Here is a 57,444-nt window from a genome sequence, read left to right as displayed (position 1 = left end):
AGCAAGGGCGCCTTCAAGCCGGTGCTGTGCATGAAGAAGCTGCGCCCCACCCTGACCGAGAAGCTCCGGTCGCTCCCGAGCTGACGCCTCAGTAGCCCTGATACGGCCCCTGCGGCGTCGGGGCACCCGCCGGGCCCATCGGGTAGGGGCCGGGCCGCGGGGGCGCGTTCAGGACGTTCTGGTAGGGCCCCGCGCCGTAGTCGGACGGCGGAAGGAACTGCGGCTGCCCCGGCCCGGGGGTGCTGAACGGCGGCGGGGCCGGCGGGCCCTGCCGCGGCGGCCCCGACGGCGCGGGCCCGGCCATCGCCATCGCGGGCGCCTGCGCGGGAGCGGCACCCCACGCCTGCGGCCCGAACCGGCGCATCCGCCGCGCCCACCGCTCGGCCAGCCGCCGCTCCTCCCGGTGGCGGCGCTCGGCGAGCACGGCCGACAGCAGGATCTCGGGCCGCACCCCCGGCGGCGGAGGCGGGCTCACCACCGCGACGACCTGCGACGCGATCCGCTCCCCCAGCGAGTCGCGGACCTCCGGCAGCAGCTCCCAGAACCGGGACAGGTACTGCCGCGCCGTCATCGCCAGCTCGTCCGACAGCATCGACAGCTCCAGCGTCCGGGCCCACCAGGCGAGCTGCGGCGGCATCACGGCGACCGGCCCGTACAGCATCGACACCGGGACCCGCTCCTGGATGACGATCGTCCCGGCGAACAGGTCGCCGAGCCGCTTGCCGCGCCGGTTGCAGAACGACGTGATCAGCGCCGGCGAGCCGTAGAACATCCAGAACTCGACCACCCCGGCCAGCGCCCGCAGCAGCGCCTGCCGGAACCGGATCGGCCCGCCGTCGTCGGCGACCACGCGGAGGCCGAGGGCCATCTTCCCGAGCGTCCGGCCCCGCGTCAGCGTCTCGAAGAGGCACGGGTACCCGACGAAGACGGCGGCGACGACCAGGATGGTCAGCCCGGCCGTCCACGCGTCGTCCGCGACGAGCGACGTCATCAGCGTGACGTAGAGGAGGACGTTGAGCAGGACCGCCTGGAAAAGCAGGTCGAGCAGGATGGCGCAGCCACGGCTGGCCAGCCGCGCGACGCGCAGGTCGAGCGCTACGGCCTCGCCGGTGACGAGTTCGGCCATGTCCCGTGCCTCCAATGCCGGTGGACGACCCATTTTGCCGGTTCTACGGACCGAGGCGTTAGTCTCCCCGGGGTGGACGTCGACGCCTACGTGGCCGCGCACAACGCCGAATGGCAGCGCCTGGAGTGGCTCATCAACCACAGCCGCAGGCTGAGCGGCGCGGAAGCCGACGAACTGGTCGAGCTCTACCAGCGGACGGCGACGCACCTGTCGGTCGTCCGGTCCAGCTCGCCCGACCCGCAGCTGCTGAGCCGCCTCTCGTCGCTCGTGGCGCGGGGCAGGGCCGCCGTGGCCGGCGCGCAGGCCCCGCTCTGGCGGGACGTCCGCCGCTTCGCGACCGTGTCGTTCCCCGCGACCGCCTACCGGATGCGGTGGTGGTGGCTCGGCAACGCCGTCCTCGGCAACCTGGTCGCGCTGGCCCTGGCCATCTGGGTCGTGCACAGCCCGGAGGTGCAGGCCAGCGTCGGCACCCCGGCCGAGATCCGCGAGCTCGTCGAGCACGACTTCGCGAACTACTACACCGAGCATTCGGCGTCGTCGTTCGCGTTCCAGGTGTGGACCAACAACGCCTGGGTCTCCGCGATCGCGCTGATCTTCGGGATCCTGCTCGGCATCCCCACCGTGTACGTCCTGCTGCTGAACCAGCTCAACCTCGGCCTCATCGGCGGCCTGATGTTCGCCTACGGCAAGGGCGACGTGTTCTTCGGCCTGATCCTCCCGCACGGCCTGCTGGAGCTGACCGCCGTCTACCTCGCCTGCGCCGGCGGCCTCAAACTCGGCTGGACGATCATCGACCCCGGGCCGCGGCGCCGCGGCCAGGCCCTCGCCGAGGAAGGCCGCGCCGCGGTCAGCATCGCCATCGGCCTCGTCGCCGTCCTGCTCGTCTCCGGCCTCATCGAGGGCTTCGTGACCGGCTGGGTGCACACCACCTGGCTGCGCATCACCATCGGCGTCGTCGCCGAGGCCGCCTTCCTCACCTACGTGATCGTCCTCGGCCGCCGCGCCGTCCGCGCCGGCGAGACCGGCGACGCCGACCTCCGCCCCGACCAACAGCCGGTGACGGCATGAGGTGTTGACGCCTACGACGGGCTACAGGCGGCCGGCGGCTTTTAGGGCCAGGTAGGCGTCTGCTAGGGCGGGGGCTATTTCTTCCGGTGGGGCGTCCACCACCTCTACGCCGTGGCCGCGTAGTTCCGCCGTGAGGCGGCGGCGTTCGGCGCGGGCGCGTTCGGCGGCGGCCGCGTCGTAGACGGCGGCCAGGTCGCCGCGGCTCCCGGCCATCTCGCCGACCCGCGGGTCCGACACCGCGGCGATCATGACGAGGTGGCGGGCGGTGAGCTGCGGGAGCAGGGGCAGCAGGCCCTCCTCGATCGCGGCCGTGTTCAGCTCGGTGAGCAGCACGACCAGGCAGCGCTGGCGGACGCGCGCCAGCAGCGTCGACACCATCCCGGCGGCGTCGAATTCGAGGAGCTCCGGCTCCAGCGGCGCGAGGGCGTGGACCAGCGAGGGCAGCAGGTCCGTGCGGGACGCGCCCTCGACGCGGGTGCGGACGCGCCGGTCGTAGGCGAGCAGGTCGACGCGGTCGCCGGCGCGGGACGCGAGGGCGCCGAGCAGCAGCGCGGCGTCCATCGAGCAGTCGAGCCGGGGGATGTCGCCGACGCGGCCCGCGGACGTGCGGCCGGTGTCGAGCACCATGTAGATCCGCCGGTCGCGCTCGGGGCGCCACGTCCGGACCACCACGTCGTGGCGGCGCGCCGTGGCCCGCCAGTCGATGGAGCGGACGTCGTCGCCGTCCACGTACTCGCGCAGGGAGTCGAACTCGGTGCCCTGCCCGCGGATCAGCGCCACGTGCGCGCCGGTCAGCTCGCGCAGCCGGGCGAGCTTGGCCGGGAGGTGGCGGCGGGACGGGAACGCGGGCAGGGCGCGGACCGTCCAGGGCGCCTTGCGGGAGAGCTGCCGGGCGGCCAGCCCGAGCGGCCCGACGGAGCGGACGACGACGGTGACCGCCTTCCGGTCGCCGCGGCGGGTCGGCGTCAAGGTCATCTCGACGCGGCGCCGCTCGCCGGCGGGCACGTTCACCTTGACCGTGCGGGGCGCGGCGCCCGCGCTGGGCGGCCACACGTCCCGCAGGCGGGCCTTGAGGCGCCGCCGCCCGAGGTTCTCCACGATCAGCGACACCGTGGCGGTCTCGCCCAGGCGCACGTTGGTGTCGCCGGCGCGGTGGAACCGCAGGGCCCGCACGTTCCCGGCCATGGTCAGGTCGGCGACGACGCCGAGCAGCAGGACGCCCCACACCGCGAACAGCGTCCACCAGCTCGGCGCGAACAACGGGACGATCGCGCCGAGCAGGGCCAGCAGCCCCAGGCGTCCGGTCAGCGCCATCAGCGCGGGGCGGGGACGTGGGCGAGGATGCCCTCCAGCACGCCGTCGGCCGTCGCGCCCTCCAGCTCCGCCTCGGGACGCAGCTGGACGCGGTGCCGCAGCGTCGGCCTGGCCAGCGCCTTCACATCGTCCGGCGTGACGTAGTCGCGGCCCGACAGCCACGCCCAGGCGCGCGAGGTGGCCAGCAGCGCCGTCGCGCCGCGCGGCGACACGCCGAGCTGGAGCGACGGGGACTGCCGCGTCGCCCTGCACAGGTCGACCACGTAGGCGGCGACCTTGGGATCGAGGTGCACGGACCGCACCGAGGCCCGGCCGGCGGCCAGCTCGTCGGCGCCCGCCACCGCCTTCACCTCCGACAGGTCGCGCGGGTCGAACCCGGCCGCGTGCCGCTGGAGCATGGAGATCTCCTCGTCCCGCGTGGGGACGGGCACGGTCAGCTTGACCAGGAACCGGTCGAGCTGCGCCTCGGGCAGCGGATAGGTGCCCTCGTACTCGATCGGGTTCTGGGTCGCGCAGACGACGAACGGGTCGGGCAGGGGGCGCGCGGAGCCCTCCACGGAGACCTGCCGCTCCTCCATGGCCTCCAGGAGGGACGCCTGGGTCTTCGGCGGCGTCCGGTTGATCTCGTCGGCCAGCAGGAGGTTGGTGAAGACCGGGCCCTCGCGGAACTCGAACTCCACGGTCCGGTTGTCGTAGACCAGCGACCCGGTCACGTCGCCCGGCATCAGGTCGGGGGTGAACTGGACCCGCTTGAAGTCCAGGTCCAGCGCCCGCGACAGCGTCTTGATGAGCAGCGTCTTGGCCGTGCCGGGGACGCCCTCCAGCAGCACGTGGCCGCGGCAGAGCAACGCGATGACCAGGCCGGTCACCACGGAATCCTGGCCGACGACCGTCTTGGCGACCTCTCCGCGCAGCGCGGTCAGCGCCGCGCGGGCCGTCTCGGCCTGCTGCCGGGCCTCCTCGGACGGCACGCCGGGCCCCGTGCCGCCGGCGCCCGGCACGTCGTCCTTCCCGAGCTCTACAGGGTGGTTCAAGACTGGCGTACCTGCCTTTCCAGGTCGTCGAGGACGTCGGTGAGGGCGATCAGCCCGGCGTCGTCCAAGGGTTCAGGACCGTACAGGGCCGCCCCGACGTACGTCTCGTCGTACATCGTGCGGCGGGCGACCGCCGTGACGATCTCCTGCGCGGCCGAAGGGTCCTGCGCGCTGCTGCGGGGGAGCCCGAGCAGGGGGACGAGCCGCTCGCGGGCCCCGGAGCGCAGCGCGTCCGAGGCGCGGTCGCGGGCGCGCCCGGCGCGGTAGAGGCGGGCGCGGCCCTCGACCGTCTCGGCGGACCGGACGACGACGGGCAGCGCCTCCGCCACGACCGGGCCGAGCCTGCGCGCCCGCCACAGGGCCACCAGGACCACCGCGACGAGCAGTTCGAGGATGAGCAGCTTGACGCCGAACGGGAGGAGGTCGCCGATCGACTGCTGCCCGGCGCCCGAGCCCGCCTCCGGCAGGTCCGGCACCAGCCAGACCACGGAGGAGCCGCCACCACTGGCCAGGTTCATGGCCAGCGCCGCGTTGCCCTCCTCGGTGAGGCGCCGGTTGGTCAGCGGCGCCGCGGAGCCGAGGACGGTCACCGTGCTCGCGCCGTTCTGGACCCGGACGAGCCGGGGAGCGCCGTACTCCGTCTGGTAGCAGGACGTGCCGGAGCCCGTGACGTCGTAGGTGTCCGACTGGTGGAAGGCGACCTTCCCCGCGAGCGTCGCCGCGTCCAGGGCGCAGCCCGGCTCGTCGGCCTCCTCGTACGTCGGCCCGTCCCGGCGCACCTGGGGCGCGAGCGCGTCCAGCGCGAACGACGTCGGCCGGACGAGGAGCATGAAGACCGGCGCGGCGCGGAGCCGGCCCAGGTCCTCCTCGGTGAGCCGCTCCGAACGGGTCACGACCATGGCCGAGCCGGGCGTGGCGGCGGCGAGGGCGTCGTCGGTGCTCCTGGCGACCGTCACCTGGGTGCCGTTCTGCCGGAGGATCTCCGCGAGCGCCCGGCTTCCGTCCGGCTTCGGCGACCCGGGGTCGAGCGCGTCCGCCGACGTCGCCGGCCGCAGCGCGGCGAGGACGATCGCGATCACGATCATCGCGAGGACGACCGCGACGACGCCGCGCGCCGACCGCCAGCGCCGCCCGGCGACCTGCCGGGCGGACGGCTCGGCCCCCTCCGCGCGGCCGCTCCGCGGCGGGGACGCCGTCACCATCGCGGGCCCCCTTCGTCGTCGGCCCCGGCGAGCGCGAGGCCGTCCGCCTCCAGCGGTTTCGGCCGCGCCGCCCGCAGCCGCTCGTCCAGCTCCGTCATCCGCGCGTACCCCTCCGGCGTCCCCGGGCGGTCGCCGTACCAGACGTCGTCGAAGATCCGCACGCCGGCGCCCAGGTCCTCGGCGAGGTCGGGGACGGCCTCCCCGGCCTCCGCCGCCAGCTCGTCCGCGGTCCGCCCCGGACGCGCGGCGAGGACCGCGCGCTCCTCCAGGTCGCGGGCGATCGCGCGGAGCCGTTCGCGGATCGCCTCGGCCCACTGCCCGGCCTCGGCGTAGCGCTCCGCCGCGTCCCGGTGGTCGACCGCGCGGGACGGCCCGTCCTCCAGCAGCGGGTCCTTGCGGGAGCGCGGGTTGCGGCGCCCCCGCATCAGCCACACGATCAGCGCGACGGCGATGAGCGCGATCACGACCATGATGGCGATGGAGAGCCAGCCGCCGCCGTCGCCCTGCCCCTGGGGGTCCGGCGCCCGGCTCGTCAGCTCCCGCAGCCACTCGGTGAAGTCGTCCCAGGCGCGCTCCAGCCAGGACGGCTTGTCGCGCTGGTAGACCTGCTTCTCCAGCTCGCGGCGGGCCATCTCGCGGGCCTCGTCGCGGCCGATCGGATCGAGCATCATGAACCGGTCCCCGTCCACGGGCGTGCCTGTACCGGACCGGTCCGCCACAGGCCGGCGAACCCCTCCGGGTCCTCCCCGTCGTCCGCGTGTTCGTTGTCCGCGTGCCCGTCACCGCGTTCGCCGGCGGCGACGGCCGCGGCGGAACGTCCCCGGGTGCGCAGGTCGAGGTCGAAGCCCTCGCGGCGCATCCGGCGGTCCATGTAGACCAGCGCGATCACGCCCGCGTCGAACGGGATCACCACCGACCAGCTCACGATCCGCCCGAGGGTGTCCACCGCGAGCGCGCCCATCGTCGAGCCGCTGCCGGAGGAGTCGCCGAAGAAGACCAGCTGCACGAACAGGAACGGGATCCGGAGCGCGAAGAAGCCCATGAACACGGTGACCAGAGTGGCCAGCAGGAGCGCTCCGAACGTCCGCCACCATCGTCTCTTGGAGAGCGTGACCGCCCGGCGCAGCGCACCGCTCACGGTCTGCCGTTCCAGGACGACCGCCGGCACGGCCTGCACGAACAGAATGTAGAGCCACACCATCAGCCCGAGGCCGATGGGGATGCCGAATATCCCCGCTAGCACCCCGAAGGCAGGGCGAGCCCCTGCGGCGATCAGCAGGATGAACGGCGCGATAGGCAGGACGAGCGCGCCCAGCGAGATGCCGATGACGGCCACCGCGGTGGCGACCAGCCGTCCCAGGCTCGGCCGCGCGTCCCGCCACGCCTGCCGCGGCGCGACCGGCAGGCCCACCAGCTCCCGGCCCAGGATCGGCGCGACCAGCCCCGACAGCAGCAGGATCCCGAACGCCGACAGCACCAGCCCCAGCACCGTCAGCGTGGACTGCGCGCCGATCGACTCCAGCAGCACGTCCGGCGTGACCTCGTCGCGGGCCTCGTCGCCGATGAAGAAGTAGGCGGCGATCGAGCTCGTCACCTGGATCGCCGTGCTGGCGGCCACCGACAGGCCCAGCGTCGTGCGCGGCCGGCGCCGGATCCCGGTGATCGCGCCGTCGAGTATCTCCGAGAGAGACATCGGACGGAACGGGACATTCCGCACCACATCGGTGGCGTCGTCGTCCCAGCTTCCCGTTCCCGGCATCCCGTCTCCCTGCGATTTACGGCGGGGTCTGCGGCGCGTCCGGCCGGGCCCTCTTCCGGCCCCGGCACGTCCGCCGGTCAGGTCATCCTGTCACGGGCGAGCTGTGAACCTTGCGCCGGTTTCGGGAGTCACCTCTACAATTCCGAGCCGCCCGCCCGTTACGGGAGAGCCATGTACGACGCAAACGCGGGTAACCTTGCACGCCAAGGCATATCTCTCCCTGGCGAGGTGGCGCCGGAGCCTCGCGCCCCACTCCACCGAACCCCGACTTTGTGACGATGAGGGCCATGAGAGGACGTGTACTGGTCGTCGACGACGATCTCGCGCTCGCCGAGATGCTCGGCATCGTGCTGAGGGGCGAGGGTTTCGAGCCCTCGTTCGTCCACGACGGCGACAAGGCGCTCGAGGCGTTCCGGGAGACCCGGCCCGACCTCGTGCTGCTCGACCTGATGCTGCCCGGGGCCGACGGCATCGACGTGTGCCGGCAGATCCGCGCCGAGTCCGGCGTGCCGATCGTCATGCTGACGGCCAAGAGCGACACCGTGGACGTCGTCCTCGGCCTGGAGTCCGGCGCCGACGACTACATCGTCAAGCCGTTCAAGCCCAAGGAGCTCGTCGCGCGCGTCCGCGCCCGGCTGCGGCGCACCGACGAGCCCGCGCCCGAGACCCTGCAGATCGGCGACATCACGATCGACGTCGCCGGGCACTCGGTCAAGCGCGGCGACCGGCACATCCCCCTGACCCCGCTGGAGTTCGACCTGCTGGTCGCCCTCGCCCGCAAGCCCCGCCAGGTGTTCACCCGCGAGGTGCTGCTGGAGCAGGTGTGGGGCTACCGGCACGCCGCCGACACCCGGCTGGTGAACGTGCACGTCCAGCGGCTCCGCGCCAAGATCGAGAAGGATCCGGAACGGCCTGAGATCGTGGTCACCGTCCGCGGTGTCGGTTACAAGGCCGGCCCCGCCTGACCGGCACCGGCATGAGGCCCGACATGAGGAGGGCGAAGCGGCTCGCCCGGCGCGGGCTGGGGACGGTGCGGCGCGTGCTGCGCGGAGCCGCGCGGGCCGCCTACCTGCGGTGGCGCCGGTCGATCCAGGTGCGCGTCGTCACGTCCACGCTGTTCATCTCGGCGATCGTGGTGGCCATCCTGGGCGCGTTCCTCATGCAGCAGGTGTCGTCCGCCCTCATGGACGGCAAGGTCAAGGCGGCACGTCTCCAACTGGACGACGGCCTGGCCCAGGTACAGCGCGACCTCGGAAACTCGGCCGGCGACGGCAGCAGGCTGAACTCGACGATCGATCGGCTGAAAGCCCGCAGCGGCCCGTCCGGGCTCTACGAGGTGTACATCCGCGACACCACCGAGCAGTACTTCGACGGGTACACCACCAACGAACTACGCCAGGAGAGCGTCCCCAAACGGCTGCGCGAAGAGCTGAGGAACGCGCCCGCGGGTGCGCGCGCCTACACCTATGGCAAGCTCTCCTACGTCGGAGACAGGCCGAACGAACGCGGCCTCATCGTCGGCGGCAAGACCGGCCAGTTCGAGCTGTACTACCTGTTCCCCCTCACGGAGGAACAGCAGACCCTGACCAACGTCAGCCGCTCTCTGGCCGGAGTGGGCATCGTCCTGGTGCTGCTCCTGGCGGCCATCGCCTCGCTGGTCACGCGGCAGGTCGTCATCCCCGTACGGCTGGCCGCCCAGGGCGCGCAGAGGCTCGCCGCCGGACGTCTCGAAGAGCGCATGAGGGTCCGCGGTGAGGACGATCTGGCGCGCCTCGCCCGCTCCTTCAACGACATGGCCGCGAACCTCCAGGAGAAGATCGGCGAGCTGGAGGACCTGTCGCAGGTGCAGCGCCAGTTCGTCTCGGACGTCTCGCACGAGCTGCGCACGCCCCTGACCACCATCCGCATCGCCGCGGACATGCTCTACGAGAACCGCGACACCTTCGACGACCCGGCCGTCGGGCGCTCCGCGGAGCTGCTGCAGAGCCAGCTGGAGCGGTTCGAGTCGCTCCTGGCCGACCTGCTGGAGATCAGCCGGCACGACGCCGGCGCCGCGACCCTGGACGCCGAGTCCCTCGACATGCGCGACCTCGTCCTGCGGGTCGTCGGCGACATCCAGGGGCTCTCCGAGCGCAAGGGCAGCAAGGTCGTCCTGCAGCTCCCCGGCGAACCGTGCATGGCCGAGGTCGACCGCCGCCGCGTCGAGCGGATCCTGCGCAACCTACTCGTCAACGCCGTCGAGCACGGCGAGGGCGAGGACATCGTCGTCTCCGTCGGCGCCGACCGCGACGCCGTCGCCGTCGCCGTCCGCGACCACGGCGTCGGGCTCAAGCCGGGGGAGGGGCAGATGGTCTTCGACCGCTTCTGGCGCGCCGACCCCGCCCGCGCCCGCACCACCGGCGGCACCGGGCTCGGCCTGTCGATCTCCCGGGAGGACGCGCAGCTGCACGGCGGCTGGCTCCAGGCCTGGGGGGAGCCCGGCGCGGGCTCCCAGTTCCGGCTCTCGCTGCCCCGCGTCGCCGGCGCCGAGCTGCGGGGCTCGCCGCTGCCGCTCGTCCCCCCGGGCGCCGGAGACGCGCGCCCGCTGTTCGCGGAACTGGAGGCCGGCGAATGACCGAGTGCACCGGGGCCCGGCGGGTCACGTGCCTCCTCGTGGTCGCCGTCCTGGCCCTCGGCGGCGCGGGCTGCGCGAACGTGCCGAGCGGCGGCCAGGTGGTCAGCGGCCGGCCCGCCGAGCGCGCCGAGCGCGTCGACGACCCCTACGTCCGGCTCATCCCGGTGAAGCCGCGCCCCGAGTGGGGGCCCGCGCAGATCGTCTCGGGTTTCCTCGCGGCGTCCGCGAGCTTCGACGACGGCCACAAGGTCGCCAAGATGTACCTCGGCGGCCGGACGTCCTGGAACCCGGGCCTGCGGCCGTTCGTGACCGTCCTCGCGAGCCGCATCACCGACCCGCATGTGATCAAGGCGTCCGGCGGGCAGGCGACCGTCCGCGTGACCGGCGAGGAGCTCGGCACCATCACCGCGGACGGCCAGTACACCGCCTCGCCGAAGAACCTCGACGCCACGTTCCAGCTCACCAAGACGCCGCAGGGCGTCTGGCGCATCACCGGCCTCCCCGGCGACGACAAGGCCGGCCTGCTGCTCACCAAGGACGACGTCGAGCGCGCCATGCGCACCGTCAACCTGTACTTCTTCGCGCCCGACCGGCGTACCCTCGTCCCGAACGGCATCTTCCTGCCGGTCGTGAACCGGCAGACCCTGCCGACGCAGCTCGTCCAGGCGCTGCTGACCGGACCGACCTCCTGGCTGACCGGAGCCGTGCAGACCGCGTTCCCCGAGGGCACGCGGCTGCGGCACGGCGTCCGGATCGAGAAGGACGTCGCGACCGTCGACCTCAGCAGGCAGGCCCGCGGCGGCGACATCGACCGGATGTCGGCCCAGCTCGCCTGGACGATGCGGCAGCTCTCGGAGATCAAGTCGCTGCGGCTGCGGATCGACGGCGAGACCGTCGCGCCGGAGGGCATGGACGCCACCCAGGCGGTGAACGGCTGGGAGGGCAACTCGCCCGACGGCGGGGCGCCCCCCGAGAGCGCCCACCAGAACGCCTACGTCGTCGGCCCGTCCGGCTTCCTCGGCACCCTGGAGGGCGACCGCGCCCAGCCCGTCGTGACCGGCCCCGCCGGGAGCCTCTCCCGTCCCGCCGTCGCCCCCGACCACCAGGAGTTCGCCGGGCTGAGCGCGGACGGCGGGCAGGTCCTCGTCGCCGCGCCCGTCACCGGCCAGCCGACGTCCCGCGTCCTGCTGACCGCGCACCGCGGCGCCCGCTTCACGGCCCCGTCCTGGAGCCATGACGGCACGCTGTGGGTCGTGGAGAGCGGCGAGAACGAGTCGTGGCTGTGGGTGCGCCCGCGCGGCGGGCCGCCCGTCCGCGCAGCCCACTGGGGCCTCGGCGGCCGCGAGGTGCTCGCCTTCCGCGTCGCCCGCGACGGCGTCCGCGCCGCGGTGATCGCCCGCGTGGACGGCCGCCCCCAGGTCCAGCTCGGCCGCATCGCCCACGCCCCCGACGGCTCCCTGGACGTGGGCTCGTTCCTGCCGGTGAGCTCCGAGCTCCAGGACGCCGTCGACCTCGCGTGGCGGGACTTCGGCACCCTCGCCGTCCTCGGCCGCGCCAAGCGCGACTCCCAGACCCTCCCGTTCCTGATGCCGATCAGCGGCAGCGCGATCACCTCCCTCGGCGTCGGCTCCCTGGGCGAGCCCCGCACGATCGCCGCCGCCCCGGGCGCCCCGATCCTCATCGGCACCCGCTCGGGCGGCAAGGACCAGATCTGCCGCCAGCGCGCCCCGAGCAACTCCTACAGCCCCTGGATCTGCCCGACCCCGGCCAAGGACCCCACCTACCCCGGCTGACCCTCTGGGGGGCGGCGAGTTATCCACAGTTGAGGGAGCCGGAGACGCCGTCAACGCCGGCGCGGCATCGTCGAGGGCATGAACGTTCTCTCCGACCTGATCGAGTTCCTTCTGCCCGAACGCTGCGCCGGGTGCGGGCTGGCTCCGGCCCTGCTGTGCGACGGGTGCGCCAAGCCCCTGCGGGGGGCGGCACGTCCCGCGAGAACGGCCCCTGCCGGGCTGCCGCCCCCGTGGACCGTGGCGGCCTACGAGGGCCCTCTCAGAACGATCCTGGGCGCCTACAAGGAGCGCGGGCGCACGGCGCTCTCCGTCCCGCTGGGGGAGGCGCTGGCGACCGCCGTCCGCGCCGCCCTCACCCCCGGCCCCGACCCGCCGCTCGTGGTCTGGGTCCCGTCGGGCCGGCGGGCCGTGCGGCGGCGCGGGCACGATCCGCTCCGCGGGGCGGTCGAGGCGGCGGTCCGGCGGCTGCGGGAGAGCGGGGTGCCGGTGACCGCGGTGGACGCGTTACGGCAGCGTGGGAGGGTCGCGGACCAGGTGGGGCTCTCGGTGGCGCAGCGCGCCGCCAACCTCGCCGGGGCCATCGAGGCGCGCGGCTCGCTCGCCGGACGCCCGGTCCTCCTGGTCGACGACGTGGTCACGACGGGCGCGTCCCTCGCCGAGGCCGCGCGGGCGCTACGCGCGGCAGGCGCGGACGTGACGGGAGCGGCGACCATCGCCGCCACTCCACGCCACAGATCCTGGTGACTTTCTTCCCCCGAGCCGTCGGGGATGGCAGTCAGTGACAATGTGTAGTGAGCAGATATCCGCCTTGTCCGTGTTCGCCGTGGGACGTCAGGTAATTCACGTCACATCACGTCATGAGGGAGTAGAGATTTCCCAAACTCACCGCGGCGACAGGACCCCCTGACCTGGCCGGTCACCGGGGCCGCGAGCGCCGGGCGGGCGGGGGCTCACGGCACGTGACGGGCGTCCGCGGGGCACCCGGGCAACCCGCTGCGGCGGTCATCGATGACGGTCAGTGAGTATTTCCTCCGCCCACCCCCCTGACATTCGTGGCGTAAGGGGTTAGCGTTCCTGACATGGCACCCGCCCGGGTCCGTGGTTGCGTCGGATCGCAGTGCCCGTCAGGGGCACGGCAGACGATCCGGCTAGCCGATGCCAGGCGCAGGCGAAACGGCCCACGTAAGGCGACTTCTCGTCGACCGATCACGGTGCGCCTTAGAGGTAAGTCCTGCCCCGTCGAGGGATCCGACATCCCCCGAACCGGGAGAAGGGCAGTAGTGGCGAGAGCGCCGCGAGCCCCTCAGCAGGCGGATGTGGGGACGAAGACCAGGTCGGCCGGGCGGGTGCGACCCACCGTCCTGTGGTGCCCGTCCGGGGCCGGCCAGGGACCCCGGGCAGGGCGAAGACGCAACCGGGAGAAGGGGGGTCCCGCGTGAACATCACCGTGAGGGGCCGGCACACCGAGGTCAACGACAGGTTCCGTCGGCACGTCGACAACAAACTCGCCAAGATCGAGCGGCTCAACCAGAAGGTCATCCGCGTTGATGTGGAGGTGTCCGAGGAACGCAACCCACGGCTGGCCGACCAGCGCGAAAGGGTGGAGCTCACGATCCGCTCCCGCGGCCCGGTGATCCGGGCCGAAGCCGCCGCCGACGACCGCTACGGCGCCCTCGACCTCGCCCTCGACAAGCTGGAGTCGCGCCTGCGCCGCGACTCCGAGCGGCGCAAGGGCCACGGCGGGAAGGGACGCGCCAAGCTCGCGACGATGGAACCGCTCCCCGAACCGCTCCCGCCCGTGCCTCCCGAACCCGTGAAGCGTCCCGTCGAGGACGAGGTCGTGACCGTCTCGCAGGACGAGAACCTCGTCCCGATCCCCATGGACGGCGACGGCCCCCTCGTCGTCCGCGAGAAGTTCCACAAGGCCGAGCCGATGGGCATCGAACAGGCCCTTTTCGAGATGGAGCTCGTCGGCCACGATTTCTTCCTCTACCGCGACAAGGCCACGGGGCACCCCTCGGTCGTATATAGGAGAAGAGGCTGGGACTACGGAGTCATCAGGCTCGTCGAAGAGTGATGCGGCACTCGCCTCACGTCACCGCGCGAACCATGCCATGATCTGAAAAGGCGCATCAGCCGATCCACGGACGCGGCGCGTCCCGGGAACTTCCCGGGACGCGCGGCGGTTGACCGGGGGACACCCTGAATAGTGAAGGGGGGAAGCGGCGTCTCCTCCACGCCGCGACTCTGGTGAGCGAGAATCCCGAGGCTCGCGACGCCGCGGCGGTACCCCGTCAGTCCGGCGCCGGCGCCACCCCCGCCGACCGGGAGGCGGCCGACCCCATCCGCGTGCTCATCGTCGACGACCACGCGCTGTTCCGCAGGGGCCTGGAGATGGTCCTCCAGGGTGAGGACGACATCGAGGTCATCGGCGAGGGCGGCGACGGGCACGAGGCCGTGGAGATGGCCGGCGACCTGCTGCCCGACGTCGTCCTGATGGACATCCGCATGCCGCGCCGCAGTGGCATCGAGGCCTGCACCGCGATCAAGGACGCCGCGCCCAGCGCGAAGATCGTCATGCTGACCATCAGCGACGAGGAGGAGGACCTCTTCGAGGCGATCAAGGCCGGCGCCAGCGGCTACCTGCTCAAGGAGATCTCCATCGACGAGGTCCCGCAGGCCGTCCGCGCCGTGCACGGCGGCCAGTCGCTGATCAGCCCGTCGATGGCGTCCAAGCTCATCACCGAGTTCGCCGCGCTGGCCAAGCGCAGCGAGGAGCGCACGCAGCAGGTCCCCGCCCCTCGCCTCACCGAGCGCGAGATGGAGGTCCTGCGCCTCGTCGCCCGGGGCCTGGGCAACCGCGAGATCGCCCGCGAGCTCTTCATCTCCGAGAACACCGTGAAGAACCACGTCCGCAACATCCTGGAGAAGCTCCAGCTCCACTCGCGCATGGAAGCCGTCGTCTACGCCGTCCGCGAAAAACTCCTAGAGATCACCTGACCCCACCGCAGGCGCGACCGGTAAAGCGGGTTTGTCGGTGTTGTGTCGTAGCATCGCGGGCGTGGTGGAACTCAGTGCGGACGTGGAACTCAGTGCGGACGAGGCGCGGCGGCTTCAGTTGCGGGCCCAGGGGTTTCTGGGGGCGTTCCCGAAGGGGGGCGTGCCGGCGGTGCTGGAGCGGCTCGGGGCCGTGCAGCTCGACACGATCTCGGTCCTGGCACGGTCGCACGAGCTGGTCCCCTACGCGCGGCTGGGGGCGGTGGGACGGGCCAAGGTCGAGGCCGCCTACTGGGGCAACGGGTCGGCCGATCACGAGAGGCGTCGTCCGGAGGCGTTCGAGTACTGGGCTCACGCCGCGTCCATCATCCCGATGGCCGACTGGCCGCTGTTCGCGTTCCGCCGCCGGGCCTACGTGCGGCGGGGGTGGCGCTGGCACAAGGTCCCCGAGGGCGTCTGCGATCAGATCCGGACCCGCCTGAAGGCGGACGGGCCGCTCACCACCAAGGAGCTCGGCGGCGCGAAGGCGAGCGCCGAGTGGTGGGACTGGAGCGACCACAAGATCGGCATCGAGTGGCTGCTCGACATCGGCGAGGTCGTGTGCGTGCAGCGGGCCGGGTGGCGCCGGGTGTACGACCTCGCCGAGCGCGCCGTCCCGCCGGAGCTGCTGGTCGAGGAGCCGGACGACGACGCCTGCCTCACCGCCCTGGTCGCCCGGGCGGGGCGGGCGCTCGGCGTGGCCACGCGCGGCGACCTCGCCGACTACTACCGGATCAAGCAGGACCAGGTCGACGCCGTGATCGAGGCGACCGGGCTCGTCCCGGTCGAGGTCGCCGGATGGTCGCAGCGGGCCTGGGCCGACCCGGGCGCGCTGGACGCGCCGCCCAGGGGCAGGCACGCCACCACGCTGCTGTCGCCGTTCGACTCGCTGGTCTGGGACCGCGCCCGCGCCTCGCGCGTGTTCGGCTTCGACCACCGTCTGGAGGCGTACGTGCCGAAGGGCAAGCGCGTCCACGGCTACTTCGCGATGCCGCTGCTCGCCGGGGGGCGCCTCATCGGACGGGTCGACCCCGCCAGGGAGGGGCGCACGCTCATCGCCCGCCAGGTGACCATGGAGCCGTGGGCGACGCGCACGGCCGCGCGGGCGGAGTCGTCGGTGGCGGCCCTCGCCACGGCCCTCTGGCGCGCCGCCTCGTGGGTCGGGTGCGACGACGTGCGCGTGGAGCGGACCACGCTGGCGGCCCCCCTCGTCGACGCCGCCTTGAGGGCCGCCGCTCCGGCCTGACGCGGTCAGCCGTGGGGGGCCTGCTGGGTGTCGGTGGCGACGGGCGTGTCGATGACCTCGCCGGCATCGCCGCCGCGGCGCTTGTCCGAGCGCGAGCCGAACAGGGAGTAGTCGACGATTTCAGGGATGACGCGGGGGGCGTCCACGACGACGTCCGAGAACAGGTGGACCATCCAGCTGACGATCATGCCGATGACGATGACGCCCACGCCGGCGTAGAAGAGGATCCAGTTCGGGCCGAGGCAGAGCGCGACGCCGCCGACGACGAAGCCCACGAAGATGATGGTGACGGCGATCCACGAGCTCGGCCGCCCGGCGTGCGATCCGTGCGACTCTTCGGACATTGCGCCTCCCCTCCTGAGGTGTCAGTGATCCTGTCCGGGACCCGGAAGGTCAAACGGAACACGCGGTGGATTGCGCTCCAGAGTGACCTAGACCATTCTGGGTCTGGCCTACGATGGGCATCGTACGTGTGGTGTGCGCGCCGCCTGGAGCGGTGAACCACGATCTGCAAGGAGCTTTCGAGAGTGCCGCCAGTCATCGACAAGATCCTTCGTGCGGGCGAGGGAAAAACCCTGCGCAAGCTCAAGAAGCTCGCGGATCAGGTCAACTCGATCGAGGAGGACTTCCTCGAGATGAGCGACGCCGAGTTGCGCGAGCTGACCGACAAGTACCGGGAACGTCTCGCCGACGGCGAGACCCTGGACGACCTGCTGCCCGAGGCGTTCGCGACCGCCCGCGAAGCCGCCAAGCGCGTTCTCGGCCAGCGGCACTACGACGTCCAGGTGATGGGCGGTGCCGCCCTGCATCTCGGCAACATCGCCGAGATGAAGACGGGTGAGGGCAAGACCCTGACCTGCGTGCTCCCGGCCTACCTGAACGCGCTGTCCGGCGACGGCGTGCACGTGGTCACGGTGAACGACTACCTGGCCAAGCGCGACGCCGAGTGGATGGGCCGCATCCACCAGTTCCTCGGCATGGAGGTCGGCGTCATCCTCCCGCAGATGACCCCGGACGAGCGCCGAGCGGCCTACAACTGCGACATCACCTACGGCACGAACAACGAGTTCGGGTTCGACTACCTGCGCGACAACATGGCGTGGAGCCTGGAGGAGTGCGTCCAGCGCGGCCACAACTTCGCCATCGTGGACGAGGTCGACTCGATCCTCATCGACGAGGCCCGGACCCCGCTGATCATCTCGGGTCCGGCCGAGCAGAACTCCAAGTGGTACTCGGAGTTCGCCAAGATCGTCCCGCGGCTGAAGCGCGCCGAGCTGATCAGCACGGCCGGGCAGGTGGACGAGTACGGCCCCGGCGACTACGAGGTGAACGAGAAGAAGCGCACCGTCGGCATCACCGAGTCGGGCGTGGAGAAGGTCGAGGACTGGCTCGGCATCGACAATCTCTACGACTCGGTGAACACGCCGCTGGTGAGCTTCCTCAACAACGCGCTGAAGGCCAAGGAGCTGTACAAGCGCGACAAGGACTACGTCGTCATGAACGGCGAGGTCCTGATCGTCGACGAGTTCACCGGCCGCATCCTGCACGGCCGCCGCTACAACGAGGGCATGCACCAGGCCATCGAGGCCAAAGAGGGCGTGGCGATCAAGGACGAGAACCAGACGCTCGCCACGATCACCCTGCAGAACTACTTCCGCCTCTACGGCAAGCTGTCCGGCATGACCGGCACCGCCGAGACCGAGGCGGCGGAGTTCAACAAGACCTACAAGATCGGCGTGGTGCCGATCCCGACGAACAAGCCGATGATCCGCGACGACGTCGCGGACGTCGTCTACAAGACCGAGCAGGCCAAGTTCGAGGCCGTCGTCGACGACATCGCCGAGCGGCACGAGAAGGGCCAGCCGGTCCTGGTCGGCACGACGTCGGTGGAGAAGTCCGAGAAGCTGAGCAAGATGCTCAAGCGGCGCGGCATCCCGCACCAGGTGCTGAATGCCAAGCACCACGAGCAGGAGTCCGCGATCGTCGCGGAGGCGGGCCGCAAGGGCGGCGTGACCGTCGCGACGAACATGGCGGGCCGCGGCACCGACATCATGCTCGGCGGCAACCCCGACTTCCGCGCCGACCTGGAGCTGCACCAGCGCGGGCTGTCCCCGCTGGAGACGCCCGAGGAGTACGAGTCGGCGTGGCCGGAGGCGCTGGAGAAGGCCCAGGAGGCCGTGGAGGGCGAGCACGAGGAGGTCGTCGAGCTCGGCGGCCTGTACGTCCTCGCGACCGAGCGGCACGAGTCGCGGCGCATCGACAACCAGCTGCGCGGCCGGTCCGGCCGGCAGGGCGACCCGGGCGAGTCCCGGTTCTACCTGTCGCTGGAGGACGACCTGATGCGGCTGTTCAACTCCGCCCGCGTCGAGGCGATCATGACCCGGCTGAACATCCCGGACGACGTGCCGATCGAGTCCAAGATCGTCACTAACGCGATCAAGTCGGCGCAGAGCCAGGTCGAGCAGCAGAACTTCGAGATGCGCAAGAACGTCTTGAAGTACGACGAGGTGCTGAACCGGCAGCGCAAGGTCATCTACGCCGAGCGCCGCAAGGTGCTGGAGGGCGAGGACCTCGGCGAGCAGGTCCGCAACATGATCGACGAGGTGGTCGCGGGCTACGTCGCGGGCGCTACGGCGGAGGGCTTCGCCGAGGACTGGGACCTCGAGAAGCTGTGGCAGGCGTTCGAGAAGCTCTACCCGATCTCCATCACGGTGGACGAGCTGGTCGAGGAGGTCGGCGGCGACATCTCCGGCCTGGACGCCGAGACCCTCGCCGCGAGCATCCGCGAGGACGCGCGGGCGGCCTACGACAAGCGCGAGGAGGAGCTCAGCGCGGACGTCATGCGCCAGCTGGAGCGCCGGGTCGTGCTGAACGTCCTCGACCGCAAGTGGCGCGAGCACCTCTACGAGATGGACTACCTCCAGGAGGGCATCGGCCTGCGGGCCATGGCGCAGCGCGACCCGCTGGTGGAGTACCAGCGCGAGGGCTTCGACATGTTCAACGCGATGCTCGACGGCATCAAGGAGGAGTCGGTCGGCTACCTGTTCAACCTGGAGGTCCAGGTGGACGAGCAGCCGGAGGAGCCCGCCGTCGGCGCCGCGCCCGTCTCGGTCGCCAAGTCGGCCTCCTCGGTCGACCTGGAGAAGGACGCCGAGGAGGACGAGGCCGAGGACGCCGAGGAGGCCAAGGACGCCCCCGCGATCAAGGCGAAGGGCCTCGATGCGCCGAAGCGTCCGAAGAAGCTGGAGTACTCGGCCCCGACCGTCGACGGTGACGGCGGCGTCGAGCACCACAGCGAGGAGGCCGCGGACGAGTACGCGGGCGTGAACCGCAACGACCCGTGCCCGTGCGGCTCGGGCAAGAAGTTCAAGCGCTGCCACGGCGATCCGCGCAACAAGAACAAGTAGGGCGACGCGAACGGCCCCCCGCACCTGCGGGGGGCCGTTTCGCATGTCAGTTCGCATGTCAGTGGGCGGTCGTCTCCAGCGCCGTGCAGCGCCACCGGCCGCGCGTGTGCTCAAGGCGCAGGGCCAGCGCGTGGACGCGCCCGGCCACGACGGCCACGGCGGCCGTCTCCGCCACACCGGGGGACGGCCGCTGCGACCGCGTCGACAGCACCTTCGGCGGGACGATCCGCCTCCCGCGCCCGCCGGTCGGCCCGCGCCGCGCGGCCATCTCCCGGCACACGGCGGGGACGGCCACGAGCGACAGCTGATGCGCGGGACGCGTCCCCGCCAGCACCTCCACGATGAGCCGCACGGCCGCGTCGGCGACGGCCCGGACCTCGGCGTCGACCCCGTCCCCTGGCCGGACGAGCCGCAGCCCCGGCCTGCGCACCGGGTCCGGGGCGGGCCGCAGCGCCAGCGCCCCGCGCGTGGCGGGCACCGCCGGACGGTAGTGGACGAAACGAACCGCCGCGGGATCGACCGGACGTCCCATGCAAGCCTCCTGATCTCGTTTCGAACAGGAGCCCGGAGATCGGCCGGAAATACGTCGTGGCCGCATGAGGCCGTCCGCGGACACGGCGGCGCCGGAGAGCACGAAGGCCGGAGAGCACGAAGGCGGCGGGACGCGGATGCCGCGTCCCGCCGCCCTTCGGTGCGAGTCCCGGGCCGGGTGCGGGGAGCCCGGGACTCGTGGGAGCCGGACCGGTGCGCCGACCGGCCCGAGATGGGGCGCCGCGGCAGGGGGAGGAGGGGTCCGCGGCGCCCCGGGGGATGGTCAGCCCCCGGCCGGTGCGTCCTGCGTTCCGGCCGTGCCCTTCTTCCCGCCGCCCGGCTCGCTGGCCGCGAGTTCCGGGCTGGCGGCCGGGTCGGCGGCCACCGACTCCTCGCCCTCCGGTTCCCGGCCCGGCGTCGCGAAGTTGAACTTCGTGATCAGGAATCTGAAGATGAAGTAGTAGAGGAAGAAGTACAGGACGCCCATGCCGAGGATGAGCAGGAGTCCCTCGGTGTTGTCCTTGCGGGCGTTCAGCAGGAGGTCGATCAGGCCGGCGGAGAAGCCGAACCCGAGCTGGGCGCCGGCGGCCTCCAGGATGGCCATCGAGATGCCCGTGAGGATGACGTGCACCACGTACAGGACGGGCGCGACGAACATGAACGCGAACTCGATCGGCTCGGTGACGCCGGTGATGAACGCGGTGAGCGCGGCGGAGATCATGATGCCGCCGACCGCGGGACGGCGGTGCTTCGGCGCGGAGTGCCAGATCGCGAGCGCCGCGCCGGGCAGGCCGAACATCAGCACGGGGAAGAACCCGGCGAGGAAGCCGCCCGCGTCGGGGTCGCCGGCCAGGTAGCGGTTGATCTCGCCGTGCACGACGCCGTCCGGTCCCTGGTAGTCGCCGAAGACGAACCAGATGAGCGAGTTCGGGATGTGGTGCAGGCCGAACGGGAGCAGCAGCCGGTTGATGACGCCGTAGACGCCCGCGCCCGCCGCGCCGGCGCCGGTGATCCAGTTGCCGAAGTCGGTGAGCCAGCTGCCGAACACCGGCCAGACGAAGCCGATCACGATGCCGAGGGCGAGGCCCGCGACGGCGGTGATGATCGGGACGAACCGGCGCCCGCCGAAGAACGCCAGCCAGGTCGGCAGCTTGATCCGGTAGTACCGCTGGTAGAGCAGCGCCGCGATGACGCCCATGAGGATGCCGCCGAGCACGTCCGTCGGGTTCTTGGCGCCCCAGTCGATGACCTGCGCCTGCGCGCCGTCCGTGACCTTGGTGATCAGGACGTTGCCCTGCAGCTCGTCGGTGTGCGAGAACATGATCTTGGAGACCCGGTCGAAGACCAGGTAGCCGACCACGGCCGCGAGCGCGGTGGAGCCGTCGGACTTCTTGGCGAAGCCGATCGCGACGCCGACCGCGAAGAGCAGCGGGAGGGCGGCGAACAGCGCGTTGCCGGCCTCGCCGACGATCTCGGCGACCCGGTCCCAGCCGAGGCCGTCGGCGCCCAGCATGTCGGCCTGGCCGAAGCGGAGCAGTAGCGCGGCGGCGGGCAGCACGGCGATCGGCAGCATGAGGCTGCGGCCGATCCGCTGCAGCACCGCGAGGGCGCTCGACCCTCGGCGCGGCGCGGAGTCCACTGTTGTCGCAGTCATCGCGAGGTTCCTCCTCAGGGGTTAGGAGTGCGGCGGGGGGTTTCCGAGGGCCGTGTGGATCTGGTAGCGGTCCGCCCTGTAGGTCGACACGCCCAGCTCGGCGCACACGCCTCCGGTGTACGAGCGGCGTTGCAGGAGCAGCACGGCACTGCCCCGGGTGATCTGCAGGTGCCTGGCGTCGGCGGCGTCGGCCAGGCTGGCGTCGATGGTCTGGTCGCCCGCGTCGAAGACGAGCCCGTAGACCGCTTCGAGGACGCCGTACAGGGAGCGGTCGGCGAGCCTGCGGTCGAGCAGGTCGGGGGCGAGGGAGGCCAGGATGTGCGCGCGTTCGAGGGCCATGGGCTCCCCGTCGGCGGTGCGCAGGCGCTCGATGACGTGGATGGCGGTGCCCGGTTCGACGTCGAAGATCCGGGCGAGGCGCGCGTCGGCGGGGACCGTCCGGCGGTCCAGGTCGATCGCGCCGGGCCGCAGCCCGCGGGCCAGCATGTCCTCGGTGAAGGAGACGAGCCGCAGCGGCATCTCGATCTTGGGCCGGGCGACGAACGTGCCCTTGCCGGGGACGCGGTAGAGCCGTCCCTCGGAGACGAGCTGGTCGACGCCCTGCCGGACGGTCATGCGGGACAGCCCGTACCGGCCGCACAGCTCGCGCTCCGAGGGGATCGGGGCGTCGACCGGCAGCTCCGCGCTCTCGATGAGGTCGAGCAGGATGGCGCGGAGCTGGAAGTACTTGGGTACCGGACTGTGCGGGTCGATCATCGTCACGAGGGTCCTCGACGGCCGGAGCCGGATCGATGGGGGTTCGCGGGTGTTCAGCGGTTCGATGGGCTGGTTGTGTGAGTTTGACGGTTTTAGATTCGGTTCGTACTGGTCTAGGCCGGACTAGACCACAGCATCGAAAGGCATGTCAATGCACGAATTCGTAACGACCTGATCACATGCGGACGACGCCATGATCGGGAAAGGTGCAGGTCAGCCCGGTTTTCCGGAAGGAGCGTCCGGTTCCGCCGGGTCGCCGCCCCGGTCCCGCCGGGTGCGGGGGCCGCCGGCCGAGGTCGACCGGTCCCGGGCCCTGAGGAGTTTCGGTCGACATCTTCAGCTCCATCCGATTCGTGGAGTATGGTGCGTACGATACTGGTCTAGTCCGGACTAGACCAGTTGGGAATCCGGAGGAACGACCCCGCGATCATCGCGTCACGGAGAGTGCGCCCCCATGGCATCACTGCTGATCACGGCCCACCGCATGATCATTACCCCCGCGGGCAGTCCTACCCGTGTCGTCTCCCCGGGATACGTCCGCGTCGAGGACGGCGTCATCGCCGAGGCCGGCGAGGGACCCCCGCCCCGCACCCCGGACACCGAGCTGCCCGACGGCCTCCTCGCGCCCGGACTGGTCGACCTCCAGGTGAACGGCTTCTTCGGCCACGACATGGCCGACGCCGACGAGTCCGGCTGGCACACCGTCGTCTCCCGCCTCCCCGAGACCGGCGTGACCGCGTTCCTCCCCACCTTCATCACCGCGCCCGTAGCGAAGCAGGCCGAGTCCCTGCGGCGCGCCCGCGACCTGATCCCCGGTCTGCCCCCTGGGACGCGCGTCCTCGGCGTCCACCTCGAAGGCCCGTTCCTGTCGCAGAAGCGCAAGGGCGCGCACAACGCGGCCCACCTGACCGACCCCGAGCCCGAGGCGATCAAGACCCTGCTGGAGACCGGGCTGGTCAGGCTGGTCACGCTCGCCCCGGAGCGGAACGGCGCGCTCGACGCGATCCGCACCCTGACCGAGGCGGGCGTCCTGGTGAGCGTCGGGCACAGCGACGCCACCGCCGCGCAGGTCTCCGCCGCGGCCGACGCCGGAGCCCGCAAGGTCACCCACATCTTCAACGCGCAGAGCGGCGTCCACCACCGCGACCCGGGCGTCGCCGTGCAGGCGCTCATCGACGACCGGCTCAGCCCCGGCCTCATCCTCGACCTGCACCACGTCTCGGCCCCGGTCGCCGAGCTGGTGTTCCGGGCCGCGGCGGGACGGGTCGTGCTCGTCACCGACGCCGCGGCGGCCGCCGGGATGCCGCCCGGCGCCTACGACCTCGGCGGCGAGCCCATCACCATGCCCGAGCAGGGCCCGCCGCTGCGCGCCGACGGCACCATCGCCGGGTCCGGCCTCCGGCTGGACGAGGCCGTCGGCAACGCGATCGGCCTCGGCCTCGGCGAGGCCGCCGCGGTGGACGCCGCGACCCGGGTCCCGGCCGACCTGATCGGACGTCCCGATCTCGGCCGGATCGCCCCCGGCGCCGCCGCCGACCTGGTCTGGCTGGGCCCCGGCCACCGGGCGCGTACCACATGGGTCAACGGGCAGAACGTCTTCGGAGGGGGATCATGACCAGTCAGATGCGCGCCGAGATCGGCGAGCAGCCGGACGCGCTGCGCCGGACGATCGACGCGCTCCTCCCGCGCACCGCCGACATCGCGGCGCTGGCGCGGGAGACCCGGCAGGTGCTGTTCATCGCGCGCGGCTCCTCCGACAACGCCGCGGTGTACGGGCGCTACCTCGTGGAGGCGCACGCCGGGCGGCTGGCCACGCTCGCCGCGCCGTCCATCGCGACGACCTACCGGCGTCGGCTCGACCTGGACGGCGTGCTGGCCGTGGCGATCAGCCAGTCCGGCAAGACCGAGGAGATCGTCGAGACCCTCGACTGGGCGAAGGACTGCGGCGCCCGGACCGTCGCGGTCACCAACGGCGCCGGGTCCCCGCTCGCCGAGGCCGCCGAGGTCGCGCTGGTCACCAGCGCGGGCGAGGAGATCGCCGTCCCGGCCACCAAGACCTACACCACCCAGCTCGCCGCGCTGTCGGTGCTCGGCCTCGGCCTCGGCGCGGACGTCGCGGTGGACGAGCTGCGCCGCGTCCCCGACGAGGTCGCCCGCATGATCGCGCAGACCGAGGCGTCTCCCGCACTGCCGGAGATCGTCGAGGAGCTGGCGAAGGTCCCGGGCGCGGTGGTGTCCGGCCGCGGCATCGCGTTCGGCACCGCGCTGGAGCTGGCGCTGAAGCTCAAGGAGGCGTGCTACCTGCACGCCATGGGCCTGTCGTACGCCGACCTGCTGCACGGCCCGATCGCCGTCGTGGACGGCCAGACCCCCGCGCTGCTGGTCGCGGCGGACTCCGGCCCGACGCTGCCGGGTACCGTGGCGCTGGCCGCGCGGGTCGAGGGCGCGGGCGCCCGCGCCTTCGGCGTCGGCGGCGGCTCCGAGCTGGCGCGGGTGTGCTCGGCCGCGCTGCCGGGCCCCGGCCTGCCCGAGTGGGTGGCGCCGCTGGGGCTCATCGTCCCCGGGCAGATCATGGTCGAGAACCTGGCCCGCCGGCTCGGCGTCGACCCCGACGTCCCGCGCGGGCTGAACAAGGTCACCCAGACCGACTGAGAGAAGAGAGAAGCCAGCATGGACAAGGCCGAGGCCATCATCGCGGCGCTGGGCGGCGCCGACAACATCGTCGAGATCGAGCCGTGCGCGACCCGGCTGCGCACCGAGGTCTCCGACGCCGGCAAGGTCGACGACGCGGCGCTGAAGAAGGCGGGCGCGTTCGGCGTCATGCGCAGCGGAACCGTCGTCCAGGTCGTCGTCGGCCCGGAGGCGGACACCATCGCCAGCGACATCGAGGACATCCTCGACTGACCCCCGAGGGGACCCCCAATGACCCGAGTACTCTCACCCGTCGCCGGGCGGGTCGTCGGCCTCGCCGGCGTCCCCGACCCGGTGTTCGCCCAGGCCATGGTCGGGCCGGGCACGGCGGTCGACCCCGAGCGCGGGCGCGGCCCCGCCCTCGCCCCGGTCACCGGGAAGATCGTCAAGCTGCACCCGCACGCGTACGTCGTGGTGGACGAGGAGGGCCACGGCGTCCTCGTGCATCTCGGCATCGACACCGTCAAGCTGAAGGGGCAGGGGTTCGAGCTCCTCGCCGCCGAGGGCGACGAGGTCACCGCAGGCCAGCCGGTCGTCGGGTGGGACCCGGCCGTGATCGAGGCGGGCGGGCGCTCGCCGATCTGCGCCGTGGTCGCGCTGGACGCGGGCGCCGACGCCCTGTCGGACGTGGTCGAGTCGGGCGAGGTGACCAAGGGGGACGAGCTGTTCACATGGAGCTGAGCGCATGGCGGTGATCGGCCTCGGCGCGGCCGTGTTCGACCTGGACGGAACCCTGATCGACACCGAGCCGCGCAACCGGGTGATGTGGTCGCGGCTGTTCGAGGCGCACGGCGTCCCGCACGACGAGGCGCTGATCGCCTCGTTCGCGGGGCGCCGCGGGCAGGAGGTCCTGGAGGACCTCGCGCACCTGTTCCCCGGCCGGACGGTCGAGGAGCTGTTCGCGCAGGCGCTGTCCTACGAGTCGGTGCCGGGGATGCCGGCCGCCGCGCCCGTCCCCGGCGCCGTGGACCTCGTCCGGTCCCTGGCGGACGCGGGCGTGCCGCTGGCGGTGGTGACGTCCGGGCAGCGCCCCTACGCCGAGGGGCTGCTCGCCGAGCTGGGCATCCGCGACCTGCTCGACATCGTGGTGACCGCCGGGGACGTCGTCACCGGCAAGCCGCATCCGGAGGGGTACCTGGCCGCCGCGCGCGACCTGGACGTCCCGCCGCAGGAGACGATCGGGTTCGAGGACGCCCCCGCGGGCGTGGCGGCCGTGAAGGCCGCGGGCATGACCTGCGTGGGCGTCATCACCACGCAGCCGGCGGGCGCGCTGGCCGACGCCGACCACGTGGTCGCCGATTTCAAGGAAGTGGACGTCGTGCCGGGCCCCGCGCTGCGGGTGCGCCGGCCCGTCGCCGGGCTATAGCGAGAAGGAGTGTGCGGTGACCGAGCGCAACGTCAAGATCGAGTCCAGGGTGGGGCTGCACGCGCGGCCGGCCGCGCTGTTCGTCCAGACCGCGGCGAAGGCCCCGATGGACGTGACCGTGGCCAAGCGCGGCGGCACCCCGGTGAACGCCAAGAGCATCCTCGCCGTGCTGGGGCTGGACGCGCGGCACGGCGAGGAGATCGTGCTGTCCGCCGAGGGCGAGGGCGCCGAGGAGTTGCTCGACGGGCTGCAGAAGCTGCTGTCCACGCCGGAGCCAGAGGAGGCCTGAGATGGGCGGGGTGATGCAGGGCGCGGGCGTCAGCCCGGGGGTCGGGTCCGGACCGGTACGGAGCATCGCCGGGGCCGTTCCGGAGCCGCCCGCGGGCGCGCGGCACGGCGGCGACGCCGCCGCCGAGACCGACACCGCGCTGGCCGCGCTGGAGGCCGTCGCCGCCGACCTGGAGGAGCGCGGTGAGCGCGCCGCCGCGGCCGGCAACGCCGACGGCCGGGACGTGCTGAACGCGCAGGCGCTGATGGCCCGCGATCCGGGCCTCGCCGACGGCGTCCGCGGCGCGATCGGCGGGGGGACGGCGGCGGCGCGCGCCGTGTTCGACGCGTTCGGCGTCTACCGGGAGATGCTCGCCGGGGCCGGCGAGTACATGGCCGCCCGCGTCACCGACCTCGACGACATCCGCGACCGCGCGATCGCCCGGCTGCTCGGCCTGCCGGTGCCGGGCGTCCCGGAGTCCGACGAGCCGTTCGTGCTCGTCGCGCGGGACCTCGCGCCCGCGGACACGGCGGTCCTCGACCCGGCGCAGGTCGTCGCGTTCGTGACGGAGGAGGGCGGCCCGACCAGCCACACCGCCATCATCGCCCGGACGATGGGGGTGCCCGCGGTCGTCGCGCTGAAGGGCGCGACGACGATCGCCGACGGGACCCGCGTCCTCGTGGACGGCGCCGCCGGGACCGTGCTGCTCGACCCGTCCGGCAGCGAGGTGTCCGCGGCGCGGGCCGCCGCCGACGCCCGCGCGTCGGCCCTGCGGGAGTCGACCGGGCCGGGCGCCACCCGGGACGGGCACGCAGTCCCGCTGCTGGCGAACATCGGCGGTCCGAAGGACGTCGAGGCGGCGCTCGCGAACGGGGCGGAGGGCGTCGGGCTGTACCGGACCGAGTTCCTGTTCCTCGACCGCGCGACGCCGCCGTCCGACGCGGAACAGGAGAAGGCGTACCGCAAGGTGCTGGAGGCGTTCCCGGAGGGCCGCGTGGTCGTCCGGACGCTCGACGCGGGCGCGGACAAGCCGCTGGCGTTCCTGCCCGCGCCCGGCGACGAGCCGAACCCGGCGCTCGGCGAGCGCGGGCTGCGGATGATGCGCCTGCACCCGGACGTGCTGTCAGCGCAGCTGTCCGCCCTCGCCCGCGCCGCGGCCGGGCTGACCGTGAAGCTCCAGGTCATGGCGCCGATGGTGACGGACGCGGCCGAGGCCGCCTTCTTCGCCGCCGCCTGCCGGGAGGCGGGCATCGAGCATCCCGGCGTCATGATCGAGGTGCCCGCCGCCGCGCTGCGCGCCCGCGACCTCGCGCCCGAGGTGGAGTTCTTCAGCATCGGCACCAACGACCTCACCCAGTACGCGTGCGCGGCGGACCGGCAGATCGGCGGCCTCGCGCACCTCCAGGACCCGTGGCAGCCCGCCGTCCTCGACCTGGTCGCCCCCGCGGCCGGCGCGGGCGTGTCGTGCGGGGTGTGCGGGGAGGCGGCCGGCGACCCGGTGCTCGCGTGCGTGCTGGTGGGCCTCGGCGTGACGTCGCTGTCGATGAGCGCCCCGTCCCTCCCGCTGGTGCGCGCCGCGCTCGCCCGGCACACGCTGGACGAGTGCCGCGAGGCCGCCGCCGCGGCGCGGGCCGCCCGCAGCGCCGGGGAGGCCAAGGACGCCGCCCGCGCCCGCCTGCCCGGTCTCGCGGACCTCGGGCTGTGACGGGCCGGATCACGGCGGCGGGTCAGGCGGGTCAGGCGGCGATCCGCCAGTAGGTCCCTGTCTTGCGGAGGGTGAAGCTCGCGGCGAGGAGGCCGCCCTGGCTCGCGGGCTCGCCCTTCCACCGGAGGTCCGCGAACCGGACGGTGCAGCCGCCGTCCGGCGCCGCCTCGCAGACGGGGACGGTGACGCCCCGCAGCGCCGCGATGTCCTGCGGGCGCAATCTCGCACGCGCCTCGGCGAGCCCTGAACGGCACCTGCCCGGCCCGCCGAACACGCGCCGCTCGTAGCTCGCCGTCAGGAACGCGCACGCCTTGACGTTCCCGGCGGCGATCCCGCGCAGGTACCTGTACAGCGCGAGCCGTGCCGCGAGGGTCCGCGACGACGACGCCGTGGTGGGCGTGTCGGCGAGCCGCGAGTCACCGGGTTCGGGCGTGAGCGGCGGCATCGTGACCTCGTCCTTCCCGCCGCACGCCGCCGGCGAGGAGAGCAGCATCAGGGCCAGGAGTAACGGGCGGACGCGCACGGGGACACCTCCTGTGGGCGCGAAGGCGGCCCGATCCTCCCAGCAGACGGGCAGTCGCGTCCATCGGGGGGCCCTACCGGTAGCCGATGCCGAACCCGGCCGGCTTCCCGGCCGCGGGGGCCGGCAGCCTGCCGGTCGGCTTCACCGCGCCGCTCAGCACCCGGGCCAGCGCCTCGACCGACACCCGGCTGGAGGAGTAGGTGGCGAGCGCCGCCTGCGCGGCCCCGGCCGCGTCGAGGTCGTAGGGGCGGCCGAGCGCGGCGACGACCACCGGCTTCGGCCCGAGCGCGCGGATGCGGGCGGCGGTCGCCGCCCCGGCGTTCTCGGTGGTCAGCACGGTGACGTCCGCCGAGCCCGCCGCCGCCGTCGCGACGCCCTGGCGGCGCAGCGCGGCCCGGAGGCGGTCGCCGTCCGGCCCCGACACCGCGACCTTCTTGCCCTTGAGCGGCAGCACGTCGCCCTTGTTGCGGACGAGGGTGACCGCGTGCTCGGCGACCTGCCGGGCGGCGGCCTTGTGCGCGGCCGTGCCGACGGAGGCGGCGGCCTTGGCCGGGTCGACGGCCGTCCCCTGGAACAGGCCGCGGCGCTGCTTGAGTCTGAGGATCCGCGTCACCGACTCGTCCAGCCGCTTGCGCGTGATCTTCCCGGACCGGACGGCCTTCACCACGGCCTTGTAGGCGCGCGGGAGGTCCGGCGGCATCAGCAGCTGGTCGGCGCCCGCGTTGATCGCCCGGACCGGTACGGCCGCGTCGCCGTACTTCTCGCGCACGCCCGCCATCTCCAGCGAGTCGGTCGTGATCACGCCCTGGTAGCCGAGCTTCTCGCGCAGCAGCCCGGTCAGCACGGTCTTCGACAGCGTGGACGGGTCGCCGGACCGGTCGAGCTTCGGCATCACGATGTGCGCGGTCATGATGACGTCCACGCCCGCCTCGATCGCCGCCTTGAACGGGGGCGCGTCCAGCCGCTCCCACGCCGCCGGCGAGTGGCCGATCACCGGCAGGCCGGTGTGGCTGTCGGTGGCGGTGTCGCCGTGCCCGGGGAAGTGCTTGGCGGTGGCGGCGACCCCGGCGGCCTGGTAGCCGCCGATGGCGCCCCGCACCATCGTGGACGCCAGCGCCGGGTCGGCGCCGAACGAGCGCACCCCGATCACCGGGTTGCGCGGGTTCACGTTGACGTCGGCGTCGGGGGCGTAGTCGAGGTTGATGCCGACCGCGCGCAGCTCCGCGCCGGTGACCTGGGCGGCGGCGCGGGCGTCCGCCGGGTTCCGGGTCGCGCCGAGCGCCATGTTGCCGGGGAAGGCGGTGATGAACGGCGTCCGCGAGACGATGCCCTGCTCCTCGTCCACACCGAGGAGCAGCGGGATCTTCGACGCCTTCTGCAGCGCGTTCGACTGCGCCGCCGTCTTCGCCGGGGTGCCGAAGTTGCCCGGGAAGTAGATCAGCCCGCCCACCCGGTACTTCTTGATCTTGGCGAGCGCGTCGGCGCGGCTGGAGAACGTCGGGACGAACAGCTGCCCGACCTTCTCCGCCACGCTCATCTTCGCGACCCGGCCGGGGATCCACGCGTCCGGCGCAGGCGTGCCGCCGCCCGGCGAGCCGGGCGCGGCGGAACGGGCGGACGGCGTCCGCCCGCTCTTGCCGCTCCCACCGCCGCCTCCGCAGCCGGCGACCCCCGTGACCAGCACGGACGCCACCGCCGCGAGCGCGAGTGAACGTGAAGCACGCACCTGACCAGGCCCCCCGACGTGGTCTCGGTAACTCGGTCGCATCGGACGCCGCGACGGTAGCCGTTCCCCGGCCCGCTGTCGACTCGATCTCCCGAGGCTCAGTCCCGGGCGGCCGGCGTCCCGAGGTCCCGGCCGTCCGCGTTCGGCTTGCGCGTCGTCCGCGGCGTGGCGGTGCCCTCCGGCGGCCTGGCGGCCTGCTCCTGCTTCCGCTTCGCCGCCTCCCTCTCGGCGAGACCCGGCCCGGCCGGGCCGGTGCCCTGGTCCGGCGGGCCGGGCTTCCGCTCGTCCGGGTCGGGGTCGGCCCAGTTCGCGGCGACGCCGGAGAACGCGGGCTCGGGGAACGGCAGGACCGGCAGGTCGCGGGCGACCTTGTCCATGAACGCGTGCCAGATGGTGGCGGGCAGGTTCTCGCCGGCGACCGTCCCCCGGAAGCCGGGCAGGTTCCGCAGCGTGCCGGGCTTCGCGTTGCCGACCACCACCGCGGCCGAGACCTGCGGGACGAACCCGACGAACCAGGCGGCGCGGTTGTGCTCGGTCGTGCCGGTCTTGCCCGCCGCCTCACGATCGGACAGGGCCGCGCGCCGGCCCGTCCCGGTCTTGACCGTCTCCCGCAGCGCGAACGTCGCCTGCGCGGCCTGCTCCTGGTTCAGCACGCGGCGGCCCGGCCGGTCCCAGGGCAGCGGCACCCGGCGGCCGCCGGCGTCGACCACCTTGGTCACCAGGTGCGGGACGACCGCCGTGCCGCCGTTCGCGAACGCCGCGTACCCGGCGGCCTGCGTGACCGCCGCGACGTCGGGGATGCCGAGCGCGATCCCCGCCTGCCCCTTGAACGGCGCGAGCGCGGACGCGGGAACGCCGAACAGCCGCGCCGTCTCCGCGACGTTCGCGATCCCCGTCTTCAGCGCCGCCTTCACGTACCCGGTGTTGACCGACAGGGCGGTCGCCTCGACCAGGTCCATCGTGCCGCGCGAGCCGATCTCCTCGTCGTTCTCGACCCTGTAGCCGGGTGCGGTCGCCGGCGTGTTCGCACCGTCCGGCGCGAACTTCTGCGGCGACTTCCCGCTCACCTTCGTCCGGACGCTGAGGCCCTTGCGCAGCGCGGCGGCCAGCACGTACGGCTTGAACGTCGAGCCTGCCTGCGCCACAGGGCCGAACACCGAGTCGACCTGGGTGCGCTCCGGGTCGCCGCCGTAGAACGCCTTGACCGCGCCGCTCTTGGCGTCCACGGCGACCAGACCGCCGCGCACGGTCCGGGGCCACTGCGGCTCGCGCGCCCCGCGCATGGCGTCCTCGGCGTGCCGCATCCACCGCCGGTCCAGCCCCGTGTAGATCTTCAGCCGGCCGTTCACCACGCTGTCGATCGGGATGCCGACGCTCGCCAGCTCCTCCTCGACGCGCTGGCGGACCAGGAGGTCCTGGCCCGACAGGCTGACGCCCGTCCACTCGTCCTGCGTCCGGGGGAAGCGCTGCCGGGCGGCCTCGGCGCGGGTCAGCCTGCCCATCGACACCATCCCGTCGAGGACGTACCGCCAGCGGGCCCGCAGCGCGCGGGCCGGCGCGTCGTGGCCCTGGGTCTTGAAGTACACCGGCCGCTGGATCATCGCGGCGAGCAGGGCGCACTCCGCCACGTCCAGCTGCCAGACGTCCTTGTCGAAGTAGGCGCGGGACGCCGCCTGCACCCCGGACGTCTGCCGGCCGAAGTAGATCGTGTTGAGGTACAGGTCGAGGATCTCGTCCTTGGCGCGGTGCCGGTCCAGCTTCACCGCGATGAAGATCTCCTTGATCTTGCGCCGCACCGTCCGGTCGCGGCTCAGGCCCTTGAAGTAGTTGCGGGCGAGCTGCTGGGTGACGGTCGAGCCGCCCTGGGTGTCGCCGCCCGAGGCGTTGTTCCACATCGCCCGGATCGTCCCGGCGGGGGAGACGCCGTGGCCGTCGTAGAAGCCGCGGTCCTCGGCGGCGAGCACCGCCCAGCGCAGCCGGTCGGGGATCTGGTCGTGCCGGACGCTCTCCCGGTTGGCGCCGAGACGGAACAGCGGCGTCCGGCCGTCGGCGTAGTAGACGGTGGAGCCCTCGTCGGTGACGCCGTCCTGCGGCCGGGTCGGCAGCGGGGTCCGGACGTAGGCGACCACGGTGAGGGCGGCCGCCAGTACGACGGGTGTGATGATCATCACTATGGCCCGGCGCCATCGGCGCGAGCGGGGCAGGACGGCGCGGGACAGGCGGGCTAGGGCCGGCCGGACACGGCGGGGCCTGGGCAGGGAGTGCATGCGACCTCGTTCGACGTGGGAGTACGGAGTCGGCCGTCGTCCGGGCATGCGGGAGCGCGGGCGGGCATGCGGCTGAGGGCATGCGCGTGCTGGGAGGGGCGCTCGGGTCGGGAGCATCCCGCGCGGACGACGCTGCGGAGTAACGCAGTCGATTCGGTACGAGCCACGCCTGTGGCCGGTGGTCCCGCCGGACGCGGCCCTCTCGGGACCGCTCCTGCGGCGCTGTCGCCACCGTGGTCACAGCTTAATCACGATGGACCCCGGGATCGCAAGGAATTGCGGATCTTGTGGGGTCCATCGCGATGAACCTGACGGCCGGGCCGGATCGGGACGGCCGGGCCGGAGCCGGAGGAGTCGTCCGCCGCGGGCGGAGCGGCTCAGCCGGGCAGGGGGTGGCCGAGGCGGCGCAGCGCCATCCCGGCCGCGCCGACGGCTCCGTCGCCGGCGCTGCGCGGCGCCTCGGCGAAGCGGGCGCGCAGGCCGGTGCGGACGGCCTCGGCGACGGGGCCTTCACGCAGCACCGAGCCGTGCATCACGACCGGTGCGCAGGGGTCGGACAAGGCCGGGCGCACCGCGTCGACGTCGCGCAGCAGCCACTGCGCGGCCTCGTCGGTGATGCGCCTGGCCACGGGATCGCCGGCGGCCGCGGCGGCGGCGACCACCGGGCCGAGCCGGCCCAGGGCCGCCGGTGGGCGGCCGTACACCTCCTTGATGATCGCTTGGGCGATGCGCGGGTTGGGCGGGGCGGACTCGGGATGGCCCGGTGGCCCGTGCGGGCCGGTGGGCCCGCCTCCCGGCGCGGGATAGGGGACGGACGGCGGATAGGCGGACTCGGGGACCAGCACGGCGGTGCCCGTGCCCCTGCCCGGGGGAGCCCCTCCGGAGGCGAGCGAGGCGGGTTGCGGCAGCACGGAGGCGCCCGGTGACGGCGAAGGGGCGCCGGCCATGGCCAGCGCCCTCCGGGGGAAGGATCTTCGCCGTTCCGAGTCGATCTCCGCGACCACGGTGGCGCCGAGCAGCGCCCGGGGGACCGAATCGGTGAGCAGCGTCGGGGAGCCGCGGCCGTCGTAGGCGGCGAGTGCCGCCCGCACGGCCTCCTTCCCGAGCCACACCGCCGAACCCTCGTCCCCGACCAGCCAGCCGTAGCCGTCGGCGCGCTGCACGATCGCGCCGTCGTTGATGACCGCCGCGCCGGCGCCCGTGCCGGAGAACACCACGATGCCCTTGGGCTCGCTGGTTCCGGCGGCGAACGCCACCGCGATATCGGTCACAACGGCGGGCGAGCCGCGCAGCCCGACGGCCTGCCAGGCCTGCCGCGCCGCCGCGACGGCGGCGGGCCGGCCGGCCGAGCCGGCGCCGGCGATGCCGAACACGCCGGTGAGGATGTGGGTACGGTCCAGGTCCCCGAGCGCTTCCCGCAGGGCGGTGGTCAGCGCCCCAGCGGTGTCGCCTCCTGAGTTGGGGTTGGCCCCGGGGCCGGTGCCGGAACCGGCCAGGGCACCCCCGAGCGTCAGCACGACGCAGCGGGTCTTCGTGCCACCCGCGTCGATACCGACCACGTAAGGACCGGCCAAATGGGTCAACACATGGCGACCGTAGCCTTTTCTACCGTTGACGTGACATCTCGCGCGTAAGAAAATTTCCTCCATGAGGAAACCCATCGGCCCCGGTCGGGGCCCCGAGCGGGGGATCACGGGGGAGCCCGACGCGTCACGGGACGACGTGCCGGGCCAGACCAAGGACAGGGACGCAACGCCGCTGAGCACGGTGGTGCGCGTCCGATCGCTGCTTCCCTCGCTGCCCCCCGCCGAGCGACGAGTCGCTCAACGCGTCATCGACGACCCCGAAGGGGTCGCCAACTCCACCATCACCGAGCTCGCGCAGACCTGCGGCACGTCCGAGACGACCGTCATCAGGTTCTGCCGCGCGATCGGATTCCATGGTTACCCAGAACTGCGGCTGACCCTCGCCACCGAGGCCGGCCGCGCCCAGAGCGCCGCCGGCGGCCGGGTCATCGGCAGCGACATCAGCCCCGACGACTCGCTGGAGCAGATCGTCGAGAAGGTGACCTTCGCCGACGCCCGCGCCGTCGAGGAGACCGCCGCCCAGCTCGACATCAAGATGCTCGAACAGGTCGTGGACGCCGTCGTCGCCGCGGAGCGGGTGGACGTCTACGGCGTCGGCGCCAGCGCGTTCGTCGCGGCCGACTTCCAGCAGAAGCTGCACCGGATCGGACGCGTCTGCTCGGCGTGGGCGGACGCGCACATCATGCTGACCAGCGCCGCCGTCCTCGGCAACGGCGACGTGGCGATCGGCATCTCGCACACCGGCGCCACGGTGGAGACCATCGACGCGCTGGAGGTCGCCAAGACCCGGGGCGCGAAGACCGTGGCGCTCACCAACTTCCCGAAGTCCCCGATAGCGGAGGTGGCGGACCTGATCCTGACGACGGCCGCGCGGGAGACGACCTTCCGCTCCGGCGCCACCGCCAGCCGGCTGGCGCAGCTCACAGTGGTCGACTGCGTCTTCGTCGGAGTGGCGCAGCGCACCTACGGGCCGACCCGCAAGGCCCTGGAAGCCACGTTCGAGGCGGTCCGCGGACGGACCGTGCGACCCGACCGGAGGCGTCGGTGATCGATTGCGAGCTCCCCACCGAGGGACGGAACCCCCGGACCCTCGACGTCGACACGCTGCCGACCATGGAGGTGCTACGCCTGATCAACACGGAGGACGCGACCGTCCCGATGGTCGTCGCCGCCGTCCTGCCCGAGGTGGCGCGGCTGGTGGACCTCGCCGTCGACTCGCTGCGGGCGGGCGGCCGGGTGCACTACTTCGGCGCCGGCACGTCCGGCCGGCTCGCGGTGCTGGACGCCGCCGAGCTGCCCCCGACGTTCGGCATCTGGGGCCGGGTGGTGGCCCACCACGCCGGCGGGCCCGGCGCGCTGTCCCAGGCCATCTCCGACGTGGAGGACGACGTCGAGCTCGGCCGCCGGGACGCCCGCGACGTCCAGCCGGGCGACGTCGCCATCGGCATCGCCGCGAGCGGCCGCACCCCCTACGTCGTGGGCGCCCTGCGCGCCGCCACCGCGGTGGGGGCCCGCACGGCGCTGATCAGCTGCAACCCGCACACCCCGTACGGGGACGAGGTCGAGGTGCACATCGGCCTCGCCACCGGGCCCGAGGTGATCAGCGGGTCCACCCGGATGAAGGCGGGCACCGCGACCAAGCTGGTGCTCAACTCCTTCTCCACCACGCTGATGATCAGGATGGGGCGCACCTACTCCAACCTGATGGTCAGCGTGAACGCGCTGAACTCCAAGCTGCGCGCCCGGCTGGTGCGCATCCTCACCGAGGCGACGGGGATGGACGCCCGCACCTGCGAGAACGCGCTGGAGGAGGCGGGGGGGAACACCCGCGTCGCGCTGGTCTCGCTGCTCGGCGAGGTGCCCGCGGCACGCGCGACGGTGGTACTGGAGGAGACCGACGGCGGCGTCCGGGAGGCGCTCCAGCGCCTCAGATCAGCCTGACCGGGGACCGGTGACCCGGACGCCCGGGGGCACCGGAGAGCACGGACCGGCGAGGGAGACGCCGGCCCGACGGGGTTCCGTGGTCATGCGATCGTCCCCGCACCGATCGCATGACCATGGACGCTCCCCGGCGGCACCCGCCCTCCGCCCGGCGGTCGGTCCTTGTGGCGGCCGTGCCCTTCGGACATTTCGCCGGGATCACTTACCATCGGCCCGTGCCCTCCGAACCTGCCGTCAAGGCCGTCATCACCGACTGGGGCGGCGTGCTGACCTCCCCGCTCGGCGACGCCATCGAAGCCTGGCTCGCCGCCGACCGCATCGACGCCGAGCACTACAAGAACGTGATGCGCGCCTGGGTGAAGCAGGCCTACAACGGCTCCGGGACGAACCCGATCCACGGCCTGGAGGACGGCTCGCTCGCCACCGAGGAGTTCGAGCGCCTCCTCGCCGCGGAGCTGCTCACCGTCGACGGCGGTCCCGTCGAGGCGGCCGGGCTCATCTCCCGGATGTTCGGCGCCTTCGCCCCCGTCGTCCCGATGTACGACGCGCTGCGCGCCGTGCGCGCCGCGGGCGCCCGGACCGCGCTGCTGTCGAACTCGTGGGGCAACGAGTACCCCCGCGACCTGTTCGCCGACCTCTTCGACGCGATCGTCATCTCCTGCGAGGTCGGGATGCGCAAGCCCGACGAGCGGATCTTCCGGCACGCCCTGGACCTGCTCGGCCTGGACGCCGCCGCCTGCGTCTTCATCGACGACATCGAGCACAACGTCCACGCCGCCGAGGCCCTTGGCATCCGCGGGATCCTCCACACCGGCCCCGACACCACCATCACCGAACTGCGCGAGCTGGGCCTCCTGCCCTGACGGTCTGGCAGACTTGCTGACCGTCATGCGCGTCTACCTGCCGTCCACGCTCACGCTGCTCGCCGGCGTCCACGCCGCGCGGGAGATCGGCCCCGCGCCGCTCGCCGCGCACGCCGTCACGCCCGCGCTCCGCGAGTGGTACGCGGGCGGCGACCTGGAGGAGCTGGAGTACGCGGCGATGTCCGCCGCCGCCCGCGCCTCGCTGCGCCTGCTCGCCGCCGACCCGTCCGCCCCGCGCCGCCGGGTGGTGCTCGCCGCCGAGATCCCCGACGACCAGGTCGCCCGCCCCCGCGGCGACGCCGACCTGGCGAACGGCGACCGCGCCCTCGTCCGGATCACCGCGCCCGTCCCGTGGAGGCTGATCGCCTCCGGCCACGTCGACGACCCGGACGCCGTCCCCGACGTCACCGCCGCCGCGGCGGCCCTCCCCGCCGCCGACGCCGGCGACGACGACGCCCGCTTCACCGTCGACGGCGCCGAAGGCCACGACCTCCTCTGGTACGCCACCCAGGAACTCCAACACCTCCTCGACTGACCACCCTTGCGCAGGAGAGGAACCCTTCTCCGCGGGCTTCGTCGGGCCAGTCGCCGCAAGCGCGGCGAGCCACCTAACCGGTGGTCACTGCGAGGTATCCGTCTTCTAGGGCGGGTTCCATCGGCTTCGCCTGCGGATCCGGTGCTGTGGGCGCCACGATGCGGTAACGCATGCCGGCCTCGTGTGGCACCGCGGACACGACCGTGCCCTCGGCCGGGGCCGGCCCGTCGGTGACGACCGACCACACCTGGCCCCGCGCGCGGTAGGTCAGTTCCTCGGCCGTGCCGCGGAAGATGAGGCGGCCGCCGGCGAGCACCGCCACCTCGCGGCAGGTCTGTGCGATGTCGTCGACGATGTGCGTGCTCAGCAGGACGGTGCGCCGGCCGGCGAACTGGGACAGCAGGGTGCGGAAGCGGATCCGTTCCTGCGGGTCGAGTCCCGCGGTCGGCTCGTCCACGATCAGCAGTTGCGGGTCGGCGAGCAGCGCCTGGGCGATGCCGACGCGTTGCCGCATCCCGCCGGAGTAGCCGCGCAGCCGGCGGTCGGCGTCCCCGCTCAGGGTGACCATCTCGAGGAGTTCCGCGACGCGCCGGCGGCGGGCCGTGCGGTCGTCCATGCCCTTGAGCAGTGCGATGTAGTCCAGGAACTGGCGCGCCGTCAGGTCGGGGTAGACGCCGAGGTCCTGCGGCAGGTAGCCGAGGCCGCGCTGCACGGCGGTGCGGCCCGCACGCGTGTTCATGTCGTGCCCGCCCACGGTGACCTGGCCGGACGTCGGCAGCACCAGGCCGGAGAGGATGCGCATCAGCGTGGTCTTGCCGGCGCCGTTCGCGCCCAGCAGCCCGAACATGCCGGTGGGCACGACCAGGTCCAGGCCGTCGAGGGCGGCCACCCCGCCACGGTAGGTCTTCGTCAGGCCGGAGATTTCGATCCGCATGGAGTTCCCTCTGTCGTTGGGGGCGTCAGGTTCGGCGGGCGCGTACCGCGTGGCCTCCGGCGAGCGCGGCGGCGGCGAGCGCCAGCAGGATCGCGATGGAGAGCCAGGCGGTCGCCGGCGTCGGGTCCGGTCGCAGGAGGTTCAGCGTGGCGCCGGGCACCGGGCCGGCCCAGGTGTCCTCGCCGTCGATGCCGTGGAAGTCGAGCAGCACGTCGAGCGGGTAGCCGCCGAGCGGGTGGACGAGGGTCCGCGCGAGCGTCGGCATCATGTCCGGCGCGACCGCGTTGCCCCAGAGCCAGTAGCCGACGAAGATCACCCGGAACAGTGGCGCCGGCATGATCAGGGGCACCGTCAGCGCGAACGCGGCCACGAACAGCAGGCCCGGCACGATCACCACGGCGGTGGCGGCCAGTGCCCAGCCGAGTGCCTGCGGGGCTCCGGAATACACCGCGTACGCCGAGGCGAAGCCGAAGTACACCACCAGGATCGGGACGGCCGTCGCGGCGCCCGCACCGAGGTATTTGCCGACGAGCCGGGCGCCCGGCGGGGCGGGCGTGGCGTCCAGGAGCGGCGCCACCCGCAGCCGGTCGTCGCGGACGAGCCGGTCGGCGAGAAGGCAGCCGTACCCGATCGACAGGAGCGTGTGCAACTGGACCGTCAGCCCGGCGACGGCGGTCCTGGCCTCGTCCGGCCGCTCACCGGGGTCGAACAGGTCGCGCAGCAGGCTGCCGCCGATCAGCACGAACAGCACGACGGTCAGCGCGGGCACGATCCACACCGACCGTTTGCGGACCTGCATGCGGAACTCGTACCTCAGGCTCACGCCGAGCGTGGACGCGGTCTGGCCGGTCATTCGTCCTCCTCGCCGATGAGCCGTTCCGAACGGGCCAGCACGACCAGGGCCAGCGCGATGAGCGCGGCGCCCGTGCCGAGCAGCGCCAGCCGGTTCCCGGTCCAGTCGCCGGGCGCGGCGCCGCGGGTCGTGGCGAACAGGTAGAGCAGCCGCCCCGGCAGGTGCCGCTGCGCCATGTCCGCGAAGAACTGCTGCAACGCCCAGACCGTGGTGATCAGCGCGCCGGCCGCCGCCGGGCTGCGCAGGACCGCGCCGGACGCGAAGCCCGCGGCCCCCAGCCCGACGGTCGGCGCCGCCCAGGTGAGCTGGCCGGCGAGCGGCCCGTGGTTGGCCGGCCAGCGTGCCCACCAGCCGGTCGCGATCAGCACGGCGGCCATCAGCACGGCGACCACCGCGGCCCAGCCCAGCGTCACGGCCATGCGTCGCAGCAGCGTGACGCGGTACGGGGTGGGCGCGGCGAGGTGCAGTTCCACGGCCGGATCCCGTCCGACCAGCGAGGCGCATCCGACACCGGCGGCGAGCGGCACCGCCATCTCCAGGGCGCCGAGCAGGATACGTGCCGTGGTCGTGTCGCCCGGTTCCGGGTTGGCGAACGCGGCCGCGACGCCCACCGCGACGGCGATCGGCGGGCCGAGCACGGCCGTCCATCCCGCACGGCGCGCCTCGTACCGCCAGAGCATCAGTGGTCTCATGTCGGATGGGTAGCGCCCCGGCCGCGTCGAGGTTCACCGTCGTACGGACCAAGGTGCCCGGCTATCACCACCGCGACGATTCCGAACACGGCGCTCACGGCCAGGACCGCCACGTTCGTGGACCAGGCGTCGACGATGAACCTGGCAGCCCAGTCGTCGCGGGACCACACGCTGACCGCCAGCACTCGCATCGCCCACAGCCCGATGGCCGCGCCGAGCCCCACGTCCGGCCCGAATCTGACGGAGACCAGCAGGCTGACCGAGGACAGCAGCGCCATCGGCCCGAGCCAGGCGGCGATCAGCGTGTGCAGACCCGCCGTCCCGTCCACCCCGACGGCGGCCAGCGCGGCGGAGGCCGCCACCGCGAGCACCAGGTCGTATCCGAACACCAGCACGAGACGCACCACCAGCAGCAGCCGCCCGGCCGCCGGGGTGGCGGCGACCAGTTCGGTGGCCGGGTCGCGTCGTGACCGGTACGTGCCGGCGACACCCGCCGCGGCCACGATCGGCGCGACCAGCGCGAGCACCACCTCGGCACCGGTCGCGGGCCGCGCGACGGCCGCCGCCTGAACCAGGGCGATGACCACGCCCAGCGCCATCACCAGCGCCGAGGCGACGGGCACGGCCAGCCGGATCAGCCGGGCCTCGGCCGCGACCAGCGCGGCGGCGTACAGCAGGCGGCGGGTCCGGGGACCCTCGCCCGGCGGGCCGGCGGGACCCTCGATCGCGCTGCGGGTCAGCACCGCGTGCACCATGGTCGCGGCGTCCGGCGCCGCATCGCCGGGCGCGGCGGCACCCGCGATCGCCCGCCAGGCCGCGAGATCCGCGCGGCAGCGTGCGCAGCCCGTCAGGTGTGCGCGGACGCGGTCGCGGTCCGCGCCGCACAGCGAGCCGGCCGCGTACGCGGGCAGCATCTCGTTCATTCGGACACCTCCTGGGCGGTCAGCGCGGCGGCGACCGCGGCCCGGGCATGATGCAGCCGGCTCTTCACCGTGCCGACCGGGATGGCGAGCACCTCGGCGACGTCGGCGAGCGGCAGGCCGGCCACGAACACCAGAGCGATCACGTCCCGGTGGTGATCGGGCAGCCGGCCGATGGCCGCGGCCACCGGTGTGCCGCCCGCCGCCGCGATCGCCAGCTCGTCCGGACCGGCGGCCTGGTCGGGCCGATCATGCAAGGGAACGCCGATGGCCTGCGGCCCGGACCGGCCGCGCAGCCGATTGTGCGCCTGGCGACGGGCCACCCCGAACAACCACGTCGTCACCTTGGAGCGGCCCTCGAAGGCGACGGCCGACCGCCATACCGCCAGCATCGTGTCCTGGAGGATCTCCTCGGCGGTCATCCGGTCGCCGGCCAACCGGTACAGGTAACCGAACAGCGCCTCGGAGTGCCGCTCGTAGAGCCGGGTCAGCGCGCCCGCGTCGCCGGCGGCGACCGCGCGCACCAGCGCCTCATCGCCCGGCTCGGAACGCGCCATCCGCTCACCCCTTCCATCTGAGAGTAGGTAGCAAGCACCGGCGCCAACGGTTCACCGCACATCCGCCCCGGCTCTTCATGGGGCATGCAGCCGGCGGCACGGCGGGAGAGTCGCGTTCTGGGTGAGTGCCGTGTCCTCGGCCGGTCCGGTGCATTTCGTGTGCGTGGGGCGGGTAGATCCCCCGGCACGTCGACAACGCCGTCGGATCGCAGGGAGCCGTCAGATGGACGCCGTGACGAACGTGCCGGTACCCGTGAACGAGCCGGTCAAGGGGTACGCGCCGGGCAGCGGGGAGCGCGCCGCGCTGGAAGCGAAGATCAAGGAGCTGGGCGGCGCGGAGACCGAGCTGACCATGACGATCGCGGGCGAGCGGCGCATGGGCGCGGGCACGCCCGTCGACGTCGTCGAGCCGCACAACCACGGGCACGTCCTCGGCCGGATGGGCGAGGCCACCGAGGCGGACGTGGCCGAGGCGATCGCGGCGGCGCGGGAGGCGGCGCCCGCCTGGCGCGCGATGGCGTTCGAGGACCGGGCCGCGATCCTGCTGCGCGCCGCCGACCTGCTCGCCGGCCCGTGGCGGTCCACGCTGAACGCCGCCACGATCCTCGGCCAGTCCAAGTCGGTGCAGCAGGCCGAGATCGACGCGGCCTGCGAGCTGATCGACTTCTGGCGGTTCAACGTCCGGTACGCGCAGCAGATCCACGAGCAGCAGCCGCTGTCGTCGCCGGGCGTGTGGAACCGGCTGGAGTACCGGCCGCTGGAGGGGTTCGTCCTCGCCATCACCCCGTTCAACTTCACCGCGATCGCCGGGAACCTGCCGACGGCGCCCGCGCTGATGGGCAACGTCGTCGTCTGGAAGCCGTCCCCGACCCAGCAGCTCGCCGCGCACCACACCATGCGGCTCCTGGAGGCCGCCGGGCTCCCGCCCGGTGTGATCAACATGGTCACCGGGAACGGGCAGGCCGTCTCGGCGGCGGCGCTGCGCCACCCCGACCTCGCCGGCCTGCACTTCACCGGCTCCGTCGCCACGTTCCAGCGGCTCTGGCGGACGATCGGGGAGAACATCGCCGGCTACCGGGGCTACCCGCGGATCGTCGGCGAGACCGGCGGCAAGGACTTCGTCGTCGCGCACCCGTCGGCGGACCCGGCCGTGCTGAAGACGGCGCTCGTCCGCGGCGCCTTCGAGTACCAGGGGCAGAAGTGCTCCGCCGCGTCCCGCGCCTACATCCCGCGCTCGATCTGGGACGGGATGCGCGACGAGTTCTGCGCCGAGGCCGAGTCGCTCACCGTGGGCAACGTCGCCGAGGACCTGTCCGCGTTCATGGGCGCCGTGATCGACGACCGCGCCTTCGCCAAGCACCGCGCGGCGATCGAGCGGGCCCGCCGGACCGATTCCATCGAGATCCTCACCGGCGGCGAGCTGGACGACTCGCGCGGCTACTTCGTCCGCCCGACCGTGCTGGAGTCGTCCGACCCCACGGACGAGATCTTCACCACCGAGTACTTCGGTCCGATCATCGGCGTGCACGTCTACGACGACCGCGACTACGACGCCGTCCTGCGCCAGATGGAGAGCGTGTCCGGGTACGCCCTGACCGGCGCGATCATCGCCGAGGACCGCGCCGCGATCGCCGCCGCCACCGAGGCCCTCCGGTTCGCCGCCGGCAACTTCTACATCAACGACAAGCCGACCGGCTCGATCGTCGGCCAGCAGCCCTTCGGCGGCGCCCGCGCCTCCGGCACCAACGACAAGGCCGGCTCGGTGTTCAACCTCACCCGCTGGACGAGCGTCCGCTCCATCAAGGAGACCTTCGTTCCCCCGACCGACCACCGCTACCCCCACATGGCCCCCTGACCCTCACCACCCGGCCAGGTGTGGGTCGGTTGCGGCGGGAGGCCTGGAGGCCGGACGATAAGCTCGCCAACCGCCGCGGGCGTCTCGAACGGTGCCCGCGCACGCTCCTCCGACGCGCATGGGAACGGGATGTCGACGCTGAACCGGCTGGTGCTGTGGAACATCGACCACACCCTGATCGACGTCGGGAGGGTCACCCGGGACGCCTACGCCGAGGCGTTCCAGCGGACCATCGGACGGCCCCTCGTCCGGCTCGCCCCCACCCCCGGCCGCACCGAGTCCGAGATCATCTTCGAGACCCTCGCCTTCAACGACGTCGTCACCACCGATGACCACCTCCCCGCCTTCTTCACCGCCCTCACCGAGGCGTTCGCGACCCGCCGCGCGGACGTCCGCGCGCACGGCCGCGTGCTGGCCGGAGCCCGCGAGGCCGTCGAGGCGCTCGCCCACGTCCCCGGCGTCGTCCAGTCGGTGCTGACCGGCTCCCTCCAGCCGAACGCCGTCCTGAAGGTGACCGAGCTGGGCCTCGCCGGCCACCTCGACCTGGACGCCGGAGGGTACGAGAACGGCGTCTACAGCAAGGCCGCTCTCCTGGAACTCGCCCGGACCCGCGCGGGCGAGCGCCACCGCGCCCGCTACCCCGAGTCCGCCACCGTGTTCATCGCCGACTCGCCCCGCGACGTCCAGGCGGCGCACATCGCCGGCTCCCCGATCATCGCCGTGGCCACCGGCAGCGCCACCGAGGCCGAGCTCCGCGCGGCGGGCGCCGAACGCGTCCTCGCCACCCTCTCCGACACCAACGCCGTGGTCAGCGCCGTAGCCGACCTCACCCGCATCTGAATGCCCCATCTCACCCCTCCTCGGGCCTGTGGCAGCAGTGTCGACGGGCTCGCGGGCACGGGGCGGTAGAACGTGGTTCTGTGGACAACCGGGCATGTGTGGGGGCCGAGGATGAGCCGGGGCGGATCTGTGTGGGGGGTCGGGGTTGTGTGCGGCAGGCGGCTGACCTGGGATGGGGCGGGGCTCTGGCGGCCGGCGGCGGCGCGGGTGGGGAAGTTGCGCGCTGTGCCGGGCGGGGCCGATATTGGGATGGCCGCGCGCCGGGGTGCGGCATGGAGGGAGAGAGATGGCCAGTGCGGTGTCCGAGGGTTCGGTGTTGTGGGAGCCGTCGGAGGAGGTCGTCGCCAACGCGCGGGTGACCCACTTCATTCACTGGCTGTGGGACAGGGGCGTGCTCACCGAGTCCTACGACGACCTCTGGAAATGGTCGGTCACCGAGGTCGACGCCTTCTGGGACGCGATCTGGTCGTACTTCGAGGTGGTCGGCGAGCGCGGTGACGGCCCCGTCCGGACGGGCGGGCCCATGCCGGTGGACGGCCTTAAGTGGTTCCCCGGCGCGACCCTCAACTACGCGGCGAACGCGCTGCGCAGGGCGCGGGAGACCCCGGACAAGACCGCGGTCGTCTTCCGGTCGGAGGCGGGCGGCCACCGGGTCCTGACGCACCGCGAGCTGGCGCTGCACGTGGCGGAGGTCCGCGCGGGCCTGGCGGAGCTGGGCGTGGGCAAGGGCGACCGGGTCGCCGCCTACGTCCCGAACATCCCCGAGGCGCTGATCTGCTTCCTGGCCACGGCGTCGCTCGGGGCGATCTGGTCGTCCTGCTCACCCGACTTCGGGTCGTCCTCGGTGATCGACCGGTTCGCGCAGATCGAGCCCAAGGTCCTCATCGCCGTGGACGGCTACGCCTACAACGGACGGCGGTTCGACCGCCGCGAGATCGTGGGCGAGATCGAGGCCGCGCTGCCGACCCTGGCCGCGACCGTGCTCATCCCGTACCTCGACCCGGCCGCCACCCCGGACGGCCTGCGCGTCGGGATGCGCTACGGCGACCTCCCACGTCCCGGCCACGACACGCCGGAGTTCGAGGCCGTCCCGTTCGACCATCCGCTGTGGGTCGTGTACTCGTCCGGCACGACCGGGCTGCCTAAGCCGATCGTCCACGGTCACGGCGGCGTCGTCCTCGAACACCTCAAGGCGCTGTCGTTCCACCAGGACCTCGGACCCGAGGACGTCTTCTTCTGGTTCACGACCACCGGCTGGATGATGTGGAACTACCTCATCGGCGGCCTGCTGGTGGGCTCCACCATCGTGATGTACGACGGGGCGCCTCTCGACCTCTGGCAGCTCGCCGCCGACAGCGGCATGACCTACATGGGCGTGGGCGCGCCCTACATCACGGCCACGGTGAAGCAGGGGCGGCGTCCGGGCGAGGAGCTCGACCTGTCCGCCCTGCGGGGCATCGGCTCCACCGGCTCGCCGCTCCCGCCCGAAGGGTTCGCGTGGGTGTACGAGGCGGTCGGGAAGGACCTGCTCCTCGGCTCCTTCTCCGGCGGGACCGACATCTGCACCGGTTTCGTCGGCCCCTGCACGCTGCTGCCGCTGCGCGCCGGGGTCATCCAGTGCCGCGGCCTGGGCGCCAAGGTCGAGGCGTTCGGCGAGGACGGCCGCCCCGTCGTGGACGAGGTCGGCGAACTCGTGCTCACCGAGCCCATGCCGTCCATGCCCGTCTTCTTCTGGAACGACGAGAACGGCGACCGCTACCGCGACTCCTACTTCGGCATGTACCAGGGCGTGTGGCGGCACGGCGACTGGATCAAGATCCTCCCGGACGGCGGCTGCGTCATCTACGGCCGCTCCGACTCGACGCTGAACCGCGGCGGCGTCCGCATGGGCACGTCCGACTTCTACCGCGTCGTCGAGGCGTTCGACGAGATCACCGACAGCCTCGTCATCGACACCGGCCGCCTCGGCGAGGAGGGCCGGCTGCTCCTCTACGTCCAGCTCGCGGAGGGTGCGTCCCTCAGCGACGACCTGCTGGCGAACCTCCGGCGGGAGATCCGGTCGTCGCTGTCGCCGCGGCACGTCCCCGACGAGATCACCGCCGTCCCCGGCATCCCCCGCACCCTGTCCGGCAAGAAGCTGGAGGTGCCGGTCCGCAAGATCCTCCAGGGCACCCCGGTCGACCAGGCCGCCAACCGCGACTCCATGGCCAACCCCGAGGTCCTCACCCACTTCACCCCGTGACGTGGGGTCAGTCGTCCCACGGCTCCCAGAGTTCCGTGTCGATCTCGAAGCCCAGCGGTTCCGGTAGCCGGATGACATCACCGAACTTCCAGGTTTGCATTACCTGGTAGGTCCCCGACTCGATGTCCGGTTCACCGTAGAGAGTGACCCCCGGCATCCGCGGATCACGATCGATGAGCAGGTAGAAGGGCACGCCAGAGCTTGCGTACCCGCTCCACTTGGTGCGGGCCCCGTGCAGGAGTCGCGGTGGCCGATCGTTGTCCGCGTTGGACGGCGAAGTGACCTCCACGACCGCCTCCACTTCCTCGGCGAGCAGCCGTTTGGCCTTGCGCTGCCGAGTCTCCAGACGGGTCTCCCTGTCGAGGATGTTGAGGTCGGGAACACACCCCTCCTTCGAGGGGACCAGGTTCACGTCGCTGGTGCGCGCGGCAGTCCAGCGAAATTCCGGATCCGCCGTTCGAGCGTCGTGGAGAGCGTCGTGGATGTCATCCAGGATGTAATTGTGGTCCAGCGTTGGACTGGGTGACACGACGATCTCTCCTCCGATGACCTCGACCCGGGAGCCGTCGTTCGGGAGGTGGAGTTCGCCGGCGAGGTCGCCCCGGACCCATAGGGCGTACGGAGTGTCCGACAACGTGTAATGCGCAACGGCTGCGACCGCCATGACACTGAGCTCCCTCTTGACGACGGATGGTGACATCGTACGGGTTGAGGCCACTCCAGCGTACCGAGAACGCCGAGGCTCAGCGGGTCCGGCGAGCCCGTCGATCTCGCTTGGGTGACACCTCGCGTGTCCGTATCGCTCTGGGATGTGACGGCACTAGGGTTGTGCCCCCGGCCAAATGTGTCCGAATGGAAGCGGTGGGTCAGATCGCGCCGGAAGGTCGCAGGATCGGGTGAACTTCCCTCCGGTCTCGGGCGTCACACAGTCGGAGGGGTGATCCGGGCCCGGGACTCCGCGGCCCGTCGATCAAGAGAGGGACGGTTCCACGCATGGAGGTTGGGGCGCTACGGTCCGGAGACCCGGACCGGCTGGGGTCGTATGCCCTGATCGGACGGGTGGGCGAAGGCGGGCAGGGGACGGTGTTCCTCGGCGCCGCCGAGGACGGCCGGCAGGTCGCGATCAAACTGCTGCACGCCGAGCTGACGTCCGACGACAAGGCGCTCGCCCGGTTCCTGCGCGAGCTGGAGGTCGCCAAACAGGTCGCGCCGTTCTGCACGGCGCAGGTGATCGACGCCGACGCGACCGGTGACCGGCCCTACATCGTCAGCGAGTACGTGCCGGGCCCGTCACTGAACCAGCAGGTGCTGGAGGACGGCCCGCTCGCCGGCGCGGCGCTGGACCGGCTCGCGGTCGGCACCGCGACCGCGCTCGCCGCGATCCACCAGGCCAAGATCGTCCACCGTGACTTCAAGCCGCACAACGTGCTGATCGGCCCGGACGGACCGCGCGTCATCGACTTCGGCGTCGCCCGCGCGCTCAGCGGCGGCACCACGCTCACCAGCCGGGTGATCGGCACGCCGTCCTACATGGCGCCCGAGCAGATCAGCGGAGACGAGGTGGGGACGCCCGCGGACGTGTTCTGCTGGGCGGCCACGCTGGTGTTCGCCGCCACCGGCGAGCCGCCGTTCGGGCAGGACACCATCCCCGCCGTGATCAACCGGATCCTGCATGAGGAGCCCGGCCTCGGCGACCTGGACGGCGCGCTGCGCGAGCTGGTGCTCGACTGCCTGGAGAAGGAGCCGGGGCGGCGGCCCCGCGCCCAGCAGGTGCTGATGCGGCTGCTCGGGCACGAGGAGGCGGCCCGTCCCGCGGCCCGCCCGACCGGCACCGACGAGACCGCGATGCTCGCCGCCGGCTCCGTCCGCGCCGCGGAGATCGCCGACGACGCCGAGGTGTTCGAGCCCGACCCGGTGTTCGGCGACGACCCCATCTTCGAGGACTCCCCGGACTTCGACCCCGGGACGGGGTTCGACGCCGTCCCGCTGGAGACCCAGGCGGCCGGGCCCGGCGCCCCCCGCGCGGACGAGATCGGCGACCAGGGCGAGCCGGCGCCGCTGCCCACGCCCGCCGAATGGGCCGCCGGCGACACGCTGCCCCCCGACCTCGGGTCCGGGGCCGGGAAGGGCGGCCTGCGGCGGTCTCTCGCCGGCTCCGGGCGCTCCGCGGTGCTCGCCGGCGCGGCGGCGCTGTTCGTCGCGATCGTGGTCGTCTCGTCCGTCCTCGCGCTCGGCTCGGGCGACAACGGCAAGGCGGGCCAGAAGGTCAGCGACCCGAGCGCGCCGCCCGCGTCGACCGAGGTCGCCCCGAGCACGGCGCCGGCCACGAGCCGCCGGCCGGTGGAGCAGGCGCCGCCGACGTCGTACGACCCGACGCCGACCGACAGCGGGATGCCGACCGGCAGCCCCACGCCGAGCGGCAGCCCGACGCCGACCACCTCGACGCCGACCCGGCCGACCCCCACGAAGACGGCCACGCCGACCACGCCGCCGACCGACCCGTCCGACCCGCCGGACCCGTCCGGCCCGCCGCCCGGCGGGGGCACCGGCTCCGAGGGCCAGGCCGCCGGCTGATGCCCCCGGGCGCCAGGGTGGGATAGGCCACGTTGGCGTTGCCGCTGAGCAGGTCGGCTTTGGCACGATTCCTGGCTACGCTCGTCCAGTGAGCGGCGCCACAACGAGGTGGCGAAGGGTCACTAGGGGAGTTGTCGATGAGCGGCATGCTCGATCAAGCGAAGGACGACCTGCTCCGGCGGGCGGCTGAAACGTGCGCGCAGCGCCCGGGAGCGCGCGGCGGGGACGTGGAGGAGGCCTTCGCCTACCTCCGGCTGTACTACCGGAACGTCGCCCAGGAGGACCTCCAGGCGCGCGACCCCGCGGACGTCTGCGGTCCCGCGATGGCGCACCGGGCCCTCGGCGAGGAGCGGCCGCAGGGGCGCGCGAAGGTGCGCGTCTTCACGCCGACGCTGGAGGAGTACGGCTGGGACCCGGGGCACACGGTCGTCCAGGTCGTGACGGACGACATGCCGTTCCTGGTCGACTCGGTGACCATGGAGCTGACCCGGCACCAGCTCGCCACCCATCTGATCGTCCACCCGCTGCTCGGCGTGGACCGCGACGTCGCGGGGCACCTGAAGGCCTTCCGCGGCAAGCTCGACTCCGACGACGACGTCGACGAGTCGTGGATGCACATCGAGGTCGACCGCACCAGCGACCGGGCCGTCCTGGACGAGCTCGAACGCGACCTGCTGCGCGTCCTGCACGACGTGCGGGTCGCCGTCGAGGACGAGCCGAGGATGCGCGCCCGCGCCCACGAGATCGCCACCGAGATCCAGGAGACCCCGCCGCCGCTGCCGGAGAAGGAGCTCGCCGACGGCGTCGAGCTGCTCGACTGGCTCGCCGACGGCCACTTCACCTTCCTCGGCTACCGCGACTACACGCTCACCGGCGACGGGACGGCGCTGCGGCCCGAGCCCGGCACCGGCTTCGGCATCCTGCGCAACGACAAGCGCGAGTCCGACAGCTTCGCCGCGCTGCCCCCGGAGGTCCGGGAGAGGGCGACGGAGAAGCAGCTCCTGGTGCTGACCAAGGCGAACTCGCGGTCGACCGTCCACCGCCCCCTGTACCTGGACTACATCGGGGTCAAGAAGTTCGACGCGGACGGGCGGGTGATCGGGGAGCGCCGGTTCCTCGGCCTGTTCACGCACGTCGCCTACAGCGAGTCGATCGCGCACGTCCCCGTCCTGAAGGCCAAGCTGGACGAGGTGCTGGAGCGCGCCGGGTTCACCAGCGACAGCTACGACGGCCAGGACCTCATCGAGATTCTGGAGAGCTACCCCCGCGACGAGCTGTTCCAGATCTCGGTGGACGACCTGCTGCAGATCTCGCTCGGCGTGCTGCGGCTGCGGGAGCGCCGCCAGCTGAAGCTCTTCCTGCGCAAGGACATGTACGGGCGCTTCATGTCCTGCATGGTCTACCTGCCGCGCGACCGCTACACCACCAAGATCCGGCTGCGCATCCAGGACCTGCTGAAGGAGGCGTTCGACGGCGTCAGCGTCGACTACAGCGCGAACGTCACCGAGTCGATCCTGGCCCGGCTGCACGTCGTCGTCCGCGGCGAGCGCGGCCGCCCGCTGCCGGACGTGGACGTCGCCGAGCTGGAGAGCCGCCTCGCCACCGCCATCCGCTCCTGGGAGGACGACCTCGGCGACGCGATCGTCGAGCAGTGCGGCGAGGAACGTTCCGGGACGCTCGCCCGCACGTACGGGGAGGCGTTCCCCGAGGGCTACAAGGCCGACTTCCCGGCCCGCACCGCGGTCGCCGACCTGCGCCGCCTCGACGAGCTCACCGAGGACGCCGACACCTCGATCAACCTGTACGAGCCGTACAGCGCGGCGCCCGGCGAGCGGCGGCTGAAGATGTACCGGCTGGGCGAGCCGATCTCGCTCTCCCGGATCCTGCCGCTGCTGCAGAACATGGGCGTCGAGGTCGTCGACGAGCGGCCGTACGAGATCCGCACGTCCGACGGCCGCCGGTTCTGGATCTACGACCTCGGGCTGCGGTACGTGCCGCCGGAGAACGTCGCCGAGGAGGCCATCAAGGAGCTGTTCCAGGACGCGTTCACCGCGCTGTGGCGCGGCGACATCGAGAACGACGGGTTCAACGCGCTGGTCCTGCACGTCGGGCTGACCTGGTGGCAGTCGATGATCATGCGCGCCTACGCCCTCTACCTGCGGCAGATCGGCACCACGTTCTCCAAGCGGTACATCGAGCAGGTGCTGCTGCGCAACGCCGCCATCACCCGGCTGATCATCCGGCTCTGGGAGAGCCGCCTCGACCCGTCCCTGGCGGGCGGCGAGGAGGAGCGCAGCGCCGGCATCACCGAGGAGATCCACGGCAAGCTGGACGAGGTCGCGAGCCTCGACGAGGACCGCATCCTGCGCGCGTACCTGGCGCTCGTCCAGGCGACCCTGCGCACGAACCACTACCAGGGCAAGCCGTACCTGGCGATGAAGTTCGACCCCGAGCGCATCCCCGACCTGCCGCTGCCGAAGCCGACCTACGAGATCTTCGTGTACTCGCCGAGGGTCGAGGGCGTGCACCTGCGGTTCGGGACGGTCGCGCGCGGCGGGCTCCGCTGGTCCGACCGCCGCGAGGACTTCCGCACCGAGATCCTCGGCCTGGCGAAGGCGCAGGCGGTGAAGAACACCGTCATCGTCCCGGCGGGCGCGAAGGGCGGCTTCGTCGGCAAGCAGCTGCCCGACCCGGCCGCCGACCGGGAGGCGTGGCAGCGGGCCGGCATCGCCTGCTACAAGGACTTCATCTCCGGGCTGCTCGACCTGACCGACAACCTCGTGGACGGCAAGGTCGTCCCGCCGCCGAACGTCGTCCGCCACGACGGCGACGACACCTACCTGGTCGTCGCCGCCGACAAGGGCACCGCGACGTTCTCCGACATCGCCAACGGCGTCGCCGCCGGGTACGGGTTCTGGCTCGGCGACGCGTTCGCGTCCGGCGGTTCGGTCGGCTACGACCACAAGGGCATGGGCATCACCGCCCGCGGCGCCTGGGAGTCGGTGAAGTACCACTTCCGCGCCCTCGGCAAGGACGTCCAGAACGAGGACTTCACCGCGGTCGGCATCGGCGACATGTCCGGCGACGTGTTCGGCAACGGGATGCTGCTGTCGGAGCACACCCGGCTCGTCGCCGCGTTCGACCACCGGCACATCTTCGTCGACCCCGCCCCCGACTCGGCCGCGTCGTTCGCCGAGCGCCGCCGCCTGTTCGAGCTGCCGCGCAGCAGCTGGGCCGACTACGACACCGCGCTGATCTCCAAGGGCGGCGGCGTGTTCCCCCGCACCCTCAAGTCGATCAAGGTCACCCCGCAGATGGCGGCGGCGCTCGGGATCGAGGACGGGGCGAAGGCGCTCACCCCGCACGAGCTGATCCGGGCCGTGCTGAAGGCGCCGGTCGACCTGCTGTGGAACGGCGGCATCGGCACCTACGTCAAGTCGTCCGTCGAGAACAACGCCGACGTCGGCGACAAGGCCAACGACCCGGTCCGCGTCGACGGCGGCGAGCTGCGCTGCAAGGTGGTCGGCGAGGGCGGCAACCTCGGCGTGACGCAGCTCGGCCGGATCGAGTTCGCCCGCGGCGGCGGCCTGATCAACACCGACTTCATCGACAACTCCGCCGGTGTCGACACCTCCGACCACGAGGTCAACATCAAGATCCTGCTCGACCAGGCGGTGCGGGACGGCGAGCTGACCGGCAAGCAGCGCGACGGCCTGCTCTACGAGATGACCGAGGAGGTCGGGCGGCTCGTCCTGCGCGACAACCACGGGCAGAACGTGGTGCTCGCCGCGTCCCGCGCGCAGGCCCCCGCGATGCTGCACGTCCACGCCCGCTACCTGCGCAAGCTGGAGCGCGACGGCCGGCTGAAGCGGCGCCTGGAGTTCCTGCCGGACGACAAGGCGCTGGCGGAGCGGCGGCAGTCCGGGCTGGGGCTGACCAGCCCCGAGTTCTCCGTCCTGCTCGCCTACGACAAGCTCACGCTGGACTCGCAGATCGTCGCGTCCGACCTCCCCGACGACCCCTACCTGGAGTCGTGGCTGGTCGAGTACTTCCCGACCCCGCTGCGCGAGCGGTTCCGCTCCTACATGGACCGGCACCCGCTGCGCCGCGAGATCATCACGACCGCCGTGGTGAACGACCTGGTCAACGCGAGCGGCTCCACGTTCGTGTTCCGGATGAACGAGGAGACGGGCGCCTCCTCGCCCGACATCGCCCGCGCCTACCTGGTCGCCCGGGACGTGTTCGAGATGCCGCGCTTCTGGCGGTCGGTGGAGGCCCTGTCGGACCAGGTCGCGCAGTCCACGCAGATCGCGATGCTGCTGGAGGCCCGCAAGCTGACCGAGCGCGCCGCGCGCTGGCTGCTGCACAACCGGCGGCCCCCGTTCGACATCCGGGAGACGATCGACTTCTTCGGCGGCGGCGCGACCACGCTGAGCGGGCACCTGTCGAAGCTGCTGGTCGGGCTGGACCTGGCCGCGTTCGAGCAGCGCCGGGACGGCTTCGCCGAGCTGGGCGTGCCGGACGAGCTGGCCGAGCAGTGCGCGACGTTCGTCGCCGCGTACTCCGTCTTCGACCTCGTCGGCATCGCGCACGACGCGGGTCGCCCGGTGGAGGAGGTCGCCGAGGTCTACTTCGACCTCGCGGACCGCCTCCAGCTGTCCCGGCTCCGCGAACGCATCATCGCCCTGCCGCGCGACGACAAGTGGCGCTCGATGGCCCGCTCCGCGCTCCGCGACGACCTGTACGCGGCGCACGCGGCCCTCACCCGGGACGTCCTGCTCACCAGCGAGCCGGGCGGGCAGCCGGAGCAGCGCATGATCCACTGGGCGGAGAAGAACAAGCCGGCCGTCCAGCGCGCCCAGCAGACGCTCAGCGAGATCTGGGAGAGCGACAGCTTCGACCTCGCCACCCTGTCGGTGGCGCTGGGCGCGATCCGCACCCTCGTCACGGCCAGCTCCCTTCCGAGCAAGGACGCCTGACCGTTCGCGTCTCCCTGGTCTCAGCGCGCTGAGACCAGGGAGACCGACTCGCCCAGGACACGCCCTTTACCGGACGGCGGAGCGTAACCGATCACCAGCCACTGCCACGTCGTGCGCAGGGTTCCGGAAGGCTTATCGCCTTTCTCGGCCAGATGGTCGCGAAGCTCGGCCGGAAGGGGCGACACGTCGCCGCTGGTAAGGAGCATTTCCTGTTTCCCGGACGCGTGACTGACGGGCGCCTCCAGCGCCCCGTAACGGCGTCATGCCGAATCCGCACGTCCCCCGAGGTAATGGCCTCGTTATGCCGCTCGGTCCACTCCAGCGCCACCCGCGCCACGCCGCGTAAGCCCCACCCCACGGACGAAATGTCGGCCTTGTTCGCACCGGTGTCGAGCACCGTGCCGGTGTCGAACTCCGTGCCGGTGGCCGGCCCCGCCCCGTGGATACCGCCGAGTGCCAGTGGGTCCCGCTGCAGCGGTCAGAAGCGCGAGACCCACCGGCACCCGGCGGGGTTCAGGAGCCCTGGGCGGCCACGGCCTTGCGGTACATGCCGCTGACCGTGGCACGGCCCTTCGGCGGGACCGTGGCGAGGTACTGCACGAGGACGGTCGTGTCCATGCGCGTCGTACCGGCCTTGGCCGGGGCCAGCCCGACGAGGTCACCGCTCACTGCCAGCCTGCCCCGCTGGGACGCGGAGTACGCCTCGCTCTGTTGCAGGATGTACCAGACGACCGCTCCGCGGTCTTTGGTGCGGAGCGCGTAGACGTTGTAGCGGGCGGGGGAGAAGCGGGACGAGAGCGTGACACCCCGTCCCGCCAGGACCTTCTCGCCCTGCTTGAGCGCCTTGTACGTCTCGCTGGTCTTCGCCCCGTCCGCCAGGGCGGACGTTCCGGGCGCGCCCGGCCCGTTCGTGAGCAGCGCCGCGTGCGCCTGGGGCAGCTTCGACGGCGCGACCGCGAGGCCCTTCCCGTCGGGGCTGACCGGGCTGGCGTATCCCTCCGGATCGAGCGCGACGCGGCTGAGCGCGGCGTCCGACGGGTACGGGTCGGCGGTCAGCAGCCACGGCGCCCCCTGCCTGGCCTGCGTGAACAGCAGCGCGTGCCGCAGCGACCGCTTGCCCTGGCCGCTGACGGCGTCGGCGGCGAACCAGCGCGGATAGCCGGTCAGCCGCGGGATGTAGAACGTCGGGTTCGCGAACGCCAGCTTCGGCGGGCGCTGGCGGACGCTGCGCCGCAGCTTGAGCGCGGCGACGTCCATGGACAGCTGCGGGTCGGCCTCGACCGAGCGCAGCGCCTTCCCGCTGAACCTGCGCCCCGCCTGGTTGACCCCGGCGGCGAAGGACGTGAGCACCTGCTGCGCCTGCGCCTTGGTGAGCGCCGGCGTCCCCTGCGGCTTCCCCGAGGCCGCGGAGGTGGAGTTCCCGGAGCAGCCGGCCGCCGCGGCGGCGGCGAGCAGGCCGGGTATGAGGATCGGAACGAGCGTGCGTACGGCCATTGAGGCCCCCCGAATGGCGACGGTGATCCGGACCACACGGAATCCTCGCAGAGTGACCGAGCAGTCACTCTATGAACACGAAATTAGACCGGAAAAGCCGCCGGGGACGCCCGGCGCGGGACGAGGTCAGGCGCTCTCCTGCTGGCGCAGCCAGCGGATCTCCGCCTCGATGAACTCGTCGATGTCGCCGTCGAGGACCGCGCTGGGGTTGCCGGCCTCGACGCCGGTCCGCAGGTCCTTGACGATCTGGTACGGGTGCAGCACGTAGTTGCGGATCTGCGTGCCCCAGCTCGTGGTGCCCTCGCCGCGGAGCTTGGAGAGCTCCTCGGCCTCCTGCTGCCGCTTGCGCTCCAGCAGCTTGGCCTGCAGCACGTTCAGCGCCGTGGCCTTGTTCTGCAGCTGGCTGCGCTCGTTCTGGCAGGACACGACGATCCCGGTCGGGAGGTGGGTGATCCGCACCGCGGAGTCGGTCGTGTTGACGCCCTGGCCGCCGGGGCCGGACGACCGGTACACGTCCACGCGCAGGTCGCTCTCGTCGATGTCGACGTGGTCGCTCTGCTCCACCACCGGGACGACGTCCAGGCCGGCGAACGACGTCTGCCGGCGGCCCTGGTTGTCGAACGGGGAGATCCGGACCAGCCGGTGCGTCCCGTGCTCGCCGCGCAGCGTCCCGTAGGCGTAGGGGGCCTTCACCGTGAACGTGGTCGACTTGATCCCGGCCTCTTCGGCGTAGGACGTCTCGTAGACCTCCGTCGAGTAGCCGTGCCGCTCGGCCCAGCGCAGGTACATCCGCTGGAGCTGCTCGGCCCAGTCGGCGGCGTCCACCCCGCCGGCCTGCGCGTTGATGGTGACCAGCGCCTCCCGGGCGTCGTACTCGCCCGACATCAGCGTGCGGACCTCGAGCTGCTGGACGGCCTTGTGCAGCGACGCCAGCTCCTCGTCGGCCTCCGTGCGCGTGTCGGCGTCGTCCATCTCCCGGGCCATCTCGTACAGCGTGGCCGTGTCTTCGAGGCGCTGCCGCAGGCCCTCGACCCTGCCGAGCTCGCTCTCCAGATACGACAGGCGGCGCGTCACCGTCTGGGCGCGCTCCTGGTCGCTCCACAGGTCAGGGTCGGCCGACTGCTCGCGCAGCTCGGCGATGTCGCGGCGCATGCCGTCGAGGTCCAGCACCTGCTCGATGCCGGAAAGTGCCGAGCCGAGCTCCTTGAGCTGCTCTTCGGGTTCGATGCCTGCCACGGTCCGAGCTTATCGCCGTCCCGGCACTGCTTATCGCGATCCGGGCGGCGCCCGGCCGCCGGACCAATATCATGAGGATGGCAGAATCACGGGCCGAGGTGGTCGGCCGAGGACGGCCGGCCCTGAGTTCGGTCCGGGGGACGGGTCTTTGCACAGGTTCCTGCGGGTGGTCGCGGCCGGGTCGCTGCTCATCCCGCTCACCGTCGCGGGCTGCGCCGAAGGCAGGACGGAGGCGCGGCCCACCGTCACCATGCCCG

At 72.6% G+C, this 57,444-nt stretch carries 49 protein-coding genes (2 of these 49 only partly in view); 27 read left to right on the top strand and 22 right to left on the bottom strand.

Features of this window, described 5'->3' with window-relative positions; all coding sequences use genetic code 11:
- On the top strand, window positions 1-84 hold the 3' portion of the coding sequence (locus K8Z49_RS20945; RefSeq protein ID WP_146877296.1) for an LppU/SCO3897 family protein. Its footprint begins 888 nt before the window's first position; 84 of the gene's 972 nt are visible here — the last part of the coding sequence; its start codon lies off the left edge, out of view; it ends in the stop codon at window positions 82-84.
- 4 nt (window positions 85-88) lie between these two features.
- On the opposite strand, the gene K8Z49_RS20940 is transcribed toward K8Z49_RS20945, so the two are convergent.
- Complete coding sequence (locus tag K8Z49_RS20940; protein WP_075020727.1) at window positions 89-1,126, bottom strand: RDD family protein; 1,038 nt, start codon at window positions 1,124-1,126, stop codon at window positions 89-91.
- Between the two features lie 72 nt (window positions 1,127-1,198).
- Between K8Z49_RS20940 and K8Z49_RS20935 the strand changes: the two genes are divergently transcribed.
- Window positions 1,199-2,194, top strand: coding sequence for a stage II sporulation protein M (locus K8Z49_RS20935; RefSeq protein ID WP_021598332.1), 996 nt, complete (start codon window positions 1,199-1,201; stop codon window positions 2,192-2,194).
- Between the two features lie 21 nt (window positions 2,195-2,215).
- Here K8Z49_RS20935 and K8Z49_RS20930 read toward each other — a convergent pair whose 3' ends face one another.
- Genes K8Z49_RS20930 through K8Z49_RS20910 form a run of 5 tightly spaced genes read right to left on the bottom strand, consistent with a single transcriptional unit; the run spans window position 2,216 to window position 7,503 of the window.
- Window positions 2,216-3,508, bottom strand: coding sequence for a DUF58 domain-containing protein (locus tag K8Z49_RS20930; protein ID WP_412520387.1), 1,293 nt, complete (start codon window positions 3,506-3,508; stop codon window positions 2,216-2,218).
- Entirely contained in the window at window positions 3,508-4,479 is a 972-nt protein-coding gene (locus K8Z49_RS20925) for an AAA family ATPase (RefSeq protein ID WP_235206312.1), read from the bottom strand. The genes K8Z49_RS20930 and K8Z49_RS20925 overlap by 1 nt, the downstream gene beginning before the upstream one ends.
- 59 nt (window positions 4,480-4,538) lie before the next feature.
- On the bottom strand, window positions 4,539-5,744 hold the full coding sequence (locus tag K8Z49_RS20920) for a DUF4350 domain-containing protein (protein ID WP_021598335.1): 1,206 nt from the start codon (window positions 5,742-5,744) through the stop codon (window positions 4,539-4,541).
- Entirely contained in the window at window positions 5,738-6,415 is a 678-nt protein-coding gene (locus K8Z49_RS20915) for a DUF4129 domain-containing protein (protein ID WP_412520385.1), read from the bottom strand. Before K8Z49_RS20915 ends, K8Z49_RS20920 begins: the two co-directional genes overlap by 7 nt.
- A complete protein-coding gene (locus K8Z49_RS20910) occupies window positions 6,412-7,503 on the bottom strand; it encodes a hypothetical protein (protein ID WP_021598337.1) in 1,092 nt (363 codons plus the stop codon). Before K8Z49_RS20910 ends, K8Z49_RS20915 begins: the two co-directional genes overlap by 4 nt.
- 287 nt (window positions 7,504-7,790) lie before the next feature.
- On the opposite strand from K8Z49_RS20910, the gene mtrA reads away from it, so the two are divergent.
- The 7 genes from mtrA (at window position 7,791) to K8Z49_RS20875 (ending at window position 16,192) form a co-directional block, all read left to right on the top strand.
- The gene (mtrA, locus tag K8Z49_RS20905; protein WP_021598338.1) at window positions 7,791-8,468 is read left to right on the top strand and encodes an MtrAB system response regulator MtrA; all 678 of its coding nucleotides are present in this window, start codon (window positions 7,791-7,793) and stop codon (window positions 8,466-8,468) included.
- A gap of 23 nt (window positions 8,469-8,491) precedes the next feature.
- On the top strand, window positions 8,492-10,117 hold the full coding sequence (gene mtrB, locus K8Z49_RS20900) for an MtrAB system histidine kinase MtrB (protein ID WP_075020731.1): 1,626 nt from the start codon (window positions 8,492-8,494) through the stop codon (window positions 10,115-10,117).
- A complete protein-coding gene (locus K8Z49_RS20895) occupies window positions 10,114-11,910 on the top strand; it encodes an LpqB family beta-propeller domain-containing protein (RefSeq protein ID WP_412520382.1) in 1,797 nt (598 codons plus the stop codon). The genes mtrB and K8Z49_RS20895 overlap by 4 nt, the downstream gene beginning before the upstream one ends.
- 78 nt (window positions 11,911-11,988) lie before the next feature.
- On the top strand, window positions 11,989-12,654 hold the full coding sequence (locus tag K8Z49_RS20890) for a ComF family protein (protein ID WP_024934327.1): 666 nt from the start codon (window positions 11,989-11,991) through the stop codon (window positions 12,652-12,654).
- Between the two features lie 691 nt (window positions 12,655-13,345).
- Window positions 13,346-13,987 carry a ribosome hibernation-promoting factor, HPF/YfiA family gene (hpf, locus tag K8Z49_RS20885; protein ID WP_021598986.1) on the top strand — a complete coding sequence of 214 codons (642 nt, stop codon included), beginning with the start codon at window positions 13,346-13,348 and terminating at the stop codon, window positions 13,985-13,987.
- 266 nt (window positions 13,988-14,253) lie between these two features.
- Entirely contained in the window at window positions 14,254-14,910 is a 657-nt protein-coding gene (locus K8Z49_RS20880) for a response regulator (protein WP_207933348.1), read from the top strand.
- Between the two features lie 61 nt (window positions 14,911-14,971).
- A complete protein-coding gene (locus K8Z49_RS20875; RefSeq protein ID WP_412520380.1) occupies window positions 14,972-16,192 on the top strand; it encodes a winged helix-turn-helix domain-containing protein in 1,221 nt (406 codons plus the stop codon).
- Window positions 16,193-16,197: 5 nt separating this feature from the next.
- Here the strand turns inward: K8Z49_RS20875 and K8Z49_RS20870 are convergent, their stop codons facing one another.
- Window positions 16,198-16,536, bottom strand: a complete 339-nt coding sequence (locus K8Z49_RS20870; protein WP_021598983.1) for an HGxxPAAW family protein — start codon at window positions 16,534-16,536, stop codon at window positions 16,198-16,200.
- A 183-nt stretch (window positions 16,537-16,719) separates the two neighbouring features.
- Here K8Z49_RS20870 and secA point away from each other — a divergent pair, with 183 nt between their 5' ends.
- A complete protein-coding gene (gene secA, locus K8Z49_RS20865; protein ID WP_021598982.1) occupies window positions 16,720-19,599 on the top strand; it encodes a preprotein translocase subunit SecA in 2,880 nt (959 codons plus the stop codon).
- 58 nt (window positions 19,600-19,657) lie between these two features.
- Here the strand turns inward: secA and K8Z49_RS20860 are convergent, their stop codons facing one another.
- From K8Z49_RS20860 to K8Z49_RS20850, 3 genes are all read right to left on the bottom strand, one after another.
- Window positions 19,658-20,131, bottom strand: a complete 474-nt coding sequence (locus K8Z49_RS20860) for an Rv3235 family protein (protein WP_075020735.1) — start codon at window positions 20,129-20,131, stop codon at window positions 19,658-19,660.
- Window positions 20,132-20,413: 282 nt separating this feature from the next.
- Window positions 20,414-21,784, bottom strand: a complete 1,371-nt coding sequence (locus tag K8Z49_RS20855; protein WP_024934330.1) for a PTS transporter subunit EIIC — start codon at window positions 21,782-21,784, stop codon at window positions 20,414-20,416.
- A 21-nt stretch (window positions 21,785-21,805) separates the two neighbouring features.
- Window positions 21,806-22,540, bottom strand: coding sequence for a GntR family transcriptional regulator (locus tag K8Z49_RS20850; RefSeq protein WP_024934331.1), 735 nt, complete (start codon window positions 22,538-22,540; stop codon window positions 21,806-21,808).
- A gap of 454 nt (window positions 22,541-22,994) precedes the next feature.
- On the opposite strand from K8Z49_RS20850, the gene nagA reads away from it, so the two are divergent.
- The 7 genes from nagA to ptsP are packed head-to-tail and all read left to right on the top strand — an operon-like array spanning window position 22,995 to window position 28,570.
- Complete coding sequence (gene nagA / locus K8Z49_RS20845; protein WP_412520376.1) at window positions 22,995-24,155, top strand: N-acetylglucosamine-6-phosphate deacetylase; 1,161 nt, start codon at window positions 22,995-22,997, stop codon at window positions 24,153-24,155.
- A complete protein-coding gene (locus K8Z49_RS20840; RefSeq protein WP_083597538.1) occupies window positions 24,152-25,192 on the top strand; it encodes an SIS domain-containing protein in 1,041 nt (346 codons plus the stop codon). Before nagA ends, K8Z49_RS20840 begins: the two co-directional genes overlap by 4 nt.
- Before the next feature lie 18 nt (window positions 25,193-25,210).
- Entirely contained in the window at window positions 25,211-25,444 is a 234-nt protein-coding gene (locus tag K8Z49_RS20835; RefSeq protein WP_021597043.1) for a glucose PTS transporter subunit EIIB, read from the top strand.
- An 18-nt stretch (window positions 25,445-25,462) separates the two neighbouring features.
- On the top strand, window positions 25,463-25,912 hold the full coding sequence (locus K8Z49_RS20830) for a PTS sugar transporter subunit IIA (protein WP_021597044.1): 450 nt from the start codon (window positions 25,463-25,465) through the stop codon (window positions 25,910-25,912).
- Between the two features lie 4 nt (window positions 25,913-25,916).
- Entirely contained in the window at window positions 25,917-26,597 is a 681-nt protein-coding gene (locus K8Z49_RS20825) for an HAD family hydrolase (protein WP_021597045.1), read from the top strand.
- A 16-nt stretch (window positions 26,598-26,613) separates the two neighbouring features.
- Window positions 26,614-26,886, top strand: a complete 273-nt coding sequence (locus K8Z49_RS20820) for an HPr family phosphocarrier protein (RefSeq protein WP_021597046.1) — start codon at window positions 26,614-26,616, stop codon at window positions 26,884-26,886.
- Window position 26,887: 1 nt separating this feature from the next.
- Complete coding sequence (gene ptsP, locus K8Z49_RS20815) at window positions 26,888-28,570, top strand: phosphoenolpyruvate--protein phosphotransferase (RefSeq protein ID WP_412520373.1); 1,683 nt, start codon at window positions 26,888-26,890, stop codon at window positions 28,568-28,570.
- 31 nt (window positions 28,571-28,601) lie between these two features.
- On the opposite strand, the gene K8Z49_RS20810 is transcribed toward ptsP, so the two are convergent.
- From K8Z49_RS20810 to K8Z49_RS20795, 4 genes are all read right to left on the bottom strand, one after another.
- The gene (locus K8Z49_RS20810) at window positions 28,602-29,093 is read right to left on the bottom strand and encodes a hypothetical protein (RefSeq protein ID WP_021597048.1); all 492 of its coding nucleotides are present in this window, start codon (window positions 29,091-29,093) and stop codon (window positions 28,602-28,604) included.
- Between the two features lie 73 nt (window positions 29,094-29,166).
- Window positions 29,167-30,777: a glycoside hydrolase family 3 protein gene (locus tag K8Z49_RS20805; RefSeq protein ID WP_235206309.1), complete on the bottom strand. Its 1,611-nt coding sequence runs from the start codon at window positions 30,775-30,777 to the stop codon at window positions 29,167-29,169.
- 140 nt (window positions 30,778-30,917) lie between these two features.
- Window positions 30,918-32,987, bottom strand: a complete 2,070-nt coding sequence (locus K8Z49_RS20800; RefSeq protein WP_024934335.1) for a transglycosylase domain-containing protein — start codon at window positions 32,985-32,987, stop codon at window positions 30,918-30,920.
- A 476-nt stretch (window positions 32,988-33,463) separates the two neighbouring features.
- Entirely contained in the window at window positions 33,464-34,645 is a 1,182-nt protein-coding gene (locus tag K8Z49_RS20795; RefSeq protein WP_024934336.1) for an N-acetylglucosamine kinase, read from the bottom strand.
- Window positions 34,646-34,733: 88 nt separating this feature from the next.
- Between K8Z49_RS20795 and K8Z49_RS20790 the strand changes: the two genes are divergently transcribed.
- The 4 genes from K8Z49_RS20790 to K8Z49_RS20775 all read left to right on the top strand — a co-directional run bounded on the left by K8Z49_RS20790 (window position 34,734) and on the right by K8Z49_RS20775 (window position 38,011).
- Window positions 34,734-35,720 carry a MurR/RpiR family transcriptional regulator gene (locus K8Z49_RS20790; protein WP_021596998.1) on the top strand — a complete coding sequence of 329 codons (987 nt, stop codon included), beginning with the start codon at window positions 34,734-34,736 and terminating at the stop codon, window positions 35,718-35,720.
- Window positions 35,717-36,613, top strand: coding sequence for an N-acetylmuramic acid 6-phosphate etherase (locus tag K8Z49_RS20785; RefSeq protein WP_021596999.1), 897 nt, complete (start codon window positions 35,717-35,719; stop codon window positions 36,611-36,613). Before K8Z49_RS20790 ends, K8Z49_RS20785 begins: the two co-directional genes overlap by 4 nt.
- A gap of 215 nt (window positions 36,614-36,828) precedes the next feature.
- Window positions 36,829-37,476, top strand: coding sequence for an HAD family hydrolase (locus tag K8Z49_RS20780; RefSeq protein WP_412520369.1), 648 nt, complete (start codon window positions 36,829-36,831; stop codon window positions 37,474-37,476).
- Between the two features lie 25 nt (window positions 37,477-37,501).
- Window positions 37,502-38,011: a DUF6912 family protein gene (locus K8Z49_RS20775; protein ID WP_024934338.1), complete on the top strand. Its 510-nt coding sequence runs from the start codon at window positions 37,502-37,504 to the stop codon at window positions 38,009-38,011.
- A gap of 73 nt (window positions 38,012-38,084) precedes the next feature.
- Here the strand turns inward: K8Z49_RS20775 and K8Z49_RS20770 are convergent, their stop codons facing one another.
- Genes K8Z49_RS20770 through K8Z49_RS20750 form a run of 5 tightly spaced genes read right to left on the bottom strand, consistent with a single transcriptional unit; the run spans window position 38,085 to window position 41,967 of the window.
- Complete coding sequence (locus tag K8Z49_RS20770) at window positions 38,085-38,945, bottom strand: ABC transporter ATP-binding protein (RefSeq protein ID WP_021597002.1); 861 nt, start codon at window positions 38,943-38,945, stop codon at window positions 38,085-38,087.
- A 25-nt stretch (window positions 38,946-38,970) separates the two neighbouring features.
- On the bottom strand, window positions 38,971-39,798 hold the full coding sequence (locus tag K8Z49_RS20765) for an ABC transporter permease (protein ID WP_412520366.1): 828 nt from the start codon (window positions 39,796-39,798) through the stop codon (window positions 38,971-38,973).
- A complete protein-coding gene (locus tag K8Z49_RS20760) occupies window positions 39,795-40,490 on the bottom strand; it encodes a hypothetical protein (protein WP_143118352.1) in 696 nt (231 codons plus the stop codon). The genes K8Z49_RS20765 and K8Z49_RS20760 overlap by 4 nt, the downstream gene beginning before the upstream one ends.
- Window positions 40,487-41,413: a zf-HC2 domain-containing protein gene (locus tag K8Z49_RS20755; protein WP_075020745.1), complete on the bottom strand. Its 927-nt coding sequence runs from the start codon at window positions 41,411-41,413 to the stop codon at window positions 40,487-40,489. Before K8Z49_RS20755 ends, K8Z49_RS20760 begins: the two co-directional genes overlap by 4 nt.
- Window positions 41,410-41,967, bottom strand: a complete 558-nt coding sequence (locus K8Z49_RS20750) for an RNA polymerase sigma factor (protein ID WP_021597006.1) — start codon at window positions 41,965-41,967, stop codon at window positions 41,410-41,412. The genes K8Z49_RS20755 and K8Z49_RS20750 overlap by 4 nt, the downstream gene beginning before the upstream one ends.
- A 223-nt stretch (window positions 41,968-42,190) precedes the next feature.
- On the opposite strand from K8Z49_RS20750, the gene pruA reads away from it, so the two are divergent.
- From pruA to K8Z49_RS20735, 3 genes are all read left to right on the top strand, one after another.
- Window positions 42,191-43,822: an L-glutamate gamma-semialdehyde dehydrogenase gene (gene pruA / locus K8Z49_RS20745; RefSeq protein WP_021597007.1), complete on the top strand. Its 1,632-nt coding sequence runs from the start codon at window positions 42,191-42,193 to the stop codon at window positions 43,820-43,822.
- A gap of 129 nt (window positions 43,823-43,951) precedes the next feature.
- Window positions 43,952-44,662, top strand: a complete 711-nt coding sequence (locus K8Z49_RS20740; RefSeq protein WP_075020747.1) for an HAD family hydrolase — start codon at window positions 43,952-43,954, stop codon at window positions 44,660-44,662.
- 286 nt (window positions 44,663-44,948) lie between these two features.
- Window positions 44,949-46,904: an acetoacetate--CoA ligase gene (locus K8Z49_RS20735; protein ID WP_024934339.1), complete on the top strand. Its 1,956-nt coding sequence runs from the start codon at window positions 44,949-44,951 to the stop codon at window positions 46,902-46,904.
- A gap of 7 nt (window positions 46,905-46,911) precedes the next feature.
- Here K8Z49_RS20735 and K8Z49_RS20730 read toward each other — a convergent pair whose 3' ends face one another.
- Window positions 46,912-47,568, bottom strand: a complete 657-nt coding sequence (locus tag K8Z49_RS20730; RefSeq protein WP_021597010.1) for a Uma2 family endonuclease — start codon at window positions 47,566-47,568, stop codon at window positions 46,912-46,914.
- 329 nt (window positions 47,569-47,897) lie between these two features.
- Between K8Z49_RS20730 and K8Z49_RS20725 the strand changes: the two genes are divergently transcribed.
- Both K8Z49_RS20725 and K8Z49_RS20720 read left to right on the top strand, forming a co-directional pair.
- Window positions 47,898-49,478, top strand: a complete 1,581-nt coding sequence (locus K8Z49_RS20725) for a protein kinase domain-containing protein (RefSeq protein ID WP_412520362.1) — start codon at window positions 47,898-47,900, stop codon at window positions 49,476-49,478.
- Between the two features lie 137 nt (window positions 49,479-49,615).
- Entirely contained in the window at window positions 49,616-54,457 is a 4,842-nt protein-coding gene (locus K8Z49_RS20720) for an NAD-glutamate dehydrogenase (RefSeq protein ID WP_075020751.1), read from the top strand.
- A gap of 513 nt (window positions 54,458-54,970) precedes the next feature.
- Here K8Z49_RS20720 and K8Z49_RS20715 read toward each other — a convergent pair.
- A complete protein-coding gene (locus K8Z49_RS20715) occupies window positions 54,971-55,951 on the bottom strand; it encodes a hypothetical protein (protein ID WP_412520360.1) in 981 nt (326 codons plus the stop codon).
- A gap of 126 nt (window positions 55,952-56,077) precedes the next feature.
- Window positions 56,078-57,187 (bottom strand): peptide chain release factor 2, encoded by a 1,110-nt coding sequence (gene prfB, locus K8Z49_RS20710; RefSeq protein ID WP_412520358.1) that lies wholly within the window; start codon window positions 57,185-57,187, stop codon window positions 56,078-56,080.
- A 148-nt stretch (window positions 57,188-57,335) separates the two neighbouring features.
- Here prfB and K8Z49_RS20705 point away from each other — a divergent pair, with 148 nt between their 5' ends.
- On the top strand, window positions 57,336-57,444 hold the 5' end (the start) of the coding sequence (locus K8Z49_RS20705) for a hypothetical protein (protein WP_021597773.1). Its footprint extends 956 nt past the window's final position; only the first 109 of its 1,065 coding nucleotides appear in the window; its start codon is at window positions 57,336-57,338; its stop codon lies beyond the right edge, outside the window.

It is taken from the genome of Actinomadura madurae (assembly GCF_047130825.1).
Lineage (GTDB): Bacteria > Actinomycetota > Actinomycetes > Streptosporangiales > Streptosporangiaceae > Spirillospora > Spirillospora madurae.
This window is presented reverse-complemented; position numbering and strand designations above follow the sequence as displayed.

Bases quoted from the DNA above. Each gene is read 5' to 3' on its own strand.
- K8Z49_RS20940 (WP_075020727.1), bottom strand. From the start codon at position 1,126: ATGGCCGAACTCGTCACCGGCGAGGCCGTAGCGCTCGACCTGCGCGTC.
- K8Z49_RS20930 (WP_412520387.1), bottom strand. From the start codon at position 3,508: ATGGCGCTGACCGGACGCCTGGGGCTGCTGGCCCTGCTCGGCGCGATC.
- K8Z49_RS20920 (WP_021598335.1), bottom strand. From the start codon at position 5,744: ATGGTGACGGCGTCCCCGCCGCGGAGCGGCCGCGCGGAGGGGGCCGAG.
- K8Z49_RS20915 (WP_412520385.1), bottom strand. From the start codon at position 6,415: ATGATGCTCGATCCGATCGGCCGCGACGAGGCCCGCGAGATGGCCCGC.
- K8Z49_RS20910 (WP_021598337.1), bottom strand. From the start codon at position 7,503: ATGCCGGGAACGGGAAGCTGGGACGACGACGCCACCGATGTGGTGCGG.
- mtrA (WP_021598338.1), top strand. From the start codon at position 7,791: ATGAGAGGACGTGTACTGGTCGTCGACGACGATCTCGCGCTCGCCGAG.
- mtrB (WP_075020731.1), top strand. From the start codon at position 8,492: ATGAGGAGGGCGAAGCGGCTCGCCCGGCGCGGGCTGGGGACGGTGCGG.
- K8Z49_RS20895 (WP_412520382.1), top strand. From the start codon at position 10,114: ATGACCGAGTGCACCGGGGCCCGGCGGGTCACGTGCCTCCTCGTGGTC.
- K8Z49_RS20890 (WP_024934327.1), top strand. From the start codon at position 11,989: ATGAACGTTCTCTCCGACCTGATCGAGTTCCTTCTGCCCGAACGCTGC.
- K8Z49_RS20870 (WP_021598983.1), bottom strand. From the start codon at position 16,536: ATGTCCGAAGAGTCGCACGGATCGCACGCCGGGCGGCCGAGCTCGTGG.
- K8Z49_RS20860 (WP_075020735.1), bottom strand. From the start codon at position 20,131: ATGGGACGTCCGGTCGATCCCGCGGCGGTTCGTTTCGTCCACTACCGT.
- K8Z49_RS20855 (WP_024934330.1), bottom strand. From the start codon at position 21,784: ATGACTGCGACAACAGTGGACTCCGCGCCGCGCCGAGGGTCGAGCGCC.
- K8Z49_RS20850 (WP_024934331.1), bottom strand. From the start codon at position 22,540: ATGATCGACCCGCACAGTCCGGTACCCAAGTACTTCCAGCTCCGCGCC.
- nagA (WP_412520376.1), top strand. From the start codon at position 22,995: ATGGCATCACTGCTGATCACGGCCCACCGCATGATCATTACCCCCGCG.
- K8Z49_RS20840 (WP_083597538.1), top strand. From the start codon at position 24,152: ATGACCAGTCAGATGCGCGCCGAGATCGGCGAGCAGCCGGACGCGCTG.
- K8Z49_RS20835 (WP_021597043.1), top strand. From the start codon at position 25,211: ATGGACAAGGCCGAGGCCATCATCGCGGCGCTGGGCGGCGCCGACAAC.
- K8Z49_RS20830 (WP_021597044.1), top strand. From the start codon at position 25,463: ATGACCCGAGTACTCTCACCCGTCGCCGGGCGGGTCGTCGGCCTCGCC.
- K8Z49_RS20825 (WP_021597045.1), top strand. From the start codon at position 25,917: ATGGCGGTGATCGGCCTCGGCGCGGCCGTGTTCGACCTGGACGGAACC.
- ptsP (WP_412520373.1), top strand. From the start codon at position 26,888: ATGGGCGGGGTGATGCAGGGCGCGGGCGTCAGCCCGGGGGTCGGGTCC.
- K8Z49_RS20800 (WP_024934335.1), bottom strand. From the start codon at position 32,987: ATGATCATCACACCCGTCGTACTGGCGGCCGCCCTCACCGTGGTCGCC.
- K8Z49_RS20790 (WP_021596998.1), top strand. From the start codon at position 34,734: ATGAGGAAACCCATCGGCCCCGGTCGGGGCCCCGAGCGGGGGATCACG.
- K8Z49_RS20775 (WP_024934338.1), top strand. From the start codon at position 37,502: ATGCGCGTCTACCTGCCGTCCACGCTCACGCTGCTCGCCGGCGTCCAC.
- K8Z49_RS20770 (WP_021597002.1), bottom strand. From the start codon at position 38,945: ATGCGGATCGAAATCTCCGGCCTGACGAAGACCTACCGTGGCGGGGTG.
- K8Z49_RS20765 (WP_412520366.1), bottom strand. From the start codon at position 39,798: ATGACCGGCCAGACCGCGTCCACGCTCGGCGTGAGCCTGAGGTACGAG.
- K8Z49_RS20760 (WP_143118352.1), bottom strand. From the start codon at position 40,490: ATGAGACCACTGATGCTCTGGCGGTACGAGGCGCGCCGTGCGGGATGG.
- K8Z49_RS20755 (WP_075020745.1), bottom strand. From the start codon at position 41,413: ATGAACGAGATGCTGCCCGCGTACGCGGCCGGCTCGCTGTGCGGCGCG.
- K8Z49_RS20750 (WP_021597006.1), bottom strand. From the start codon at position 41,967: ATGGCGCGTTCCGAGCCGGGCGATGAGGCGCTGGTGCGCGCGGTCGCC.
- pruA (WP_021597007.1), top strand. From the start codon at position 42,191: ATGGACGCCGTGACGAACGTGCCGGTACCCGTGAACGAGCCGGTCAAG.
- K8Z49_RS20740 (WP_075020747.1), top strand. From the start codon at position 43,952: ATGTCGACGCTGAACCGGCTGGTGCTGTGGAACATCGACCACACCCTG.
- K8Z49_RS20735 (WP_024934339.1), top strand. From the start codon at position 44,949: ATGGCCAGTGCGGTGTCCGAGGGTTCGGTGTTGTGGGAGCCGTCGGAG.
- K8Z49_RS20730 (WP_021597010.1), bottom strand. From the start codon at position 47,568: ATGGCGGTCGCAGCCGTTGCGCATTACACGTTGTCGGACACTCCGTAC.
- K8Z49_RS20725 (WP_412520362.1), top strand. From the start codon at position 47,898: ATGGAGGTTGGGGCGCTACGGTCCGGAGACCCGGACCGGCTGGGGTCG.
- K8Z49_RS20720 (WP_075020751.1), top strand. From the start codon at position 49,616: ATGAGCGGCATGCTCGATCAAGCGAAGGACGACCTGCTCCGGCGGGCG.
- K8Z49_RS20715 (WP_412520360.1), bottom strand. From the start codon at position 55,951: ATGGCCGTACGCACGCTCGTTCCGATCCTCATACCCGGCCTGCTCGCC.